At 60.8% G+C, this 48714-nt stretch carries 41 protein-coding genes, 1 tRNA gene and 1 pseudogene; 20 read left to right on the forward strand and 23 right to left on the reverse strand.

Annotated features, from left to right (window positions below; translation table 11 throughout):
• Nucleotides 1–86 precede the first annotated feature (86 nt).
• From DXD77_RS07785 to argS, 4 genes are all read right to left on the reverse strand, one after another.
• Entirely contained in the window at nucleotides 87–536 is a 450-nt protein-coding gene (locus DXD77_RS07785; RefSeq protein WP_117648363.1) for a VanZ family protein, read from the reverse strand.
• Between the two features lie 7 nt (nucleotides 537–543).
• A complete protein-coding gene (locus DXD77_RS07790) occupies nucleotides 544–1944 on the reverse strand; it encodes a hypothetical protein (protein ID WP_147325430.1) in 1401 nt (466 codons plus the stop codon).
• A gap of 313 nt (nucleotides 1945–2257) precedes the next feature.
• On the reverse strand, nucleotides 2258–4804 hold the full coding sequence (gene rho, locus DXD77_RS07795; protein ID WP_233506774.1) for a transcription termination factor Rho: 2547 nt from the start codon (nucleotides 4802–4804) through the stop codon (nucleotides 2258–2260).
• 529 nt (nucleotides 4805–5333) lie between these two features.
• Nucleotides 5334–7187 carry an arginine--tRNA ligase gene (gene argS, locus DXD77_RS07800; protein WP_117648365.1) on the reverse strand — a complete coding sequence of 618 codons (1854 nt, stop codon included), beginning with the start codon at nucleotides 7185–7187 and terminating at the stop codon, nucleotides 5334–5336.
• Nucleotides 7188–7529: 342 nt separating this feature from the next.
• On the opposite strand from argS, the gene DXD77_RS07805 reads away from it, so the two are divergent.
• Together DXD77_RS07805 and DXD77_RS07810 are read left to right on the forward strand one after the other, a co-directional pair.
• Nucleotides 7530–8015, forward strand: a complete 486-nt coding sequence (locus DXD77_RS07805; RefSeq protein ID WP_022094807.1) for a CarD family transcriptional regulator — start codon at nucleotides 7530–7532, stop codon at nucleotides 8013–8015.
• A 117-nt stretch (nucleotides 8016–8132) separates the two neighbouring features.
• Complete coding sequence (locus tag DXD77_RS07810; RefSeq protein WP_117648366.1) at nucleotides 8133–8732, forward strand: HD domain-containing protein; 600 nt, start codon at nucleotides 8133–8135, stop codon at nucleotides 8730–8732.
• A gap of 71 nt (nucleotides 8733–8803) precedes the next feature.
• On the opposite strand, the gene DXD77_RS07815 is transcribed toward DXD77_RS07810, so the two are convergent.
• Nucleotides 8804–10090, reverse strand: a complete 1287-nt coding sequence (locus DXD77_RS07815) for a glutamate-5-semialdehyde dehydrogenase (protein ID WP_117648367.1) — start codon at nucleotides 10088–10090, stop codon at nucleotides 8804–8806.
• Between the two features lie 112 nt (nucleotides 10091–10202).
• Here DXD77_RS07815 and DXD77_RS07820 point away from each other — a divergent pair, with 112 nt between their 5' ends.
• Nucleotides 10203–11621, forward strand: a complete 1419-nt coding sequence (locus tag DXD77_RS07820; RefSeq protein ID WP_117648368.1) for an alpha/beta fold hydrolase — start codon at nucleotides 10203–10205, stop codon at nucleotides 11619–11621.
• Nucleotides 11622–11722: 101 nt separating this feature from the next.
• On the opposite strand, the gene proB is transcribed toward DXD77_RS07820, so the two are convergent.
• From proB to DXD77_RS07845, 5 genes are all read right to left on the reverse strand, one after another.
• A complete protein-coding gene (proB, locus tag DXD77_RS07825; RefSeq protein ID WP_055252326.1) occupies nucleotides 11723–12850 on the reverse strand; it encodes a glutamate 5-kinase in 1128 nt (375 codons plus the stop codon).
• Nucleotides 12851–12953: 103 nt separating this feature from the next.
• Complete coding sequence (locus tag DXD77_RS07830) at nucleotides 12954–14459, reverse strand: nicotinate phosphoribosyltransferase (protein WP_117648369.1); 1506 nt, start codon at nucleotides 14457–14459, stop codon at nucleotides 12954–12956.
• Nucleotides 14460–14543: 84 nt separating this feature from the next.
• Nucleotides 14544–14984 carry a hypothetical protein gene (locus DXD77_RS07835; RefSeq protein WP_117648370.1) on the reverse strand — a complete coding sequence of 147 codons (441 nt, stop codon included), beginning with the start codon at nucleotides 14982–14984 and terminating at the stop codon, nucleotides 14544–14546.
• 64 nt (nucleotides 14985–15048) lie between these two features.
• Nucleotides 15049–15121, reverse strand: a tRNA-Ala gene (locus tag DXD77_RS07840).
• A 151-nt stretch (nucleotides 15122–15272) separates the two neighbouring features.
• Nucleotides 15273–16211, reverse strand: coding sequence for a radical SAM protein (locus DXD77_RS07845; protein ID WP_117648371.1), 939 nt, complete (start codon nucleotides 16209–16211; stop codon nucleotides 15273–15275).
• A 524-nt stretch (nucleotides 16212–16735) separates the two neighbouring features.
• On the opposite strand from DXD77_RS07845, the gene DXD77_RS07850 reads away from it, so the two are divergent.
• Nucleotides 16736–17935: an MraY family glycosyltransferase gene (locus DXD77_RS07850; protein ID WP_117646362.1), complete on the forward strand. Its 1200-nt coding sequence runs from the start codon at nucleotides 16736–16738 to the stop codon at nucleotides 17933–17935.
• Nucleotides 17936–18096: 161 nt separating this feature from the next.
• Complete coding sequence (gene trpS / locus DXD77_RS07855) at nucleotides 18097–19146, forward strand: tryptophan--tRNA ligase (RefSeq protein WP_117648372.1); 1050 nt, start codon at nucleotides 18097–18099, stop codon at nucleotides 19144–19146.
• A 331-nt stretch (nucleotides 19147–19477) separates the two neighbouring features.
• Here trpS and DXD77_RS07860 read toward each other — a convergent pair whose 3' ends face one another.
• The 5 genes from DXD77_RS07860 to pckA form a co-directional block, all read right to left on the reverse strand.
• Complete coding sequence (locus DXD77_RS07860) at nucleotides 19478–19798, reverse strand: MGMT family protein (protein ID WP_117648373.1); 321 nt, start codon at nucleotides 19796–19798, stop codon at nucleotides 19478–19480.
• 79 nt (nucleotides 19799–19877) lie between these two features.
• A complete protein-coding gene (locus DXD77_RS07865; protein WP_117648374.1) occupies nucleotides 19878–20732 on the reverse strand; it encodes a DegV family protein in 855 nt (284 codons plus the stop codon).
• 119 nt (nucleotides 20733–20851) lie between these two features.
• Nucleotides 20852–21301 (reverse strand): MarR family winged helix-turn-helix transcriptional regulator, encoded by a 450-nt coding sequence (locus tag DXD77_RS07870; protein WP_022093866.1) that lies wholly within the window; start codon nucleotides 21299–21301, stop codon nucleotides 20852–20854.
• 173 nt (nucleotides 21302–21474) lie between these two features.
• Nucleotides 21475–22194: a B3/4 domain-containing protein gene (locus DXD77_RS07875; protein WP_089572051.1), complete on the reverse strand. Its 720-nt coding sequence runs from the start codon at nucleotides 22192–22194 to the stop codon at nucleotides 21475–21477.
• 227 nt (nucleotides 22195–22421) lie between these two features.
• Nucleotides 22422–24092, reverse strand: a complete 1671-nt coding sequence (gene pckA / locus DXD77_RS07880) for a phosphoenolpyruvate carboxykinase (ATP) (protein WP_199408627.1) — start codon at nucleotides 24090–24092, stop codon at nucleotides 22422–22424.
• Nucleotides 24093–24443: 351 nt separating this feature from the next.
• On the opposite strand from pckA, the gene DXD77_RS07885 reads away from it, so the two are divergent.
• Nucleotides 24444–26018 (forward strand): lipopolysaccharide biosynthesis protein, encoded by a 1575-nt coding sequence (locus DXD77_RS07885; protein WP_233506775.1) that lies wholly within the window; start codon nucleotides 24444–24446, stop codon nucleotides 26016–26018.
• A 317-nt stretch (nucleotides 26019–26335) separates the two neighbouring features.
• Here the strand turns inward: DXD77_RS07885 and DXD77_RS07890 are convergent, their stop codons facing one another.
• The gene (locus DXD77_RS07890; protein WP_055252016.1) at nucleotides 26336–27175 is read right to left on the reverse strand and encodes a metallophosphoesterase family protein; all 840 of its coding nucleotides are present in this window, start codon (nucleotides 27173–27175) and stop codon (nucleotides 26336–26338) included.
• A gap of 253 nt (nucleotides 27176–27428) precedes the next feature.
• Here DXD77_RS07890 and DXD77_RS07895 point away from each other — a divergent pair, with 253 nt between their 5' ends.
• Nucleotides 27429–29030: a potassium/proton antiporter gene (locus tag DXD77_RS07895; protein ID WP_117563970.1), complete on the forward strand. Its 1602-nt coding sequence runs from the start codon at nucleotides 27429–27431 to the stop codon at nucleotides 29028–29030.
• A gap of 21 nt (nucleotides 29031–29051) precedes the next feature.
• Here the strand turns inward: DXD77_RS07895 and DXD77_RS07900 are convergent, their stop codons facing one another.
• The gene (locus DXD77_RS07900; protein WP_117563971.1) at nucleotides 29052–29243 is read right to left on the reverse strand and encodes a hypothetical protein; all 192 of its coding nucleotides are present in this window, start codon (nucleotides 29241–29243) and stop codon (nucleotides 29052–29054) included.
• A 112-nt stretch (nucleotides 29244–29355) separates the two neighbouring features.
• Here DXD77_RS07900 and DXD77_RS07905 point away from each other — a divergent pair, with 112 nt between their 5' ends.
• The 4 genes and pseudogenes from DXD77_RS07905 (at nucleotide 29356) to DXD77_RS07925 (ending at nucleotide 33950) form a co-directional block, all read left to right on the forward strand.
• Nucleotides 29356–29715 (forward strand): nucleotide pyrophosphohydrolase, encoded by a 360-nt coding sequence (locus DXD77_RS07905; RefSeq protein ID WP_199407885.1) that lies wholly within the window; start codon nucleotides 29356–29358, stop codon nucleotides 29713–29715.
• A pseudogene (locus DXD77_RS07910) lies at nucleotides 29708–31450 on the forward strand (DNA/RNA helicase domain-containing protein). The gene DXD77_RS07905 and the pseudogene DXD77_RS07910 overlap by 8 nt, the downstream one beginning before the upstream one ends.
• 142 nt (nucleotides 31451–31592) lie before the next feature.
• Nucleotides 31593–32717 carry a 3-phosphoserine/phosphohydroxythreonine transaminase gene (gene serC, locus DXD77_RS07920; protein WP_117563974.1) on the forward strand — a complete coding sequence of 375 codons (1125 nt, stop codon included), beginning with the start codon at nucleotides 31593–31595 and terminating at the stop codon, nucleotides 32715–32717.
• Nucleotides 32718–32786: 69 nt separating this feature from the next.
• Nucleotides 32787–33950: a phosphoglycerate dehydrogenase gene (locus DXD77_RS07925; protein WP_117563975.1), complete on the forward strand. Its 1164-nt coding sequence runs from the start codon at nucleotides 32787–32789 to the stop codon at nucleotides 33948–33950.
• 347 nt (nucleotides 33951–34297) lie between these two features.
• Here DXD77_RS07925 and DXD77_RS07930 read toward each other — a convergent pair whose 3' ends face one another.
• The gene (locus DXD77_RS07930) at nucleotides 34298–35104 is read right to left on the reverse strand and encodes a hypothetical protein (RefSeq protein WP_147325431.1); all 807 of its coding nucleotides are present in this window, start codon (nucleotides 35102–35104) and stop codon (nucleotides 34298–34300) included.
• Between the two features lie 397 nt (nucleotides 35105–35501).
• On the opposite strand from DXD77_RS07930, the gene DXD77_RS07935 reads away from it, so the two are divergent.
• On the forward strand, nucleotides 35502–36722 hold the full coding sequence (locus DXD77_RS07935) for a M20 family metallopeptidase (protein WP_117563977.1): 1221 nt from the start codon (nucleotides 35502–35504) through the stop codon (nucleotides 36720–36722).
• A 39-nt stretch (nucleotides 36723–36761) separates the two neighbouring features.
• Complete coding sequence (locus DXD77_RS07940; protein ID WP_117563978.1) at nucleotides 36762–37451, forward strand: DUF1015 family protein; 690 nt, start codon at nucleotides 36762–36764, stop codon at nucleotides 37449–37451.
• Nucleotides 37452–37580: 129 nt separating this feature from the next.
• Here the strand turns inward: DXD77_RS07940 and DXD77_RS07945 are convergent, their stop codons facing one another.
• From DXD77_RS07945 to DXD77_RS07955, 3 genes are all read right to left on the reverse strand, one after another.
• Nucleotides 37581–38216 carry a histidine phosphatase family protein gene (locus tag DXD77_RS07945; RefSeq protein ID WP_117563979.1) on the reverse strand — a complete coding sequence of 212 codons (636 nt, stop codon included), beginning with the start codon at nucleotides 38214–38216 and terminating at the stop codon, nucleotides 37581–37583.
• A gap of 17 nt (nucleotides 38217–38233) precedes the next feature.
• A complete protein-coding gene (locus DXD77_RS07950) occupies nucleotides 38234–38776 on the reverse strand; it encodes a histidine phosphatase family protein (protein WP_055252053.1) in 543 nt (180 codons plus the stop codon).
• An 82-nt stretch (nucleotides 38777–38858) separates the two neighbouring features.
• Nucleotides 38859–39530, reverse strand: a complete 672-nt coding sequence (locus DXD77_RS07955; RefSeq protein WP_117563980.1) for a nitroreductase family protein — start codon at nucleotides 39528–39530, stop codon at nucleotides 38859–38861.
• A gap of 233 nt (nucleotides 39531–39763) precedes the next feature.
• Between DXD77_RS07955 and DXD77_RS07960 the strand changes: the two genes are divergently transcribed.
• The gene (locus DXD77_RS07960) at nucleotides 39764–40366 is read left to right on the forward strand and encodes an HdeD family acid-resistance protein (RefSeq protein WP_117563981.1); all 603 of its coding nucleotides are present in this window, start codon (nucleotides 39764–39766) and stop codon (nucleotides 40364–40366) included.
• On the forward strand, nucleotides 40367–40849 hold the full coding sequence (locus DXD77_RS07965) for a DUF188 domain-containing protein (protein WP_117563982.1): 483 nt from the start codon (nucleotides 40367–40369) through the stop codon (nucleotides 40847–40849).
• Between the two features lie 164 nt (nucleotides 40850–41013).
• Here DXD77_RS07965 and DXD77_RS07970 read toward each other — a convergent pair whose 3' ends face one another.
• On the reverse strand, nucleotides 41014–42102 hold the full coding sequence (locus tag DXD77_RS07970; protein ID WP_117563983.1) for a putative manganese transporter: 1089 nt from the start codon (nucleotides 42100–42102) through the stop codon (nucleotides 41014–41016).
• A gap of 171 nt (nucleotides 42103–42273) precedes the next feature.
• Here DXD77_RS07970 and DXD77_RS07975 point away from each other — a divergent pair, with 171 nt between their 5' ends.
• The 5 genes from DXD77_RS07975 (at nucleotide 42274) to DXD77_RS07995 (ending at nucleotide 47901) form a co-directional block, all read left to right on the forward strand.
• On the forward strand, nucleotides 42274–43242 hold the full coding sequence (locus DXD77_RS07975) for a 3'-5' exonuclease (RefSeq protein WP_117648375.1): 969 nt from the start codon (nucleotides 42274–42276) through the stop codon (nucleotides 43240–43242).
• 349 nt (nucleotides 43243–43591) lie between these two features.
• Nucleotides 43592–44782 carry a hypothetical protein gene (locus tag DXD77_RS07980; RefSeq protein WP_117563985.1) on the forward strand — a complete coding sequence of 397 codons (1191 nt, stop codon included), beginning with the start codon at nucleotides 43592–43594 and terminating at the stop codon, nucleotides 44780–44782.
• Nucleotides 44783–45201: 419 nt separating this feature from the next.
• Nucleotides 45202–45567, forward strand: coding sequence for a helix-turn-helix transcriptional regulator (locus DXD77_RS07985; protein ID WP_117563986.1), 366 nt, complete (start codon nucleotides 45202–45204; stop codon nucleotides 45565–45567).
• Nucleotides 45568–45630: 63 nt separating this feature from the next.
• Complete coding sequence (locus DXD77_RS07990; RefSeq protein ID WP_006235433.1) at nucleotides 45631–45849, forward strand: cation transporter; 219 nt, start codon at nucleotides 45631–45633, stop codon at nucleotides 45847–45849.
• 99 nt (nucleotides 45850–45948) lie between these two features.
• Complete coding sequence (locus DXD77_RS07995; RefSeq protein WP_233502340.1) at nucleotides 45949–47901, forward strand: heavy metal translocating P-type ATPase; 1953 nt, start codon at nucleotides 45949–45951, stop codon at nucleotides 47899–47901.
• Nucleotides 47902–48125: 224 nt separating this feature from the next.
• Here the strand turns inward: DXD77_RS07995 and DXD77_RS08000 are convergent, their stop codons facing one another.
• A complete protein-coding gene (locus DXD77_RS08000) occupies nucleotides 48126–48503 on the reverse strand; it encodes a metal-dependent transcriptional regulator (protein ID WP_089572084.1) in 378 nt (125 codons plus the stop codon).
• Nucleotides 48504–48714: the final 211 nt, after the last annotated feature.

Here is a 48714-nt window from a genome sequence, read left to right on the forward strand (position 1 = left end):
TACCGCCTCGCGGTGACATCGTTTTTATGTCAACCTTGGTCTAACAGAGCCAATAAAAAAGGCCGCCTAGGACCAAACAATACGTCCTAGGCGGCTTTTTTGGCGCGCATCAGCGGCCGTAAGAGATATCGGAGCACAACGCCCGTTGCCGCTCCGCAGCAGTCGATCATCACATCGGTGATCATGCCGGCGCGTCCCGGCACAAAGAGCTGAATCGTCTCGTCGATCGAAGGAATCAGCAGCAGGAACACCGCCGTGGGCAGCAGCACGTCAAAGGTGCGCCGGCCCTCAAAATCAAAGGCGTGCGTTGCCAAGATGCCGAGCACCATATACTCGGTAAAATGCGCGCATTTGCGAACAACAAAGTTGGTCACCCATTCATATGGAAGTCCCACGCTGTGCAGGAAACCGCGGATAGCTTCCATGACCGTTAGGCTCAGCGAGCCCGACCCCGAGCCGGGAACCAGCGAATTGCCCCAGATCAAGAGCGCCATCAGGCAGGTCACGACCGCCCATTTTCGATTGATCTTAACCATGCAGAAGTTATGCCTCCGCGCGGAGCGGCGCGAAGCTGGCGGTACCGCCCTCGATAACGCTCAGATAGGCACGGCCCGTACGCTTGGCGGTAGAGGACTGCAGGCGCTCGATCTCTTCCTCGAGGATCTGATTGACGCGCTCGTGACGACGGTTTTCCATAATGCCGGCGGCAATAGCCTCGGCCCGCTCGATGCTCTCGCGCGAGATACGGGCAGTATCCTCGGGGAACACAGCGCTGTGACGGCCGACATAGGCGGGGGCAGCAGGCTGAGGGGCAGCGACGGGAGCGGGGGCTGCAACAGGAGCAGGCTCGTCAATCTCATCCAGAATCGCAGTGGCGGCGGCCCACATGTCCTCGTGGCCCGAGTAATCGGCCATGGGGACATCAACCTCGAGCGAGGCGTCCGGAAGGTCGCCGGTGTCGATGCGATCTTGGGCATCAATCGATGCGGTGATGGCTGCAGGCTCATCGAGGTCATCGAGATCGATGTCCGCGGCACCGGAAATGATAGGCATGCTGGCGAGGTTTGCGTTGTACGGCGCAGCCTCAGCCGCCTGCTGCTGGGCAGGAGCGCCCCAAAGCGAGCTTTCGGCGGCACGGCGGGCGGCAACGGCCTCCTCGTCCGCGGTCATGGCTTCATCAACGTACGAATTATCGGCAGAAACGTTCGCGTCCGCCGAGGTAGCGCTGTAGGCGTTATTGGCTGCCGCGTTGGCAACGAGTGCCACAAAAGCCGCCGTGCTGCCCGCAGGGGCGGCCTGGGAGCCCGACACGGCACGCGCCGCGGCGGCGATGTCGTCGCGATTGAAGGAGCCGGTCTGCCCGCCGTTGGTGAGCTCGTCGATGGCGACTTGATAGACGTCGCGCGAGCGCGCAGGGTCGCAGCTCACCGGCGAATCGTCGTCGAGCATGCTGTCGATCATGGACCAAGCCTCGGCCTCGTCCATAGCATCTGCGGCACGAGCAATGGTAGGAACACCATCGTCGGCATGACGGCGCTGGAACGCACCAGTCAGGCCGGAAAGGAATGCCGAGTTAGACTGCTCCGACTGAGCCTGAGAAGCAGAAGTCGCAGCGTAAGGAGTCGCATCCTGCTGCTGAGCTGGAATCGAGGCGGTCTTGAACTCGCTTTGATGCTGATTGAGATTGGCGGCACCGCCCATGGCATCGGGCTGGAACAGACGCTCTTCACGCTGCGCACGATACTCGGAGATACCCAGCGAGGCGGCATAGATACCCACGCCCGCCACCGCGCCCACGGCGAAGGGAACTGCACCCGCCACGACCGTCTCGTTCACCGACGAAAACGGCAGCGTCGCGGCATACATAACCACGGGAGCGGCAAGGCCGATCCCACACGAAAGTCCGGCAAGGACTGCTCGTTGTGTTGCATCAGAAGAAGCCATGAGCTCTCCCCATCTTCCAGCACCCAAATCGCATCATTCAGTTGGCTGCGCGAGAGAAGATGAAGCGGGGCTATGCCCCAAAGCAACGGTATATGGTTCGTTTCATCTGCGTTTTCCGTCGCGAAGCTTAAAAGCTATTATGCGAAACCGCCCTGCCGATTGCAAGCGACGATGTCGGATTGAAACGGGAAACCTGCTGCTCGTCGGTCTTACGGTCAAAAATAAGCGCGGAGCGGCGCTACGGAAAAGGGCCGAGGCTCAAAGCCCCGACCCTCTATCGCATTGATGACTATCGCTGCGCGTGGATGACAACCTAGAACGTCTGCTCGTAGTCGCTGTGTTTTTTGGCCGAACGCACCAGGAACTCCTGGTTGGTGTTGGTGCCCTTAAGACCCTTGATAAACGATGCGGCTGCGCGCTCGGTGTTGTTCATGCCGGCAAGAATGCGACGCAGACCAAAGACAAACGGACGCATCTGCTCGTCGACCAACAGGTCCTCGTTACGCGTACCGGAGGCAACGGGGTCGATAGCCGGGAAGATGCGGCGGTCGGCCAGGTCGCGGTCGAGCTTAAGCTCCATGTTGCCGGTGCCCTTGAACTCCTCAAAGATGACTTCGTCCATCTTGGAACCGGTGTCGATGAGGGCAGAGGCCAGGATGGTAAGCGAGCCACCGTTCTCGATATTGCGGGCTGCACCCAGGAAGCGCTTGGGCGGATATAGGGCCGCCGAATCGACGCCGCCCGAAAGGATGCGGCCCGAGGCGGGCGCCGCCAAGTTGTAGGCGCGGGCGAGGCGCGTGATGGAGTCGAGCACCACCACGACGTCGCCACCCAGCTCTACGATGCGCTTGGCGCGCTCGATGACGAGCTCTGCCACGCGGGTGTGGTTGTCGGCAGGCATATCGAAGGTCGACGCCACAACCTCGCCCTTGATGGAACGCTGCATATCGGTGACCTCTTCGGGGCGCTCGTCGACGAGCAGGCAGATGAGGTGCACCTCGGGGTTGTTAATCGAGATAGACTGGCAGATCTTCTTGAGGATCGTGGTCTTGCCGGCCTTGGGCGGGGACACGATCAGGCCGCGCTGGCCCTTGCCGATCGGTGACACGATGTCGATGGCGCGGCCGGTAATAGAGTCCTTGCCGTGCTCCATGCGCAGCGGCTCGTTGGGATAGACCGGGGTGAGGTCGCTGAACTTGGGACGGTTGCGAATCTGCTCGGGGTCCAGACCGTTGACGGTCGTGATTTTGGCGAGGCCGGCGCGCTTGTCGCCGCCGCGCGAAGGACGCAGCGAGCCCTCGATGACGTCGCCCGTGCGCAGGCGCGCGGAGCGGATGAGGTAGGCGGGCACGAAGGCGTCGTCGTTGGACTTCATGTAGCCATGGGCGTGGATGATGCCGGAGCTGTCCGGGCGAATCTGCAGAATGCCCTTGATGTCGCGGAAGCCCTCGGCCTTCGCAGCGGTGACGTAGATTTCCTCGACGAGCTCGGCCTTCTTCTTGCCGGTCGTCTCGATCTCGAACTCCTTAGCCTTCTCGCGCAGCTCAGCGACCTTCATGGCCGCGAGTTCCTCGCGCGAAAGCGTGGGCTCGGTGGGAGCGGCATTACGCTCCTTGTTGCGCTGTTTGCGATCGCGCTGGCGGTTGCGACGGTCGTTGTTGCGGTCGTCCTTACGCTCGTTGCGCTCGTCGTTGCGCTTGTGCTGGCGACGGTTGGGACGAGCGCCGTCTTCGCCCTCAGCGGGGGCGGCACCATCGGTTGCGGCGGTGCCAACATTGGCCGCGGCGGCGTCATTGGCCTCGGCGCCAGAATCAACCTGCGCTTCGACATCCTGCTGCTCGGACGCCTTGGCCTTAACGGACTTCTTACGACCGCGCTTGGGCTTCTCGGACGCAGGCTGTTCGACGTCCTGGGCCTTGGCGACATCAGTCGACGCATCGGCGGTCGTCTCGGCAGAATCCTCGGACGCACCCTTCTTGGCAGCCTTGGCCTTGGACGTGCGCTTAGCAGCAGTACGACGGCTGCGACCGGGACGGACGTCGGCGGGCTCGGCATCGGCGGGAGCGGCCTCGGAAGTCGTAGCATCCTGGACGGGTGCATCGGCAGCGGTTGCAGACTCGGCGGTCGCCGCAGCATCCCGAGCGGCGGCGGCTGCTGCTGCGGCCTTCTCTGCCTCGACAAAGGCCTTGGGCTTGCGACCGCGACGGTGCGGGCGCAAAGCCGGATCGACAACGGGAACTTCGTTGGCCTCGACAGGCGCAGCGGGCTCAACAGGCAATGTGCCCTCCCCTGCCGCGGAACGGACCGAAGCCTCAGTGAGCTCGGGGGCTACCTGTTCCGCAACTTGCTCGGCCTTAGCAGCCGTGCGGCGGCGTGTGCGCGGTGCCGGCTTCTCGGTCGGCAGGTCGGCGGCAGGGGTCTCGATGGCGGCAGGCGTCTCGGGCACAGACGGAGCTGCAAGCTCGGTCAGAGCCGCGGCCTCGCGCTCGGCAGCACGACGGCGGGCGCGCACCACCTGAGCCTCGCTAATCTGCGCCAACGCACGTGCCTGCGCGACCTCATCGGAAATCGGCGCCGAGGAGTCAGCTGCAACGGTGCGCTTGGCGCGCGTCGTGCGCGTGGTACGGCGCTTGGGCTTGGTGACCTCCTCGCCGTCAGCGGCAGGCTTGGCCGTGCGGCGCGCGAGCTTGGGCTTTGCCGGAGCAGCCTCCTCACCAGTTGCAGGCGCAGGCGTCGAAGCAGCCTTAGGCGTCTCGGGAGCCGAGGCTTGCGCGGGCGCCGCGACCTGGTCCGACGCAACCGGTGCAGCGGGAGCGGCTTGCGTCGTCGTTATTTCGTTTTCTTGCTGTTGATCAGACACAGTGTTTGCTCAACTTTCTTTTCAAGCCCTGTGATCACATGCTCCCTGCATAAACCTTCAGGGCGGCTAAACAGTCTAGTTCCGTTCAAAACGACGGACATCATTGATCTGTATCGAGATGATTGCGTCAACTACGCAGCGTTAGTGTAACACAACCGCCGCCACCTGCAACTTAGTCATTGGGGGCGTTCTTAAACGACTAGTCAAAAGGGACACTCTTTGGTCTACCACCCACAAATCAGACTGCCTCCGCAAAAACTATGGCGGTTTACTACGACGAATCGATCAACCGCGACCACTCCGAAACATGTTGAACTAAAACCGCAGGTAGATGCCTTGCGCTTTTTTGCGAAAAGCCAGCGTGGTTGGAAATTCCCAATTCATCGTAGTAAACCGGCATAGTTTCGTATTTCCAGCAGTTCCAAATTCGTCAATACGTCGGCATTTGCGAAAAAAGCCCGACCTCCGTGGGAGATCGGGCTTATAGGGCTCAGTTAAACCAAACCTACACGGTCAAATGACCCGCAGGTTACATCTGCTCGGGCGCGGAAACGCCAACGAGGGTGAGCACCAGGGCGAGCGTCACGCGGACGGCATCGCAAGCGGCCAGACGGGCACGCGAAAGCTCGGGGTCGACGGGACGGCCCTCGCTCGGCAGCACCTGGCAGGCAGCGTAGAAGCTGTGGAAGTCACCGGCGAGTTCCTCGGCAAAGTGGGTCAGACGGAACGGGGCGCGATCGCGAGCACAGCTGGCGATCAGGTCGGTGAGCTCGTTGAGCTTGCGCGAAAGGGCGAGCTCGGTCGGGTCGGTCAGCAGCGAGTAATCGACGTTCTCACCGATGGCCTTGGCGGCAACGGCCTTCATGCCCATCTCGTTGGCCTGCTCGGCGGTAACGTCGGCGGCACGGCGCAGGATGGAGCACACGCGGGCGTGAGCATACTGCACGTAATAGACCGGGTTGGAGTTGTCGCGCTTCTTAACGGCCTCGATGTCGAAGTCGACCATCTGGTTGGAGCTCTTGGAGATGAGCGTGTAGCGAGCGGCATCGGAGCCGACCTCGTCGACGAGCTCCTGCAGGGTCACCATGGTGCCCTTGCGCTTGGACATACGGACGGGCTTGCCGTTACGCAGCAGGTTGACGAGCTGGCCCAGTAGAACCTCGAACTTGCCGGGGTAACCCAGAGCGTCGCAGACGCAGCGGACGCGCTCGATGTAACCGTGGTGGTCGGCGCCCCAGATGTCGATGACGTGGTCGACGCGCTGGAACTTATCCCAGTGATAGGCGACGTCGGAGGCGAAGTAGGTGTACTCGCCGTCGGACTTGATCAGGACGCGGTCCTTGTCGTCGCCCAGATCGGTGGAGCGGAACCACAGGGCGCCGTCCTTGGTGTAGAGGTAGCCCATCTTGTCGAGCTTCTCAAAAGCGCGGTCGACGGCGGAGGTGCCGGCGGTCTCGCCCTCGGTGTCCTTCACATACAGCGAGCGCTCGGAGTACCAACGGTCAAAGTCGCAGTTGACGGCGTGGCAGAGGTCGCGCATGTTGTCGACCATCTTCACGTAGCCGCGCTCACGGAAGCTCTCCATACGCTCCTGCGGATCGGCGTCGACCCACTTGTCGCCGTCGGTGCGCCAGAACTCGGCGGCCTCGTCGATGATGTAGTCGCCGCCGTAAGAGTCCTTGCCCAAGGTCTCGGCAAAGTTGTCCTGATACGGATGGGTCTCGGGGTGCTCGTCGTTCTCGTCGGCAACAAAGGCGTCACGGTCGGCGATCAGCAGCTTGTGAGCCTCGTCGATATCAACGCCCTGCTTGGCGATGATGTCGGCAAGCTGCATATAGCGCGTGCTGATGGAGTTGCCGAAGGTGTTCATCTGAGAGCCGTGGTCATTGATGTAGAACTCACGCTGGATCTCATAGCCGGCGTGGTCCATAACGCGGCAGAGCGAATCGCCCAGCGCGGCCCAGCGGCCGTGGCCGATGTGCATGGGGCCGACGGGGTTGGCGGAAACGAACTCGACCTGGGTCTTCAGGCCACCACCGACGTTGGACTTAGCGAAGTCCATGCCCTTCTCGCGAGCCTCGCCAAAGATGGCATTCTTGACGGCAACGGAGAGGTAGAAGTTGATGAAGCCGGGGCCTGCGATCTCGACCTTCTCGATCGCGGGGTCCTCGGGCATATGGGCAACGATGACCTCGGCGATCTTGCGCGGGGCGCAGTGGGCCAGCTTGGCGGACTTCAGGGCCATGGTAGAGGTCCACTCGCCATGAGAAGTGTCAGCCGGTCGCTCGATAGCGCAATCGTCAAGTTCAAATGCGGAAAGGTCGCCGGCCTCCTGGGCCGCAGCAAGCGCAGCGCGTACCAGCTCTTCAATCTTCTCGGGCATAGATCCTCCTTGTGTTAAAGCCCCCGAGCTCTTGGTCACTCGTAGGGCAAAAGCCAGAGTTTGTAGCACTTTATCACAAGCGACGGGCACTGTCGCAGGGTAAAGCTAATAGATATTGCATATGCACAAAAATGACTACAGCTTGCATGGAGTCACTCAAAGATGCCGGTCTGCCTGCAGATTATGCAGGCGTTGAAAATGCATAAAGGTGTGAATGAGCTGCGTCTGTTATCGAATACTCTTACCTATCAGAATTGTGTGCTTTTCCTGCATAAAGTAAGGGTTTGCGCACGTCAGCGTGTTATTCTAGACATACGTAAATTCGTATAAGTTGGAGGTAGCATGTTCTCAATCGGTCAACACGTCATTCATCCGGGTCAGGGAGTCTGCACCGTCGTCGGTTTTAGGGACGACACGCCGCAGCCCATGCTGTTGCTCGAGACCAAGCAGGGACATGCGCAGACGATCCTCATGTACCCCGTGGCGCAGGCCGATCGTTTGCATGCCGCCATCTCCCAGCAAGATGCCGAGCACCTGCTGAGCCACTATGACGAGCTGGAGTGCGACACCTTTACCGAGCGTAACAGCTCGCTTGAGGAGACGCACTTTAAGCAGCAGCTCAAGCTGGGCGCGCCCGAGACGGTCCGCGTGGCAAAGACCATGATGCACCGCATTCGCCAGGCCGAGGAAGCTGATAAAAAGCCCAGCTCTTACTACATGCGCGTACTCAAGGAGGCCAAGCGCCGCTCCATTGAGGAGTTCGCCGTGGCCCTGGGCGTCACCGAAGAGGACGCCGAAGCCCGCCTAGCCCAAGCCGCCCTCAACTAACCCATCCGCGCCAAAAACCACCACAAAGGGGACAGGCACCTTTGTGGTGGTTTTTTCGTTCTAGTCGTTCTAGTAGTATTCATTCTTAGCGATACCTACGAGCACAAGGAGCCTCTTATGGCAGAGCCACTTACCGCCGGAATCACCCGCGACCGTGCGTTCGAACTGCTCAACGAGCACAACAAGGACCCGTTCCACATCACCCATGGCGAAACGGTCGAGGGCACCATGCGCTACTTTGCGCGCGAGTTCGACCCCGAGAACGAGGAGTTTTGGGGCATCGTCGGCCTGCTGCACGACCTGGATTGGGAGGAGCATGAGGATGACCCCATGAACCACACCATCTATGCGGCCGAGATCCTCGAGGGCGAGGGCGCCTCTCCCGAGCTCATTCGCGCCATCCAGACGCACACGTCCGATTTCAACACCTCGCTGCCCAAGCCCGAACTGCAGATGGAAAAGATACTGTTCGCCTGCGACGAGCTCACCGGCCTGATCGGAGCCGCCGTCGTCATGCGCCCGAGCAAGAGCGTCATGGACTTTACGACCAAGTCGCTCAAGAAGAAGTTCAAGGACAAGCGCTTTGCCGCCGGCTGCTCGCGTGACGTGATTTCGCAGGGCGCCGAGATGCTGGGCTGGGAGCTTCCCGAGCTCTTCGACCGTACCATCGCGGCCATGCAATCCTTCGCTCCCGATCGCGACACCTTCCAGGCCTAACCGCCCACGCCACCTATAACCACCGCAAAGGGGACAGGCGCCTTTGTGGTGGTTTTTCGTTTGCAACAGGTTTAGGGACGGACCTGGCCGGTGCCGCGGAGCTTGTATTTGTAGGTAGTGAGGGCCTCGGCGGCAAAGGGGCCGCGGGCGTGGAGCTTTTGGGTCGAGATGCCGATCTCGGCGCCCAGGCCAAACTCGCCGCCGTCGGTGAAGCGCGTGCTGGCGTTGGCATACACGGCCGAGGCATCGACCGCGTCCAGGAAGCGCTCGCAGGCATCCTCGTCCTCGGCAACGAGGGCCTCGGAGTGCATGGTGCCGTAGCGGTTGATGTGCGCGATGGCTTCGTCCTCGTTCGCCACGACCTTCACGCTCATCTCGAGCGCCAGATACTCGCGGCCCCAGTCCTCCTCAGTCGCGGCTACATAGTCGTCGCCCTCGGCAAGCCCGGCGGCAGCGCATGCGGCGCACGTGGCCTCGTCGCCGTGAATCAGCACGCCGTGGTCGTGCAGCACGGCAACGACCGCCGGCAAAAACGAATCCGCCACGGCACGGTCGACCAGCAGCGACTCGGCGGCATTGCACACGCCCACGCGCTGCGTCTTAGCGTTGACGATAATGTTGAGCGCCTTGTCAAAATCGGCGGATTCATGCACGTAGATGTGGCAGTTGCCTGTGCCCGTCTCGATCACCGGCACAAGCGACTCGCGCACGCAGCGCTGGATCAGGCCCGCACCGCCACGCGGAATGAGCACATCGACAATACCGCGGAGCTTCATGAGCTCGCCGGTGGCCTCGCGGTCGGTGGACTCGATCATCGAGATAGCTTCGCGTGGAAAGCCCTGGGCCTCAAGCGCATCGGCCAGCAGTTCGGCAATCATGGCGCACGAGTGATAGGCCAGCGAACCGCCGCGCAGGATGCAGGCGTTGCCGGTGCGGATGCAGATGCCCGCGGCATCGGCCGTCACGTTGGGGCGCGCCTCGTAGACCATGGCAACCAGGCCCAGCGGCACACTCACGCGCGTAAGGTCCACGCCACTCGCAAGCACACGGTGATCGAGCACGCGGCCCACGGGATCGGGCAGCTCGGCGAGCTTCTCCAGGCCGGCGGCCATGCCCTCGACGCGCTCGGGCGTCAGCAGCAGACGATCGAGCAATCCGACCGAGGTGCCCGCATCACGCGCAGCGGACATATCGAGCTCGTTGGCGGCGACGATGGAGTCGATACCGTTGCGCAGTGCTGCGGCCATGGCGCGCACGGCCTCCTGGCGCTGCTCGTCGCTCGCCGTGGCAAGCGAGGCCGACGCTGCCTTAGCGGCAACGGCAAGATCGTGGACATACGTGGCTATATCGACCGACATGGACGGCCCTTTCTCCTAGAAGTTTGCAACCATGGTAGCCGATTTGCGCATGCCCTCGCCCGCGGCGGTAGAATTGGTCAACCCGAAACACCGCAACGAACGGAAGACTCACATGGCCCTCATTACTTCGTACCACGTCCCCGGCCTGTATGTCGAGGACCACAGCATCGACGTCCCCCTCGACTGGCGCGGCCTGGAGCCAATGCTCCTGGCCGTCGGCAGCACCATGCGCCGCGGCGCTATGCCGGCACCAATCGCCGGCGCGCCCGAGAGCATCAAGCTCTTCTACCGCGTGGTTTGCGCGCCCGACCGCATCAACGACGATCTGCCGCTGCTTCTGTTTTTGCAGGGCGGCCCCGGCGGCGAGAGCCCGCGTCCGCTGTCACCCACAAGCGATGGCTGGATCGAGGAGGCCGTCAAGCACTTCCGCGTGGTCCTGCCCGACCAGCGCGGCACCGGACGCAGTAGCTGCGTGGACGGACGCACGATTGCCACCTTGGGCGATCGCGCCGAGGCAGCCGGCGCCGATGCGGCCCGCTCGCAGGCGGACTTCCTCAAGCGCCACCTCGCCAGCTCCATCGTGCGCGATTTTGAGTACCTGCGCCTGGTGGGCTTTGGCGGCAAGCCCTGGGTCACACTCGGGCAGAGCTACGGCGGCTTTTTGACGTTGAGCTATCTGTCGCTCTTCCCCGAGGGCGTGGCGGCAAGCTTTACCTGCGGCGGCATCCCCCACGTGCCGGCGAGCGCAAGCGAGGTCTACGCGCACACCTTCCCGCGCATGGCTGCCAAGACACAGCAGTATTACGACCGCTACCCCGCCGACGTCGAGCGCGTGGCGGCTCTTGCCGATGCGCTCGAGGCTCAGAAGCCCGTGCTGCCCGACGGCTCGCCGATGACGGTCGAGCGCCTACAGCTCATGGGCAGCGACTTTGGCATGAAGCCGAGCTTTGAGCGCATGCATTGGATTATCGATCACGCTTTTGTTGACGGCGACGGCACGCTGACCTGCGGCGTCTCGATATCTGACAGCTTTTTGATGCGTGCCTTCGAGCGCACCAACACGCGCACGAATCCGCTGTACTGGACGCTTCAGGAGTTCATCTACGCCGACGGCGATACCATGCCCATTCGCTGGGCCGCGGCAGAGGAGAAGGCACACCGTGCCGAGTTCGACACCCTCGCGCGCCCGCTCATGTTTACCGGCGAGGCCATGTTCCCGTGGATGTTTGAGCAGATGCCCGAGCTTAAGCCGTTTAAACCCACCATGGACCTGCTGATGGAAGACACCAGCTGGGACAAGATCTACGACCCGCAACGCCTGGCCTGCAACGAGGTGCCGCTCCAGGCCGCGGTGTATTTCGACGACATGTACGTCGATTCGGGCCTGCAGCTCGATACGCTCAGCCGCGTGGGCAACTCGCATGCCTGGGTGACGAACGAGTTCGAGCACGACGGCCTGCACGGCAGCGTGGTGTTCAAGCACCTCTTCGACGAAGCCCTCAACCGCGGAGACCTGCGCCAGATCTTCTAGCAAAGGAGTGTCCCCGTCTGCCGGCACAAAAGGAACGTCCCCAAGTGCCGGAAAAGGAGAGGCAGCACTGCTGGCAAAACGAGCCGCAGCGCTGCCTCTCTTTATGCAAACACTATCAAGTTGTCCCTATGGATCGCGGGCTTCTCGGCCAGGTCTGCGAGCAGGCGGTTGCTGGCAATCTGGTCCTGGCGGCGGCCGGCTGCAAGCTCCAGCACGTCCGAATCGGCCTCGGCGATACCACGGGCGACAACCATGCCGCTCGGGTCGCACACGTCGAGCACATCGCCCTCGGCAAACTGGCCATCGACCTCGCGAATACCCACCGCGAGCAGCGACGATCCGCGGCTGACCAGCGCCTTCGCGGCGCCATCATCGACCGTCACCGAGCCATGCGCCTTGTCACCCAGTGCGATCCACAACTTGCGCGGCGCAATGTCCAGGCGCTCCGCCGGCGGATCGAACAGCGTACCCACGCTCTCGCCGCGGGCCAGACGCACGAGCGCATCGGGCTCCTCGCCCGAGCAAATCACGCTTTGAATGCCCGCCGTCATGAGAATGCGGCTCGCGCGAATCTTGGTGATCATGCCGCCCGTACCCACCGATGTGGAAGAATCGCCCGCCGAGGCGATAATCTTGGCATCGATCTTATGCACGACCGGGATAAACTCGGCCGTCGGATCCTCATGCGGATTGGCGGTGTAGAGGCCATCGATGTCCGAGAGCGTCACGCACAGATCGGCAGAAACCAGGCAGCTCACAAGCGCCGCCAGCGTGTCGTTGTCGCCGAACTTGATCTCATCGACGGTAACGGTGTCGTTCTCGTTGACGACCGGCACCACGCCCAGCTCCACCAGGCGCAGCAGGGCGTCGCGCGCGTGCAGGTAGGACGTGCGGCGCGCCGTGTCGTGACGCGTGAGCAGCACGAGCGAGGTGAGCAGGTCGCGCGCATGGAACTCCTCGTCGTAGGCCGACGAGATGATGCACTGACCGGCCGAGGCGCAGGCCTGCAGGCTCGGCAGGTCACCGACCGGCTTGCGGTCGAAGCCCAGCACGGGATAGCCGCAGGCAATGGCACCCGAGCTCACCACGACCAGGCGCCAGCCAAGCTCGCGCAGCGCTGCGGCCTGGTCGGCAAGCCCGCCGATAAAGGCGCGGTTGACCTTGCCGTCGGCGCCCACCACCGTGGACGAACCGATCTTTACCACCATCGTTTTATAAGAAGTCGTCATACGTCAAACCAATCGAATGTCGAGCGTTCGGGCGAGCTGGGGCAGTCGGGGCGCCTGGTGCGGAACGGACGAAAATGATCCGTTTTCCTCCGTCCCCTTCGGATCATTTTGCCCAGGGGAAGGCCGAAGCCGCAGCCATGTTCTTGCGCACGAGCTCGTCGCGCACCTGAGCCAGGCCCTGCTCCATGCCCACCACATAGGTCTGCGGGTACAGGAAGCGCTTGAAAGCTGCGTCCAGATGGTCAAGTGCCCAGGCGCAACGCTCGCGCGCGTCCTGGATGCTCTCACGCGGAGCCACCGCACTGCCATCGCGCACGATCGGCACCAGCAGCTCGCGATACTCAAGTTCGGACACGTCGGTCACCAGAGCGGCATCATTCACGGCCACGAGGGTATTGCCGCGCGCGGCGCCCTCCCCCGCCAGATGGTCCTCGTCGTAGATCATGTCGCAGACCGGGCCGCCAAAGCCGTCGTAATAACGGCGCACGCGTTGCACACCCGGGATCGTGCGCTTGTAGGGCTGCTCGGAGAGCTTGACCACCGGCGTCCACGGGTCCGTCTCACTCGCACGGCGGGCGGCGAGCTTGTACACGCCGCCCAGCGCCGGCTGGTCGTAGCAGGTCGCGAGCTTGGTGCCCACGCCAAAGCTATCGATAGGCGCGCCCTGGTCGAGCAGCGACTGAATCGTGTACTCATCCAAATCGTTAGAAACCGAGATCCCCACATAGGGCAGGCCCTCGGCATCAAAACGGCCGCGCACATACTTGGAGAGCTTGGCGAGGTCGCCGGAGTCGATGCGAATGGCCGACAGGCGCTCGCCCACCGCTTCCATCTCCTTGGCAACCGTAATGGCATGCTCGCAGCCCTCACGTACGTCGTAGGTGTCGATGAGCAGCGTGCAATTCTTGGGGCTCGACTTGGCAAAGGCGCGGAAGGCCTCGAGCTCGGAGTCGAAGCTCATGACCCAGCTGTGCGCATGCGTGCCAAAGACGGGAATACCGTAGCGGCGGCCGGCGAGCACATTGGACGTAGAGGAGCAGCCGGCAACGTAGCTCGCGCGCGCGACGGCCAGCCCGCCATCGGGACCCTGGGCGCGGCGCAGGCCAAACTCGGCAACGGGACGGCCGTCCGCCGCCAGCACCACGCGCGCCGTCTTGGTGGCAACAAGCGTCTGGAAGCCGACGATGTTGAGCAGCGCCGTTTCGAGCAGCTGGCACTCCAGCGCGGGACCGGTGACGCGAACCATGGGTTCGCGCGGAAAGACGAGCTCGCCCTCGGGGACGGCGTCGATGTTTACATGTGCACGAAAATCGCGCAGGTAGTCGAGGAATGCAGGCTTGAACATCGCACCGCCGGCCGGGGCCTGGAGTGAGGCGAGGTAGTCGATATCCTCGGGCGTAAAGCGCAGGTTCTCGACCAGCTCGGGCAGCTCGGCGGTGCCGCACATGACGGCATAGGCGCTGCCAAAGGGATGGTCGCGGTAAAACGCGGTAAAACAACCCTGCTCATTGGCCTTGCCGCTCTCCCACAGGCCCTGGGCCATAGTGAGCTCGTACAGATCGGTGAGCATTGCAATGTCGGTGGGATGCGAGATGTCGGTCAAAGCCATGGGGCGACCTTTCGGATGCGTTGTGCAGAGGTTGAGGGTTGGAAAAGGGCAGAGTGTTCGGGCATGGCACCCAGCGCGAATGGGCTAGAGCAGGCCCATGCTGGTCAGGATCGTGTAGCCCATAAAGATGACAAACGCGATGAGGGCAAGGACAATGATGATTTTTTGAGCCGGCGCCATGCCAGGGATCTCGTTCTCGCCCGTAGGCTCCTTGGAGGTAACCATGCGCTGGGCAAAGGTCATCTCGTCACGGCTCGGCTTGGGCTCGACGGACTTGGAACGAGCGACCTTTTTAGGCTGAAGTTTAGGTGCGGTGGGCGCGGGCTTCGCGGCGGCGGGCTTGGGCGCGGGGGCGACGTTCGCGGCGGCCTCCTCGGCCTTCTCGCGCTCGGCACGCAGGGCGGCCAGCTCCTCACGCTCGCGGCGTGCCTCTTCCTGGGCCTCGCGACGAGCTTTCTCGGCGCGGAGCTCTTCCAACTCGGCGCGTTCCTCGGCAGACAGTGGTTGGGACTCAAGCTTGGCCATGGTACAGCCCTTTCTTTTAAAAAAAGCCGCCGACACAATGTCAGCGGCTTATCAAATCCAAGGGTGGAGACGAAGGGAGTCGAACCCTCGGCCTCTGCCATGCGACGGCAGCGCTCTCCCAACTGAGCTACGTCCCCAGGACAAGTTGATATTTTACCTACGGCTCGCCAACTGTCAACGCCCAATACCCAGTCTTTTTGGGACGCGGCTATTTTGACAACTTTTCGAGCAGGCGATCCTCTCGATGATTTTTTAATCCCCGTCCCAGAAAAATCATCGGCGAGCGCACTACTTTGCGCTGGTGAGGACGCCGGTGGTGTCGAACGCCGGGGTGAAGCTCTCGTCTACCGCTCCGCCTTCTTGCCAAAACATCGTCGTAAAGCCCAGGTCGTCGGCATGGTCGAGCACCTGCTCGTACTCCTCGCGCGTCACGGCGCGCGCCAGGTCGCCGCCTTGTTCGCGCATGAGGGCATTGGGCGTGTACTGGTTCATGACCGAGATCGGCACGTCGCCCACCGTCTGCCACACCAGGTCCAACACGCGGCACGAATCGTCCGCATGCCCCGGCAGCACCAGATGACGCACGATTATGCCGCGCTTCATGAGCCCGTCCCCGTCTACCAGCTCTCCCCCGCGGCGCTCAATCTCGCGCGCCATCTGGGCCAGACCCGACACAGCCACGCGCGGGTAGTCCTTAATATGAGAGAGTGACTGCGCAAGCGCCGCATTGGCATACTTAAAGTCGGTAAGCCACACGTCGACCAAATCGCCGAGCGCCGCCACGGCACTCGCACGCTCATAACCGCTCGTGTTGTAGACGATCGGGATGTCCAGCCCGCGCTCCCGAGCTGCGGCAATCGCGGCAGGCAACAGGTGCGCATAGTGCGTCGCCGTCACTAGGTTGATGTTATTGGCGCCCTGGTCCTGCAGCTCCAGCATAATCTCGACCAAACGCTCGGGCGAAATCTCAAGCCCAAAATTGCCCGTCGAGATCTCGTGGTTCTGGCAATAGATACATTTGAGCGAGCAGCCGCTAAAGAAGATCGTGCCCGAACCGGCCTCGCCCGAGATAGGCGGCTCCTCCCACATATGAAGCGCCGCGCGGGCCACCTTGAGCGTGTCATCGGCACCGCATACGCCGTGCGCACCCTCGTCGCGCACCGCACCGCAACGGCGCGGACACAAATGGCAGGCGGGCGAAAAAAGTTCGGTCAACGGCGTCGGCATAAAAACATGCTCCAAAACAACGATTCAGCAGCTCAAACGTAAAGGGACCAACCGCACAGACGGCTCGAGCCCAAGGCGCCGTAATCGTCCGACACGATTTTTGTAATGTCAAGACTGGAATCGATAAAGTGCCGCTTTATGATGTAGGTATTCCGCCCCCCGCGGAGCAACTGGGTGAACCGTCGCGTTTATTTAGGGAGCCCACACAGTCGTACCTAGTACAGGTATCCTTCGTTGTTAAGGACGCTGGAACAGTCGATGAGGGCACCCACCTGTTTTAGGTGGGTTCATTTTCGTAACGTGGGGGGTGGTTTTTATTTGCCGAAAACCACCATTACAGCCCATATGGATCCCCGCCGGTATCCCGACAATCCATCGACAACATCCCAATATCTGGTAAGCGCGTGATTATCGCTGCGTGCAATTCCATGCACCCCCCGTGGTCGAGTATCATGGTTCGGCTATGCCCTTTGCGCTTAGCAACCTTTGACCTTTTCCTTCGACGCTTGGCGGTTTTTAGATTCATGGCTTCATCCCCGAGCTACATACCGTATCTATGCGTGGCAGCGGCGGCCTTTATCACGACCTTCCTCACGGTGCCCCTGGTCAAGCGCTTGGCAATTAAGCTCGACGCCGTCGACTATCCTTCTAAGCGCCGCATCAACACCAAGCCCATCCCGCGTTTGGGCGGAACGGCGGTGTTTTTGGGCCTGGTCGTTGCCTGTATTGTGCAAATCCTAGGCACCTGGTACCTGGGTTGGCCGCCCGTTTTGGTGCCCCACCCCCGTCTGCACATCAGCTACCCCATACTTGCGCTTTCTTTTACCGTCATCTTTGCGACCGGCGCTATCGACGACGTCTTCCAGCTCAAGCCCAAGCAAAAGCTAGCCGGACAGGTCCTCGCCGCGCTTATCGCCTGTATCGGCGGCCTGCGGATCGGCGTCATCGTCAACCCGTTTGCCCCCGGCGAGATCATGCTCGGATGGCTCGCCTACCCCATCACCGTGATCTATCTGGTGGCATTCACCAACATCATTAACCTCATCGACGGCCTCGACGGCTTGGCCACGGGCATCTGCGGCATCGCGTCGTTCACCATGTTTTCGATGGCCGTTCTCTCGGGCCGCATCGACGCCGCCGCGCTCTCCATTGCGCTCTTTGGCGCTTGCCTGGCCTTTTTGCGCTACAACTTCAACCCCGCAAGCATCTTCTTGGGCGACTCGGGGTCGTTGCTTCTGGGCTTTGCACTGGGCTCCATCTCGCTGCTCAACGTGAGCCGCACCGCCGCGCTCACCTCGCTTATAATCCCGCTCATCGTTGCCGGTGTGCCCATCATCGACACGTTTAGCGCCATCGTGCGCCGCAAGCGCGCCCACATTAGCATCGGGCAGGCCGACAAGGGCCACATCCACCACCGCCTGATCCAAGAGGGCTACAACCAAAAGCAGGCAGTGCTCCTCATCTACGCCTGGTGCATCATGCTTTCGGCCGGCGCCGCCGCGATTAACCAGGTCGAGGTGCCCATGCGCGTGCTCATCTTTACCGTACTCGCCATTGGCTCGGCGGCCTTTGCCAAGCACCTGCACCTGTTTGAGCCCGTGCTGCGCCACCATTACAACAAGCGCACGCACGAGGACGAGCTCGTCACCCCCGACGATCCCGCCTTTAAGCAGGAGGAGCAGGCGGCAGAAGAACGCAGGGAGGAGCGCCACCACAGGCGCTAGGGTAAGCTGCCGAGGATGCGCCCAGGCGCCGCCGGCCAAACGCGCAGCCACGCCGCGCCCATCGCACATGCCGCCGCTCTCCCGCCCCTCGCGTACTTACGCCCCGACCCTCCAATAAACGCGTTATCATCTTGACCCATGAACATACGTTAGGAGCAATCATGCCAAACGAGAACAGCTACGAAGTCGCGCTGCAAAAGAGCAACGCCATTCGCGAGGGCCTGGCCAAAACGCCCGAGAAGTTCACCATGCTCACCGGCGACCGCCCCACCGGCCGTCTGCACCTGGGTCACTACTTCGGCACCCTCAAGGGCCGTGTTGAGCTGCAGAACATGGGCGCCAAGACCAACGTGCTCATCGCCGACTACCAAGTCATCACTGACCGCGATACGACCGAGCACATCCAGGACAACGTGTACAACATGGTCATGGACTACCTTGCCTGCGGCATCGACCCCGACAAGACCATGATCTACGCGCACTCCGCCGTACCCGCCGCAAACCAGCTCATGCTGCCGTTCCTGTCGCTGGTCTCCGAGGCCGAGCTGGCGCGCAACCCCACGGTCAAGGCCGAGATGGAGGCCTCGGGCCACGAGCTCACCGGCCTTCTGCTCACCTACCCGGTGCACCAGGCCTGCGACATCCTGTTCTGCAAGGGCAATGTGGTGCCCGTCGGTCGCGACCAGCTGCCGCACATCGAGCTCACCCGCACCATCGCCCGCCGCTTTAACAACCGCTACGGCAAGGTGTTCCCCGAGGTCGACGCGCTGCTGTCCGAGACCCCGCTGCTGCCCGGCCTGGACGGTCGCAAGATGAGCAAGAGCTACGGCAACTCCATCAACATCTCGATGACCGCCGAGGAGACGGCCAAGCGCATCAAGAAGAGCCAGACCGACTCCGAGCGCATGATCACGTTCGATCCCGAGAATCGCCCCGGCGTGTCCGGTCTGCTTTCGACGGCCGCCATCTGCACCGGCCGTTCCGAAGTCGAGATTGCCGAGGAGATTGGCATGGGCGGCTCCGGCCAGCTCAAGAAGTACGTGACCGAGGCCGTCAACGAGTACTTCGCGCCGATCCGTGAGCGTCGCCAGCGCTACGAGAACGACCTGGATTACGTAAAGGACGTCCTGCACGAAGGCAACCGTCGCGCCAACGAGATCGCCGAGCAGACCCTGGCCGAGGTTCAGGACGCCATGGGCATGGTGTACTAGGCAAAGCGCCTTCGCACAACATAGACGGTGAGGCTGAATCCTCACCGAAACAGGAACAGGCCCGCTGGCAGATAGTTGCCAGCGGGCCTGTTCCCGAAGTACACCGTTGAATCGCACAGAGGGGAGGAATGCGAATCAAACTCAACAGGGCAGGCTTTTTCATCGCCTATTGCCTGCTCCGTTGCTGAAAACAATATAGTTCACCGTGGTTTACTTTGCTGCGACAAACCGCGCCGCCATACCTTCTCCATAAGTTAACCTCGGTAAACCTGCCAAAACCACCACAAAGGGGATAGGCACCTTTGTGGTGGTTTAAGCCACGGCAGAGCCGCTAGAGTCCTGCAGGCCAGCGACAGGCGGCCAAGTCGACGTGCATGTCGTCCTTAAACGCCACACCCTCCCCTAGCAAAAGCTCACGTTGAGCATCGGGACCGCCAAAAGCAAAACTATCGCATATGCGGCCATCGGCAAACACCACGCGGTGACAGGGAATCTCGCCGGGGCGCGGATTGCCATGCAGGGCATACCCCACGTACCGCGCACTTCGTGGACGTCCAGCAAGCAGCGCCACCTGACCATACGTGGCGACCATCCCCTCGGGAATCTGCTCGACCACCTCGTACACCCGCTCAAAAAAGCCCTCAGACGCCATTGCTCGCTCCCTTCCACCCGGAATAGCATAAACCACCACAAAGGTGCCTGTCCCCTTTGTGGTGGTTTTGGCAGGTGGGCTAGTTAACGGGCTGGAAGAAGGCTACGGCTACGGCGCCGGGGCCTACATGGGTGCCGATGGTGGCGCCGATGGTGTGAACGGGCAGTTCGCCCTCGGTGTGGCCAGCCCACAGTGCCGCGCTGTCCTCGATATACTTCTTGAGCACCGCATCCGAAAGGCCCGTATAGCCGAGCGCCAGCGGCATGGAAAAGTCGATGCCGCCTGCCTTTTCGACCTTCTGGTTGAGCAGGTTACGGCCGTTCTTGGAACCGCGCGCCTTGCCCAGCTGCACGATCAGACCGTCCTCGGCAGCCACGACCGGCTTCACGTTGAGCAGCGTGCCCACAGCGCCCGCCGCAGCAGACAGGCGGCCGCCGCGCACCAGGTACTCCAGCGTTTCGAGCAGGCCGATGACGACCACGCGGTCGCGCACGGCCTCGACAGCATCCGCGATCTCAGCCGCGCCGCGGCCCTCGTCCACCAAGCGCAGGGCATACTCGACCAGCACGCGCTCGCCCAGGGTAACGTTATTGCTATCCACCACGTACACATCGCCGCCCGGGGCCTCGGCAAGTGCGGTGCGGGCACTCTGATTGGTGCCCGAAAGCTTAGCGCCCACGGTAATAATCACAGCCTCATCGCCGGCCTCACGCGCCTCGGCAATCGCCTGCGAAAACGCGTACGGGTTGACCTGGCCGGTCTTGGGCAGCTCATCGCGTTCCACGAGCATCTCGTAAAAGCGCTGGTGATCGATGTCGACGCCATCCATGTACACATCGGTGCCAAAGGTGACGGACAGCGGCAGAACATGCAGAGCGGGGTGCTCAGCCGGCGACATATCGCTTGCGGAATCGGTAATAATGCGGACGGACATAACGAATCCTTTCTTGCGCAGGTCCCGCGCGGGGAATTTTGACAGCAATGCCCCGGCACGGCATACGCGCTCAAACGGGACTATGCAGTTTTTAATGGGAAGCAAATGCCTTGGCGGCCTTAGATCTCACGCAGGGTGTTGAGAATCGTACGCAGCGACGCATACATCTGCTCGCGCTGCTCCACACCCATAGCCTTACCGGTGGTGTCGAGCACCTCGCGAATGATGCGGTCCGCCTCGCTCATGCTCTCGCCGCCCAGAGCGGTCAGGCGCACCGGGGCACGATACTTAACGGCCGCATCACCCGAGTCGTCGACCTCGACGTAGCCGCCCTCCTCCAGATGCGCGAGCGTGCGCGAGACGGCGGCACGGGTCACGCCTGCCATGCGAGCCAGGTCAGCGCCAGTCAGGCCGTCCTTGCTGCGCTCAAGATAGTACAGGCACATAACGTCGGAGCCCTTGAGGCCCAGCCTTGCGCCCTCGGATGTCTTAATGCGCTGGATCTCCTTGTAGAGCCCGCTGATCAGTCCGACAAAGTCCTCGAAACGTGTCTCGTCGTTCTGCTGCATGGGAGACGACCGCCTTTCGCTTACATGATGCTAACGGGTAAACATCTTAGCCGCACGAGGCAACACCCATACCCAAATATCCCATTTGTTAACCCATCAACATAAAAACCACCACAAAGGGGACAGGCACCTTTGTGGTGGTTTTGACCGGCGAACATGATCCGCAGGCGTCGTTACAGTTCCACGCAGGGATTGTCGCGGGTCACAAGCGTCTTAACGACAACCGTCGCTCCCAGATAGCGCTCGAGCAACTCGGCGAGACGATCAACGGCAGCCTGGCAATCCCCCATCCGCTCGGGCTCCGCGCACTCAATCGCCAGGAATGCATCGGCCGAATCGTCGGACAGCGCCGTGCGAACGCCATCGCGCCAGTTCCAGCAGCGGCATACGGCGCCCGCATCATCGATGTAGGCGAGCTCGCCGGGCAGCGTCGGGTCATCTGTTTCCTCGCCAAGTGGCAGGAACGCATCGCCGCCGTCAGTCACCTTCAAGCGAAGATCCCCCTCAATCGTATGCAGGTCCTCGCCGCCAACGGGCAGCGCGTAGGTCAGCGACACCGTGTTGTAGATGTCCACCGCGGGCGTAATGTGGCCCACCGGTTTGCCCTTGAGCACGCGCTTGAGCAGGTTCTCAATTGAGCAACGCGCGCCCTTTTTGGTCTTGAACAGCCGATAAGCCTCGCGCCATGCCTTGACCGGTGCGTTCTCGCTGATAGTATCGCTGGTCAGATGACGCTCCGCGTCGATATTGGCGCGGTCGAGCAACGCCGCAATCGCGTCCACGTCCTCTTGAGGAATCTGAGCCGCGGGCTTCATGCCCTTTACGACCACAACACCGACAGCCGCCTGCGGAAATAGCTCCCAAAACGAATCCTCGGCAATAAAGCTCTTCATGCGCTCTCCCTTCATCGTGCGCGCCCGAGCGAGGGCGCCTAAACAAAAAGCGCCCTTACGACGGCCACCTTCAAAGTCCTACGGTGCCGCCACAAGAGCGCTTACGCTGCCCCCATCCGGAGAAGGGAGCGATATGTCAGGCGTATTGTAACCCGAGTCATCCGCGCGAGTAAAACCACCACAAAGGTGCCTGTCCCCTTTATGGTGGTTTTGGGTCTGAAGCAACGCTAGTGTCGGAGTCCCAGCAGGCCGCGGCCGCGATGACGGGCGTCGGCGTGCACCTGAGCGTGCGGACCGGCGGCCTTCACGGACTCGGGCAGGTGCGAGTACTTCTTCTCGAAGTTCTCCTCGAACATCACGGCCAAGTTGTGCGCCGCCTCGTCGTAGCGCGCGGTGCTCTGCCAGTACTGGCGCGGCACCAGGATGCCGTCGGGCACGCCGTGGCACGTGGTAGGAATGTCGACGTTAAAGATATCGTCATGCACGAATTCGCTGTCCTCGATGGTACCGTCGAGGGCGCGGGCCACCAGGGCGCGCGTGTAGGCAAGCTCGATGCGATGGCCCACGCCGTAGCCGCCGCCAATCCAGCCGGTGTTGACCAGGTACACACGCGTGCGGCCGTCGGCGATGCGCTCACCGAGCATCTTGGCATAGACCATGGGGTCGAGCGGCATAAACGGCTCGCCAAACAGCGAAGAGAACGTGGGCGTGGGCTCGGTGACGCCGACCTCGGTGCCGGGGATCTTAGCCGTAAAGCCCGTCACGAAGTGGTACATGGCGGCATCGGCCGTCAGGCGTGAGATGGGCGGCAACACGCCAAAGGCGTCGCAGGTCAGGAACAGCACGACGCTTGGAGTGGTGCCCATGCCCTTGGTCCACGCGTTGGGAATGTGCTCCACAGGGTATGCCACGCGCGTGTTGTGCGTGATCGAGATGTCGTCGTAGTTGGGCTTGCGGTTCTCGTCGAGCACCACGTTTTCGCAGATCGCGCCAAAGCGGACAGCGTTGAAGATCTCGGGCTCGTGGAAGGCGTCCAGGCCCTCGCATTTGGCGTAGCAGCCACCCTCGATGTTAAAGATGCCCATGTCAGACCAGCCGTGCTCGTCGTCGCCGATCAGCAGGCGCGTGGGATTGGCCGAAAGCGTGGTCTTGCCGGTGCCGGACAGGCCAAAGAACACGGCGGTCTCGTGCGTGACGGGATCCATACTGGCCGAGCAGTGCATGGGCAGCACGTCGTCCTCGACGGGCAGCAGGTAATTCATGACGCTGAAAATGGACTTTTTGATCTCGCCGGAGTAGCCGGTGCCGGCGACCAGAATCACGCGCTCCTGGAAGTTAATGACCACGGCGGCGCTGGAGTTGAGGCCCTTGATGGCGGGATCGCACTGGTAGCCCGGCGCGGCGAGCACACAGAAGTCCGGCTCGCCGGTGCGTGCGATTTCACGGGCAAGCGGGCGGGCGAGCATCTGCTTAATAAAGAGCGCCTGGCTGGCACGCTCGCAGGCGACAAGCAGACGACGCGTATGGTTGCGGTCGGCACCGGCCATACCGCGAGTGACGAACACGTCGCGCTCGTTGAGATAGTCGACGATGCCGGCCTTGATGGCCTCGTAGCTCTCGACAGACAGCGGGCGGTTGACGGCACCCCAGGCAATCTTGTCGTGAACATCGGGGGTGTCAACGATAAAGCGGTCATTAGGCGAGCGGCCAGTGCGCTCCCCCGTCTCGATCACCAGCGCGCCGTTGGAGGCCATACGACCTTCGTTGCGACGGATGGCGTGCTCGACGAGCTCGGCTGCCGGCAGGTCGACCAGCAGGCGGGGCTGGTTCTCGGCAGGATCTTCGACCAGCGTAATGCCAAAGTTGGACAGAACTTCTGCAGGGGTAATACCTGGCATGGGGCCTCCTTTAAAAGCGCGACACGTGGACGAGGCGCGCACTTTACTCACGTAAAGCCCGTTGTACCCGATATGCAAAAACGTTTTTGCGGCAACGGCGAAGCGCCCGCCCAACGGTCAAAAATCGCACGCAAGCGGCCTAGTCGTTAGGGACACTCTTGAACAGGCAACAACCAAGGAGCGACCCCGGATCCGGCACTTAGGGACGTTCCCAAAGTGCCGGCACATAAGGAACGTCCCCAAATGCCGTCTACTGAATGGCGCCGCCGAAATTATCGAACAACCTGTTCAAAAACACGAACGAACACCGTCGCGTCTATACTAGAGCGCAGCAATAGAAAGGACTCCGCTTTGAGCATCACGCCCATCGATAGCATTCGCCGCGCCATCGCCCGCCGCAATGGCGTCGCCGACCCCACCGTATCGGACGGGGCGCACGGGCAGGGCGGACGCATCGAGAACGGCCTGTTCCCCGCATCGCACACCGCCGAGGAGCTCGCACGAATCCAAGAGCTAAGCCAGCGTAACGCCGGCGGTCCCGACAGCAGCCAGGTCACACGCCGTCGCCGCGAGCGCGATCGCCAGCCCGGCCCCATCCACCGCATGGTCAATGCCTGGTGGAACCGCCTGCTCGGAGCCGTCTACGGCGGCGGCTTCTCCACGCAAGAAGCCGAGTACGAAGATCACGCCACCCGTCGCGACTACCTTTGGAATACCCTGGGCACCGCCGTGTGGGGCATGGTGTTTCCGTTGCTCACCATCGTGTCCACACAGCTCGTGGGCGCCGAGGAGGCTGGCAAATTCTCCATCGCCTTTGTCACCGGCACGCTCATCATGATCGCGTGCAACTACGGCGTGCGCAATTTCCAGGTCTCGGACATCGACGAAAAGACGTCCTTTGCCTCTTACCAGCTCAACCGCTGGATCTGCGGAGCGCTCGCGCTGGCATGCGGCCTGGTATACAGCAGCGCCCGCGGCTACGATGCGCAGATGGCCACAATCGGCCTGGGCGTCTACCTGTATAAGGTGATCGACGGCATTGCCGACGTGTACGAGGGACGCCTGCAGCAGGCCGACAAACTCTACCTGGCCGGCATGAGCCAAACGCTACGATCCGTCGGCGTCATCGCGGTCTTTAGCGTGGCACTGTTCCTCACGCGCAGCATGCCCATCGCCGCCATGGCCATGGGCATCGCCGCGATTGCCTCGCTCGTGCTGGTCACCGCCCCGCTCGCCCTGCTCGAAACCGAAAAATCACGCCGTATGAGTCTGCGCGAGGCTGGTCACCTGTTTATCCAGTGCGCCCCGCTCTTTGGTGCGCTGTTCCTGTTCAACCTCATCGAGAGCATGCCCAAGTTCGTGATGGAAGGCACACTGGCCTACAAATACCAGCTGTACTTTAATGCACTGTTCTTTCCAGCGCAGGCTATTTTGTTGAGCATTGGATTTATCTATAAACCGCAGCTCCTACGTCTGTCGAGCATTTGGGCGAATCCGCGCAAGCGTCGCCGCTTTGACTTGATTATTGTTGCCGTTATGGCACTGATCGTGGTCATTACCGGAGCGTGCGCCGCATTTATGGCAGGCCCCGGCATCCCCATCATGAGCTTTATGTACGGCCTCAACTTTGAGCGCTACCGCACGCTGGCACTGCTAATGGTTGTCGCCGGCGGCGTCACCGCGGCAATCGACTTTATCTACGCCATCATCACGGTGTTGCGCCACGCCGGCGATGTCACCAAGATCTACCTGATCTGCTTCGCCGTAAGCGTGGTGCTGCCGGTGATCCTGATTAAGCTGCTGGGTCTGATGGGCGCCGTGGTGAGCTACCTAGCCATCATGGCCCTACTCCTGGTGCTGCTGATAATCGAGTACGCCCACATCCGCCAGCGCATCGAGCGCGACCGCAACCCCTACGGCGCCTAATTAGCTGCCCCGGTCACCGGAATTTGCGATGGAATCGCCCCGGCTGGGGTCTCGTTGAAGACAATATGCATTACGTAAAACTAAGTGAGTAGATTTTTACCGAATCCCTGACCACACCGACAGAGCACAAGTCTGTGACCTGCGGTTTTATTGAGGCAAATATGTTGGGTGCTCGGCATTTCCAAAAAAGTCTACTCACTTAGCCAGCGGGCAGCCAAATGATTATTTAATCCCCGTCCCAGAGAAATCAATTAGCGGGCAGAAGGGCAAGAGTAGTCAAAAAAGCCCCGTCCCAAATTAGCTACCACTTGCACCGATTATTCGCCCGGGTTGATGTTCGCGTAGAACTCCGCCCCATCATCGAGCCGCAGGATGCCCACGCGACCGAACTCGGAGCCGGTGGCGGCGGCGCAGTCGATGTCGATGCGATCGGGCACGCCGGCGGTATCCTCGCCACCCAGGCGCACAATCTGCCCGCGGCCCGACTCCTCATCGAGCCCCGCCAGGCCGCCAACCTCGCAATAGCGCCCAAGCGACACCGTGGGCGTGTGGCCGCTCACCACGACCGGGCCCTCGCCCTCGGCAGAAAGCAGTCCCGTCGGCGCATCCCAATAGCCGTGACGAATCCACAGCAGGTCATCGGACGACTGCACGGCGAGCATTTGCCGCAGCAGCTCGCTATCGGCATCGACCGCTCCCCTGCCGTCACCGCAATCGACACCATGCTCAAGCAAAAACGCGCGCGCCGCCTCGGTCTGGATGCCGGCATGCACCAGCAGGTACGGGCGCTCCTCGGTCTCGGCCACCGCGTAGAGCGGCAGCGCGGCCATCCATCGCACGAGCTCCTCGTATGCCTCAAATTCCATGTCGTTGAGCTGCTCGCTCGTCGTCCAGCCACCGTTGATATCCCAGGTCTCGGCATCGAGCGGGTCCTGGCCAATGATGGCATCGAGCATGATCTGCTCGTGATTGCCCTTGAGCACGTGGGCGTTGGGCAGCGAGCGCACGAGCTTAATAACGCCGACCGGATCGGGCCCGCGATCGATCATGTCGCCCAGCACGTACAGCGTGTCGTCGGACGTCAACGAGATCTTAGACAGGGCCTCGTCAAGCGCACGCACGTGCCCGTGAGCATCAGATGTCACATAGATCGCCATGGTACGCCTCTCCTTGCATTGCGGTCTAAGCCCGGCGCCGCAACTAAAACTTCAAGTTGAACTTAAACGTTACCCATTGTACTCCGTTGCAATAAAGCTGGAAAGGGTTTCCGAGCAGAGGCAAAGACGGCAGCCGTCTATGACGATATCGCGCACGCCCGTAATCCGCCCCCATAAACCCACCACCTTTGGGTACAAATAACCGCAGACAACTGACCGTGCCACGCCAACCACCCAGGAGCGGACACTATCCATGAACCAGATACTTCTCTTTATCGGCCTCGTCATCATTTTGTGCCTGACCATCAAACCCGTCGGCAAAAAACTCCCCTTCCCCACCCTCCTCATCTTTATTGCGCTCGGCATGCTGCTCGGCGTCAACGGTCCGGCGCACATCGACTTTAGCGACTACGCGCTCACCGAAACCGTCTGCAGCACGGCGCTGCTGTTCATCATGTTCTACGGCGGCTTTAACACCAACATCGACCGTGCCAAACCCGTCGCCGCGCCCGCTGTGCTGCTGAGCACGCTCGGCGTTATCGCCACCGCCGGCATCACTGGCGTGTTCGCACACTTCGCACTGGGCTTCGACTGGATCGGCGGCCTGCTGCTGGGCTCGGTCGTGGCGTCGACCGACGCGGCGAGCGTCTTTAGCGTGCTGCGCGAGCACAACCTGTCGCTAAAGGGCGGCACCGACTCGCTGCTCGAGGTCGAATCGGGCTCCAACGACCCCGTCGCCTACATGCTCACCGCGGTACTCGCCACCCTCGCGGCGGGTGGCAACATCGACATTCCCGTGCTGCTGGCCAAGCAGATCATCCTGGGCGTGGGGCTGGGCCTTGCCATCGGCTGGATATCCAGCCGCCTGATTGAGCGCGCACACGCAACGGCCGAGGGCGCGCAGACTATCTTTTTGTTCGCCGTGGCGATCGTCGCCTACGCACTGCCGAGCTACCTGGGCGGCAACGGCTTTTTGGCCGTATACCTGGCAGGCATTGTGCTGGGCGCGAGCGACATCACCGGCAAGGTCGAGATGGCGCACTTCTTTGACACCCTTACCGAGATGGCCGAGATGACGATCTTCTTCTTGCTCGGCCTGCTCGTCACGCCCGCGCGCCTGCCGCAAATGCTGCTACCCGGCCTGGCGCTCATGGCGTTTATGCTCTTTGCGAGCCGCCCCATCGCCGTCGGTCTGCTGCTGGCGCCCTTTAAGACGAGCCCTCGCCAGGTTGCGCTCGTAAGCTGGGCGGGCTTGCGCGGCGCGGCTTCGGTCGTCTTTAGCCTCTTTGCTGTGGTGGCCGGCGTTCCCGGCGGACACGACCTATTTGACCTGGTGTTTGTGATTGCCGTATCGAGCATTGTGGTGCAGGGTTCGCTACTGCCGGCGGTGGCGAAGAAACTTGATATGATCGATGCGGCCGGCGACGTGCGCCGCACCTTTAACGACTACCACGACGAGGACGGCATGTCGTTTGTAAAGCTCAAGGTGGGCGCTGGCCATCCGTTTGCCGGGCGCTCGCTCGCCGATATTGGCAGCGCGACGGACATGCTCGTGGTCTTGGTGCTGCGCGACGGGGCACACCCGGTACTGCCCAACGGCGATACCGTCATCGAGGAAGGCGACCTTCTGGTGATGGCAGCCCCAACGTTCGAAGAGCGTGCCGAGGTTACGCTGCGCGAGGTCACCGTGACGCCCCACGGTCGCCTGGCCGGTCAGCGCCTGCGCGACGTGCCGCAGGGCAAGCACCCGTTTATCGTGGTGATGCTCAAGCGCGACGGCCAAACCATCATCCCCGATGGCAACACCCTAATATACGCCGGCGACGAAGCCGTCATCGCCACGCTAGCTTCCTAGCAGCCCGTCCCTCTTCAGCTACTAGCTGTCACCCACAGCAAAGTCGCGGAGGTCGAGGCCTTCGCGTTCGGCTCGGGCTAGGAGCTCTTGGGGCGACTCGTCCTCGATATCCATCACGTCGAGCATGGCAGCGGGAAAGCCCACGCCAGCCGCGCTCCCCGCGTAGTCGAGCAAGCCCTCGCGCAGCTGGTCTACATCAACTTCAATCTTCACGGTGAATCCTCCTACCGGGCAATCGCGGCCGGACAAACCGCACGTCCCAACTGATGTGCAATAAACTCCAGATACGGCCATAATAAAATAATGAACATCAGGGAGGTTACGGATGATGGACAAGCTCACTGCCATGACAGAACAAGTCAGAGATTTTTGTGATGCGCACGATTGGCGCAAATATCACACTCCAAAGGAACTTGCCATCGGCATAGCGACAGAGTCCTCCGAACTCCTTCAGCTTTTCCGCTTTATGAGCGACAAGCGCATTGCAGAAATGTTCGATAGCCCTGATCAGCGCCAAGCCATCGAAGACGAAGTTGCCGACACGCTCCTCTTTCTCCTACGTTTCGCCGATCTAAACGGAATCGACCTCCCAAAGGCGCTCTCGTCCAAACTCAAACGCAACGGCGAGCGCTATCCCGTCGACACCAGCTCCAGCGAATACAGAAAGGCGGCCCACCATGAGTAATGAGTTCGCCCTTCGACAATACACGCTTCCCCTCCCCCAACCCTTCGAGGCAAGCGAATCGCTGCAGGACTTTGGCACGCCAAAGCCCGGATTCCACCATGACGAGAGTTGGCCCGTTCTCTATATTCTGACCAACAGTAAAAACAAAACGGCGTACATCGGTCAAACGACCAATTATCGACGCCGCATGAAGCAACACGCCGCAAACGTGGACAAAGACTTCGACCGGACCCTCCTGATTGACAATCCAACCTTCAATCAGTCAGCAACATTTGAGTTTGAGAATCGACTTATCGAGCTGTTCTGCGCTGACGAAAAATACCAGGTAACCAACGCCAACAATGGCTATGCCCAGTTCGATTATTTTGAGCGACCTCAGTATCGCCAGAAGTTCAGAGACCTCTGGACAAAGCTTCGCGAAGAGAACTATGCGATCCACCCCATCGAAGAGCTCGAGAATACCGACCTGTTCAAATTCTCGCCCTTCAAAACGCTCACGCCCGATCAATACGAAACGATTGAGGCGATTTACAGGCGGCTCGAGCAAGAGCATGAAGACATTAAACACGGCGGTCCCAAGAAAGAGCGCGTAACCGTCGTGAACGGCGCGCCGGGAACAGGCAAAACAATCCTCGCCATCAGTCTCATGTTCAAAATCAAAAATGAGCCGAACCTTTCCGGTCTGCGGGTCGGCTTCGTGACGCCCATGGAGTCTCTGAGCAAGACGCTCAAAAAACTCACGCACTTCCTCCCCGGGTTAAAGCCCGGCGATATCCTGAGCCCCAACGACGTCACAAAAAACGATCGGTATGACGTCTTGCTTGTCGACGAGGCGCACCGACTGGGAAACTACTTATCCGCCGGCGCCGGCATCGGAGCTTTCTACAACACATGTGAACGACTCAGCTTGCCGCGCACGAGCAGCCAGGTGGATTGGATTTTCAAATGCTGCGACAAGGCGTACCTGTTCTTTGACCCCAAACAGCAAGTCCGCGCATCGGGACTCAACCGAGATGGCCTTGAGCAGCGACTCAACCAACTCGAAGAAGCCGGCATCGAGACCGAAGAATTCAACTTGAGTACCCAAATGCGCGTGCGTGGCGGCGATGAGTACCTCGATTTTGTCTACGACCTGCTTGATAACAAAGCGTACATGCATGCCGGCATGAAGTTCAAAGCACTCTTTTCATAGGAGCCTTACGATTCGCGAGCCGGGGATCCGGACAGCGATATCCCCAGATACCAGTTTGGAATCGTCGACCGATTTGAGGACTTCTGCTCTCTGCAGCAAACCAAGGAAGAAGAAGTTGGTCTATCCCGCATGATGGCAGGCTTTGCGTGGAAGTGGGAAACGAAGAATAACAAAGATGCGTTCGATATCGTCATCGAGGGCATTCCCAAACGCTGGAACTCAACCCAGAAGGATTGGGTTAACTCCGCCAACGCCGTCAACGAAGTCGGATGCATTCATACGGTACAAGGCTACGACCTCAACTACGGATTCGTAATTCTGGGTCCCGACATTTACTACGATTCGAACAAAGATGCAGTCAACGTTAACAGGGCAAACTTCAAAGATGCCGTTGCCAAGAAAAAGGCAAGCGACGATGATCTGCAAAAGATCATCGTCAACGCCTACTACGTCCTCATGACGCGCGGCATGTTAGGAACGTATCTCTATGTGTGCGACCCCGCGCTCAAAGAGTACCTGTCACGGTATATCCCGGCGATATAGACCTTGCGACCGCCCTCCCCCATGTAACCATCCTGTAAATCATAGCGGCGCACTCGAGTTTTACCGTGATGCGGTCGCGCCTAGCGCTCCACTGTGCTAAAGTATCCCGAACGTTCAAACGACTACGAGGGGGAACTAGAAGATGGCACGTGTGCACAACTTCTCAGCTGGCCCGGCCGCACTGCCCACAAGCGTGCTCGCCGAGATCGCCGACGAGATGATGGACTACCGCGGTTGCGGCATGTCCGTGCTCGAGATGAGCCATCGATCTAGCATGTACCAGCAGATCATCGACGACGCCGAGGCAACCCTACGCCGCCTGCTGAGCATCCCCGACAATTACCGTGTCCTGTTTTTGCAGGGCGGCGCCACGCTGCAGTTTGCGGGCATCCCCATGAACCTCATGCGCCGCGGGCGCGCCGGCTACATCGTGACCGGCAACTTTGCCAACAAGGCGTACAAGGAGGCCGCCAAGTACGGCGAGGCCGTGCTGCTCGCGAGCTCCGAAGACACCAACTTCGACCGCATCCCCGACATGGCCGACATCAACGCGCGTATTGCCGCCGAGGCCACGGGCGACGGGCTCGACTACGTCTACATCTGCCAGAACAACACCATCTTCGGCACCATGTACCACGAGCTGCCCAACTGTGGCGATGTGCCGCTGGTCGCCGATGTCTCGAGCTGCTTTCTGTCGCAGCCGCTCGACGTTGAGCGCTACGGGCTCATTTACGCCGGTGCGCAGAAAAACGCCGGCGCCGCGGGCGTGACCGTGGTCATCGTGCGCGACAACCTGATCGCCGACGACCCGGCCTTTGCGCAGACGCCGCAGTACCTGAACCTTAAGACCCAAGCCGCCAAGGGCTCCATGCTCAACACGCCCAACACCTTTGGCATCTACGTGTGCGGCAAGGTGTTCCATTGGGTTGAACAGACCGGCGGACTTGCCGCCATGGCCGAGCGCAACTGGGCCAAGGCCAACCTGCTCTACGACCTGCTCGAGAACAGCAAACTATTCCACGGCACCGCACAGACAGACAGTCGCTCCATCGCCAACGTCACGTTCCGTACCGGCGATGCCGACCTCGACGCCGCCTTTGTCGCAGGCGCGGCCGAGCACCAGATTCAAAACGTCAAGGGCCATCGCCTCGTCGGCGGCATGCGCGCCAGCGTGTACAACGCCGTCACCATGGAAGACGTGCAGGCACTGGCCTCGTATATGAAGGACTTCGAAGCGCAGCATAGTTTGAGTCCGCGATCTAACTAGCCCGCAACGAGCGGGCCGACCAGCCACTTCAAACCACTTGTTATAAACAAATCCGCTAAGGAGTTTTTCATGCGCAAGATTAAAACCATCGACGACATTACCAAGGACGGCAAAGTCGAATTTGGCGAGGGCTACGAGTTTGTGGGCACCGCCGAGGAGGCCGACGCTATTCTGATGCGCTCCACCGACCTGCACGGCCACGAGCTGCCCGAGGGCATCCGCGCCATCGCCCGCTGCGGCGCCGGCGTCAACAACATCCCCGTCGAGGAGTACGCCAAGAAGGGCGTCGTCGTCTTTAACTCCCCCGGTGCCAACAGCAACGCCGTCAAGGAGCTCGTCCTGGGCATGCTGGTGCTTTCGAGCCGCGGCGTCGTGCAGTCGATGAACTGGGTGCGCAACAACGCCGACGACCCCGAGATTCAGGTCGATGCCGAAAAGGCCAAGAAGGCCTTTGTGGGCCGCGAGCTCAAGGGCAAGCGCATCGGTGTCATCGGTCTGGGCAACGTGGGCTCCAAGGTCGCCAACGCCTGTGTCGACCTGGGCATGGACGTTTACGGCTACGATCCGTTCATTTCCGTCGAGCACGCGTGGGTGCTGAGCCGCGAGGTGCAGCGCGTGGGCACGCTCGAGGATCTGTGCCGCGGCTGCGACTACCTCACCGTGCACGTGCCCAGCAAGGCCGATACCATCGGCATGATCAGCACCGAGCAGATCGACCTGCTGGCCCCGGACGCCGTGCTCATCAACTACGCGCGCGAGACCATCATTGACGAGGACGCCGTCGACGCCGCCCTGCGCGCGGGCAAGCTCAGCTGGTTTAGCTGCGACTTTGCCACGCCCAAGACCGTCAAGATGCCCAACACGTTTATCACCACGCATTCGGGCGCCGGCACCGGCGAGGCCGAGGCCAACTGCGCCGACATGGCCATCAGCGAGCTCAAGGATTACCTGGAAAACGGCAACATCGCGCACAGCGTCAACTACCCCGCCTGCAGCATGGGCAAGGCGCGCGCCGCAAGCCGCATTGCCTGCCTGCATGCCAACGTGCCCAACATGATCGGCCAGATCACGGCCATTCTCGCCAAGGACAACGCCAACGTGCAGCGCATGACCAACGAGTCCGCTGGCGAGAACGCCTACACCATGTTCGACACCGATGAGCACCTGGACGGCAGCACGATCGAGGCACTTAAGCAAATTCCGTCGATGTATCGTGTGCGCGTGATTAAATAGCGCCGGCGCCAATCCTGCCAGACAGACCACGAAGCCCATTCGGCCCCCGTTTTCACGAAACGGGGGCCGATTTTGTTGCTCCGGACGACTTTAAAATGATACCCAGAACAAGTTTTTTCAGATAATCGATAGTGAGGCTCAAGTCGCTAAGCACACCCGCTTTGATAAACAGCTTTATCAGGGACTTTAGTAGGTAAAAATCGATCTCTATGTGCCGAATGTAAGTTGACTGTCCATTTTCCGAAACAACTTATTCTAGATAGCATTTTTAAGGCCCCTCCAAGGCGAAATATAAGTCTTTTTGTGACCAAAACTCTAGTCCGCGCGACCGTTTTCCACCCGCGCGGCTACATTCCTGCCCAATCGATAAAAATCTCCTCACGAAGCCGCCGTTCGAGCTCCTGCTGTCGCGGCGTCTTGTCTTTCAGCGGCACATCGAGATAGGACATGATGAGCTCCATCACCACGCGGAAGGCATCGAAGTCGGCCAGCTGACCATAGGTCATCAGAACGACGGGATATCCCATGGCTTGCAAGGCCGTCGTTCGATCGGAGTCCGAAATCTTGGATTCTATGGATCCGTGAATGGCTTTACCTTGGCATTCAACCAGACACTCTCTGCTGCCGTCCTTATTTGCCAGCAGGATATCGGCATAGCGCCTATCAAGCCCCGAAATCAGGCGGGCACTGCGCGTCAAGCGAATCTCGACGTTATTGGTAAGGCGCAGCCCTTCGCCGCCGCGCAACCTCGTAAGGCCAAACAGCATCGAAGCCTGGACCTCGAGCGGCGATGCCGCCACCCCCGTAATGCATTTCGCGGCACGCGTGAACGATTTAGCGCCGCGGAGCCCCGGGATCTTATCGACGTACTCGGTAAGTTCAGAGAGCTCAATCAAGGGAGGTCGTTTCCACAAGTCTGTTGGATTCCCCGAGGTATCCTTTACGTTTTCCCAGCCCGACCGTGCGTCACCCCACCGGCCCCCGTATGCCTGCTCAAGTGCCGACTTTACCTGAGGCGCAATCTTGCACACGGCAAAGGTGCCGCACATCTCATACATGCACATGATCAGACGCTCGTTTGAGACCGAGGAAGCCAGGGTCAGCAGGGTAAAGAGCGGGGACGCGACATCGAGGCCAAACTCCGTCTGCCGCACGGAATCAAACGGCCTCTCCCCGTTCCAAACATGCCTGACAATGCGATCGCCCTTACGTCCGCAGCTGCCCTGCGCCAACACGTGTAACGGGGTGCCCAGGAAATGCGTGACGAGCGGATGCTCACATAGGTGCTCCCTGCGCGGATCGTCCGCAGAATCGGGCAGGTCCGGCATTATTGCCAAGACCTGTGGAGGTATCCGGTGATACCGAAAGGCAGATATGTCGCACAGCATGTCGTCCATGAAGGGTACGTACCCGCTGCGTCGCTTGTGAACCCGCCCGGACGGCAAACGCGCTGGCTCGGCCTGCGAACGGTAAATACTGCCACGCCCACGTCGCGGATCTCTCAGGAGGCTTACAATCGGTTTGGAAAGCAAACTGATTGTGAGGTTGCATATGGTTGATGAGGATTTTGCCTGGCGGCTTGCGCAGGAGCTTGTGCGGATCGACAGCTCAGACCCGGGCGCGTATGAGGATGAAATTGAGCGCTTCATTAAGAGGCTCATTGAGCAGCAGCTGGCACAACTTGATAGTTCTGCGCTCGATGCCGTGCAGATTGAGGAGCTCGAAGTGCTGCCCGGGCGCCGCAACCTTAAAGTCACCGTGCCGGGCCAAAGCGACGAGCCGCGGCTGATCTATATCTGCCACATGGATACCGTCACCTTGGGCGATGGCTGGGACGCAGACATCGAACCGCTTGGGGCGGTTGTGCGCGACGATAAACTCTATGGCCGCGGTGCCTGCGATATGAAGGGTGGCCTGGCCTGCGCCATTGCCGCACTGGTCCATACGCTCGAGCGCGTGGCGGCGGATGGCGCGCTGCCACGCCGCGGCTTTTCGCTCATCTGCTCGGTCGACGAGGAAGACTTCATGCGCGGCTCAGAGGCCGCGATCGATGCTGGCTGGGTCAGCTCGCGCGAATGGGTGCTGGACACCGAGCCCACCGACGGACAGATCCAGGTGGCGCACAAGGGGCGTACGTGGTTCGAGATTGAAATGGCTGGCGTGACGGCGCATGCGAGCCAGCCTTGGAAGGGCGCGGATGCCGTCGCCGCCATGGCCGAGGTCATGTGTTCGCTTCGTCGCGCGTTTGCGGCGCTGCCCGCGCACGATGAGCTGGGGCCTTCGACCATCACGTTTGGCCAAATCGAGGGCGGATATCGCCCCTACGTCGTACCCGACCGCGCCAAAGTCTGGGTCGACATGCGCCTGACCCCGCCGACCGATACGGCCGCCGCAATCAATATGGTCGAGCATGCCATCGCCGTCGCCGAAGCCGCCGTTCCCGGTTGCCATGGCAGCTACACCGTGACGGGCGACCGCCCCGCCATCGAGCGCGACCCGAACTCTCCCCTTCTAGCAGCGCTCAAGCGTGCCGCCGATGACGTAACGGACGCGGACACGACCGTCGGCTTCTTTACCGGCTACACCGATACCGCCGTCATTGCCGGCAAGACAGGCAACCGCAATTGTATGAGCTACGGCCCCGGCTCGTTGGCGCTCGCACACAAGCCCGACGAGTATGTGCCCCATGCCGATATCGTTCGCTGCCAAAACGTGCTCATCGCGCTTGCCGATAACACGCTCTGGGACGCAAGCGGCCAAGTTGGGGCATAATAAGCCGCGAACAAACCGACTCGCGCGTTAGGACCGCCCATGAAAGCACTTCCGTTTCCCTGCATCCGCCCGGCTCAGGACCGTGTGCTCGAGGCGCTGCCTGCGATGGGCGGTATCCTGAGCGGCAACGACGCCCTGCGCGGCGCCATTGCTGACGGCCTAATGCTCAAGGATCCAGGCGCGGCGTATTACGTGTACGAATGCTCGGGCGAGCCGGGTCGCGCGACGGGTGTCGTGGCGATTTGCCCGGTTAACGTACTGACGGGTAGCGACGAGGCTGCCGCCGAGAGCGTCGACGCACTCGCCGCCGCGCGCGCGATCGCCGAGCTTAAGGTGCAGCCGCGCCCCGTGTCGCTCGCCTACGAGGCGTCGCCCGTCATGGATATCATTTTGAGCGCTGCCAAAGAGGGCGCATCGCTCTACGCCGTCACCGATCCCGCGGGCGTCACACATCGCGTGTGGGAGGTCAAGCGCGAGGACGCCGTTGCCGCCATCCGTGCCATGCTCGATCAGGCGCCCGACCCGGTGTTCGCCGGTGACTCCGCCTATGTCGCCGCACTGGCTGGGGCATCGCAGATTCTGGCCGACGAGGCCCGCGCTGCCGGCGCCTACTCTGGCAAAGAGCCGTTCAACTTTGCTGTAGCCGTGCTGTTCCCCGCCGCGCAGGTCAGCGGCAGCGCGCCGCAGGTTCCGACGGGTCTGCTCACTCACCAGGTCTCACGGTTCTAGCGAACTCAAACGCTAAGCTGGAAAACCCAGCATCCAAACAAACAAGGGGCGGAGATGCAGCAAACGCATGCACCTCCGCCCTTTTCGCATCAAACAATTACGCCGGTAAACCGGGCCGCAACGTCAGCGTTATCCACGCTGCGGACCTGCCGCCGCCACGAGCGGCTCTAGCCCCAGCTCGCGCGCGTAGTCTTCCTGCGTAAAGACTTCGACCAGTTCAAACGTATCGGCCGCATCGTCAAACGCAAAATGCAGCACTGAGCAGTTGCCCGGCACGCGTTCGCGCTCGTCGGCCGCCGCGCCCCGCACGTGGTCCAAAAACTCCTTGATAGCTGAGCCATGACTTACCGCGAGCACGCACGTATGGTCCGGACGCTGCATAAGATCGGTCAGCGTCGCCACCATGCGCGTGCGCACCTGGATCTGGCCCTCGCCGCCAAACTGCCGATAGAAGTCGCGCCACGGGCGCTCGGGCATAAGCATCACGCGCTCGGCCTCAAAGTCGCCAAAGAACCACTCACGCAGGCCGTCCAGGCGCTCGTACGCCAAGCCCGGCCACAAGTTGGCGATAGTCTGCTCGGTGCGATGAAGCGTAGAGGTGTAGGCATGATCGGGCTCAATGCCGCGCGCACGTAAAAACATGCCGGCGCGCGCCGCCTGGTCGCAACCCAACTGCGTAAGCGGCGAGTCACTCCACCCCTGAATGATACGCTTAAGGTTGAATATCGTCTGTCCATGACGGACCAGATACAGATCTTTATTCATAGGGGTCCTTTCGTTCGTTACCAACCCAAGAGCGAAAACGCCCCGTCGCAATAGCCAAAATGAAGCACGGCACCGTTGTCGGGTAGCTCTCCCCCGCCAGTCACATACTCAAGAAACTCCTGGCAGGCTGAGCCGTGGGAAACCGCCAGCACGCAGTCGTGCTGCGGCCGGGCCATAATACGGGACAGCGCCGCGACCATGCGCGACTGAAGCTGCACTTCCGACTCGCCGCCAAAGGCCACCGGATAATCGCCCCAGGGCTGCGGCGGCATCTCGCGATTTGATGTGCCCTCCAGCGAGCCAAAATGCCACTCACGCAGGTCATCGACCAGCTCAATGGAACGGCCCTCGCCAACGATAAGCTCGGCCGTATGCCGCGCCCGGCCCAACGGCGAGGAATACACATGATCAAAGGCCACGCCACGCGCCGCAAACGCCGTACGCGCCGTCAGCGCCTGCTCGCGCCCGCGCGCCGTAAGCGGCGAATCGTGCCAGCCCTGCAAAATGCTCTGCACATTGAGCTCAGTCTGCCCATGCCGCACCAAATACAGATCTGCCACACGCTCTCCCCTCGTACCACCACAAAGGGGACAGGCACCTTTGTGGTGGTTTACCGTCTGATCACGCCGCGGTGACGCTCAGCTACACCAGCACGTCGGCGAGCGGGCGCTTGGGTACGTGGTGCACCTGCGCATCGTCACGCCAGTAATTAATTGAGCCGTCGGGGTTGGAATCGATCGCATCGATCATCTGCGTCTCGGCCGGCACGCCAAAAGCCATGATCAGCTTGAGCTCATACTTGTCGTTATCGAGCCCCATAGCATCGATCGCGTGGGGCGTAAAGGCCTTGAACATGCAGGCTGCCACCTCGGGCGTGGCGCTGCGAGCGGCGAGCATCATCGTCTGCGCGGCAATGCCCGTGTCGACCTCGGTGATGGGCGCGGCGGGCTTACCCGGAACAGCGCGCTCGGCAAGAATCGCGATGTAGCCGGTCGGACGCTCGCCCTCGGCAGGACCCGACCAATCCTTAAGCGCGCCGGCCCATGCAAGCTCATCAAATACACGCGCGCAATCCTCGGCACCGCTCACCACATGAAAACGCAGACGCTGAGCATTGGCGCCGCAGGGAGCCAGGTGCGCCAGTTCCGCCAGCTCGAGCAAAAACTCGCGCGGCACGCGCATGGACTCGTCAAAACGGCGGCACGTACGGGCGCGGCGGACCAGCGCGTCAAACGTGTCCAGGCCAAGCTTTTCGCAACCCTGCTTTGCCATCGACTCGGCGCTTACCGGCGCCGCGGGAACAGCTTCGTTCATAAGACCCCCAATAAAAGCCAATTGTTCTTAAGAAAATCTAACCTAAAACGTAGGTAATTACACACAGCGGCGCAATGTTCCACACCTGTTGAATATTCCGCATCCAAACGGGAACAAAGGTAACAATTCGGGAAGATGAGGCTCCCATTCGCCCTTCCCGCCCCACGCGACGGCGCCCTTGGGCGATACTGGTTGCAAGAGCTACGGCTTACGCCGCACGGAAAGGAGACATCATGGGCATCTTTAAGAACGATGACAAGCAATCGAGCGCGTTTGGATTTGACGAGAAAAGCATGGCAGGCAAGGCCGTCAAGGCCGTGCGCTGGATTTACGCCATCACGGGCGTCTTGGCGCTCGTCGCCGGCATCGCACTGCTGTTTGCGCCCGCCAAATCCCTCGTCTTCCTGACGACCGTCTTGGGCATCTACTTTGTGATCACGGCCGCGATCAGGCTGTTTACCGCTGTTTTCGAGCCGCTGCTGCCCACCGGCTGGCGCGTTACGAGCATCATCTCCAACCTGCTCATCATTCTGGGCGGCGTCATAATCCTGCGCAACCAGGCCTTCTCGACCGCGACGCTCACCACGCTCGTGGTGGTCGTCGCCGGCTTTGGCTGGATCGTCGAGGGCGTCATGTCGATTCTGGAGTCCGAGCTTTCGTCCAACCGCGCCCTCGCTATCCTGAGCGGCGCACTTTCCATCATCGCCGGCATGTTCGTGTTTATCTATCCGCTGTGGTCGGCCAAGATGCTCGTCATCTTTAGCGGTGCCGCGCTGCTGGTGTTTGGCGTGACGCTCATTGTTCGCGCCATTCAGTTTGGCAAACTGGTGCGCTAGATGCCAAAGACGCTCTTTATTGATGCCGACGCCTGCCCGGTCACGCGCGAGTCGATTGACTGCGCGCGGCGGGCGGGCGTCGCCGTTGTTATCGCCGGCAACAGCACGCAAAACCTGGAACGGCACATTCGCCGCGACGACCCGCGCGATGCCGAGCACGCGCGACGCGGCTTTTGGGTCACGACGCTCGACGTGAGCGTGGGCGCCGACAGCGCCGACTTTGCCATTGTCGAACGCCTGCAGGCGGGCGACGTGGTCGTGACGCAGGACATTGGCTTGGCGAGCATGGTGCTCGGGCGCGATGCCGCCGCCATCGGTGTGCGCGGGCGCGTGTACGACAAGGCGACTATCGACATGCAGCTGTTTATTCGCCACGAGGAAAAGAAGGTACGCCGCGCCGGCGGACGCACTCGCGGTCCGGCAGCATTTACCAGCGAAGACCGCGCCCGCTTTAAACGCAACCTCACCGAGTTGCTGCACTAACCAAGGTAGATTTTTGAGACATGCCTAAAATCTACCTTTTTGTTTTGAGCGGTGTGAGCGCTCGGAATCCATGGCTCAACAAAAAACGGGCTTCAAAATGCCATGCGTCGCCGCATTGCGCAGGCGCTGAGCATGGCTATTTGAAGCCCATTTTTTAGGCCTACTTAGAGGCCAACGGCGGAGAGGATGAGGCCCCAGCCAGCGCCGATGACGTACATCATGATCAGGAACACGGCATTTTCGCGGGCGCTGCGGTTGGTGCGGAACAGCACCAGATAACCCACGCCGGCGGAAATGAGCGTGCCGGCGAGCATCGGCGCCAGTTGCAGCGCGCCTTCCAGATACAGCTGTGTAATGACCACGCTCGCCGAGCAATTGGGAATCAGCCCGACAAGCGCCGAACCCAGGACAGCGAGTGTCTCGTTGCCGCGCAGGAACTGCTCGATCGCGGACTCGCCGAACGTCTCGAGCACGGCGACCAGAATCAGCGTCACCAGAAAAATGAATACCGAGACCTGCACGGTGTGCGAGATCGCACTGCGGATGATCGACAGGACAGGCGTCCCTTCGTGGGAGTGAGAGTGACCGTGACCATCATGGTGTTCATGTTCGCCCTCATGACCGTGATCGTGGCCATGTCCGTGTTCGTGCTCGTCCTCGTCTTCATCACAACCGCAATGGTCGCGCTCGCACAGCTCGTGGATGTGGTCGGCGCTCACGCCTGCCTCGGCCACCTCGTCGATGATGTCACCGCCGCTGTGGTCGTCGTGCGCGCAGTTCACGTGGGCCGGGTTGGCCGCGGTTCCCAGCACGGTACGGCGAATCGCCGCGTGCGCGCGGGCGTTACGGCGCAGGCCGCGAATGGCAGCGTCCACGATAAAACCCGTGACCAGTGCGATCAGCGCTTTCGAAGCCAAAAGCATCGCCATAGTCTGCACGGGAACCTGCTCGGCAAGCAACAGCGGCAGCATCTCATCGGAGGTCGAAAGGAACACCGCCACCAACGTGCCCAAGGTCACGACACGGCCGGCGTACAGCGTTGCTGCCATGGCCGAAAATCCGCACTGCGGCACAATGCCCAGCAGCGAGCCAACCACGGGACCCGCAGCGCCGGCGCGCTTGATAGCGCCGTTGACGCGGTCGCCCGCAACGTGCTCAAGTGTCTCGAGAGCAAGATACGTCACCAACAAAAACGGCACCAGCGACAGCGTGTCCTTGCCGGCGTCGAGCAGAATATCAATCAGTAAATCCATGACGGATGGAACCTTTCGTGTCTTTCGGCAGCATTGTAAAAGTCCTAGCGGTCAACTAGGGTATTGTAGTTGTCCCGGGCGCGGTGCCAATAGTTGCCTATGGTAAACTATCATCTCGCCATAACTCAGTAACCTCGAGCCGCACAACGCGGCCCGTCCAAGGAGTAGCATATGAACGTATCGCAAGCACTCGAATACGAGCGCCAGCCGTTTATCCCCATGTTTATCTACGGCGATCACGGCGCCATGGAGTCCGAGCGCCAGAAGGGCGAAGAGGCCCTCAAGGTGCTCGAGACCGAGTACTTTACCGCCGAGGGCGACCCCGGCTTCGACTTTGTCACCGTGCGCGACCTGGCCGACCGCAACCGCGACCTGTGCGACCAGATTGGCGAGGCGCGTCTGCGCAACGTGACGCCCGCGACGCTCTCGCGCGGCCTGTCCGATGCTGACACCTGCGCCGCCATCGGCAAGATGCAAAAGCGCACTGCCGCGTCCGTTATGCGCGAAATCCGCGGCGACCGCGACGCGCTCGGCGTGGCCTACGCCCGCAAACCCATCCAGGGCACCGTGCTCGGTATCGACATCGAGACCACCGGCCGTGCACCCGAGCGCGGCTATATCATCAACGTGGGCTGGGAGATCATGGAGCTCACCAGCGACGCCGTCCCGCACGACGCCGAGGCACACTACTGCGGCCTGCCCGACATCTACCGCGGCGAGGATGTACCGCTGTCGAATATCCACCACATCACCTGGGACGACATCGACGGCAAAACGCCCTTCCGCGAGAACAAGGAGCTGCAAAAGCAGCTGCTCAAGCTTATGAAGAAGTACCCGTACATGGCGCATAACGCCGCCTTTGAGGACAGCTGGTTCAAGATTCACCTGGACGGTTACGCCGAGGCACGCCGCGCGGGTAAGATCATCGTCATCGACTCGCGCCAGATCTGCCGCAGCCTGGACGCCGACGCGCGCTCGCTCCCCCGCGAGTCCGCCCCCGCCGCGCTCGAGAACTGGGCACGCCGTCGCGGCACCCTCGCGCCCGACGCCAACGAGCAGCATCTGGGTCTGGACGACACCGACCTCATGCTCCGCACGGTACAGGCCGAGTTCAACCTCAAGAACCTATTCGCGAAATAGCAACGCCTGCGACAAACACTACTTGCTCACGAGCGGCCTCGCAGTGGGAAACACCGCAGCGGGGCCGCCCTACGTTCCACAGATAGATCTGCCATCACAAATTCTGAACCCTCATTTTGAACGATTTCGGCCAATTCCCGACACGTAATTCGTTGTCGGATGGTGATGCATCGATATCAAATGTGCAGCAATTGAGTTTTTATATGCTATAGCTAAGCTGCGATAACATTGATTTTAGGCGTGCCAACCCATAATTGCGTCAAGCTTTTGGACAGCATTTGGTTAGGCCCCTAAAACGACTTTCCCACTCAGCGCCATCAACACGGCATTAGCTGACACGATATATACCATGAGTATCGTATTGTCACATACCACTGCAAAAGCGGTCTACCAGGCCGCGCATTCGGCGTCTGCGAAAGACACCGAGCCCTGTAACCCTGCTGCGATTTATGGATCATGTCCCACCGGAACGCTCCTTGACGCAGCCGCAGAATGGCTCACCAAACACGATGTTTCTCTCGACGCAAATGATTGCCTCGAGGTAATGGTGTTTGATCGCAGGAATGCGCGCTATGCACTGAACTGTCAATGCCACGTTTCGTCAAAACGATTCTCGAACTCACGCTTTATAGAGCTCAAAGATGGCATCTTTATTGTTGGCGTTGAGCTTTGCGCACTTCAGGCCGCCACCTATCTCCCTTTTCGCGAACTGGTGGAGTACTACTTTGAATTGTGCGGCGTTTACTCCCTTGGAACCGACTCTTCCACCTCCTATATCGAGCGTTTCGCGCTCACCTCGACCGAGAGGTTAAAACAGTTCTTTAATTCCATTACCAGATGCGACGGTCTGGCCCTTGCCCGAAAGGCGATCCAATATGTGCGCGACGGATGCCGGTCTCCTATGGAAACGGCCTTTGTCATGATGCTAACGCTGCCCAAAAGCGAAGGAGGGCTTGGTATTAAGGGAATTGAGACCGATTACGAGGTGCAGGTCACCGCTGCCGCAAAGAATCTCACGAGACGCAATAAGTTCTTTATGGATGCGTATCTAAAGAAATCTCGCGCAGACATTGAATACAACGGGTTTTATCATGACGCGGAAGAAGACCGCGCCATCGATGAGGAGCGCAAGAATGCGCTTGCGTCCATGGGATACGGAATCATCACCGTCAGTCGTTATTCCTTTATGCATGCCAGCGCTTTCGTTAGGGTCATGGAGGCGATCCAACGGAAAGAGGGCATACGCCCCTCGCGTCTGCCAAAAGACTTTCAAATCATGCAAGAGGACCTGAGACAGTTTGTGCTCAGAAGGTTTATAGAAGAGAAAAAGCGAATTCAGAAGCAGCTTCGCCAGGATTCCGAAGATCGTCAACGAATCGACCTCGAAAAAGCAACACTCGAAGGTATCGCGCTGGATGACCCGACAATAAATGAAGTTCCGGCAATCGATGACATGCAGACTGTCGAATCCGACAGCCCATCATTTGCCCAAATAAGCAGCCTCGCGCCCGAGGGCAGAATCTTCGGGGCCGGAAGCTAGACCGACTAACAAGGTGGGTACCCTAGCGATGTGCAAAATTGCGAGTATTCAGCAGGGTCGGCCCTCCAGCACCCACAAGTTAATCCAAATGAGAAACAAAAACGCTATCGAACGGGAACGTTAGGCAACATTTGAGGAAGACCTTGTCTGTTTACCGCCCTTGGATAACTCTTGAGCGGCTTTATTTGGCCTGGAATAGATTAACGGACCCCCTATAGTTGCAGAATACTCCAATTTTTGCACGGCGCGGGGGCACCCACCCCGGCATCGGCTATCAAAACCGCTCAGTCCGGAATCTCGTCCACTATTCCCCATCATTTTGTGCGACGAATTACCTGAACATCATTGACATATGAACATGCGCTCATATAATCGGAAGTAAGTTATATGAGCGCATGTTCATATGAAAGGATATTGCAATGAGCATCCGCGTTGATGAAACGAAACCCGACATCGAGGCCACCGAGCCGATCGTCCCCACCACCTGCTCGCCCGAGGACCTTCCCGACGAGGAGCTTCTCTACGACCTTGCCGACCTGTTCAAGGTCTTCAGCGACACCACGCGCATCAAGATTCTCTATGCCCTCATGGGCCGCGAGCTCTGCGTGGCTGACATCGCCGAAGCGACCGCGACCTCGCAGTCTGCGGTGTCGCACCAGCTGCGCACGCTTAAGCAGTCGCACCTGGTCAAGTTCCGCCGCGACGGCCGCAACATTCTCTACTCGCTCGCCGACGATCACGTCTACACCATGCTCAACCAGGGCATGAGCCATATCTGCGAATAGCGATCAACCACGGTATCAGCGCGGCCGGCACCCAGACCGCTAACACAGGGAAAGGAACCCACCATGAAAAAGCAGTTTAAGCTCGACGAGATCGATTGCGCCAACTGCGCGCGTGAACTTCAGGACGAGCTGGCTAAGCTCGATGGCGTCAAGTCCGTTTCGGTCAACTTTATGACCCAGAAGCTGACGCTCGAGGCCGACGACGCCGAGTTCGACGAGGTCCTGGACCGCGTCGTTGAGTTCACCGCCGACGCCGAGCCGGACTGCGAGATCATTCTCTAACCCGCGCATACGTTGACCTGCGAGGCCGCGCTTGCCGCGGCCTTTTCTCGCGAAATTATATGAGCGAGTGTTCATACACTCAAATGAGAGGTTTGAATCATGACAGCCGCCGATCCCAAAAAGAATAAGAAGAAGCGCAAGAAGAAAGAGTCCCTTGAGCATAAGCGCAACCGCATCCTGGTAGCACTGGGCATTTTTGCCGTGGTGTACGCCCTCGATGAGCTCGGCACCCTCACCGCCGCATTCGGCACCCCGGGCGACATCTACGCCAGCTTTGTGCTGTTCCTCGTGCCGTTTTTGATTGCCGGCTACGACGTACTGCAAAAGGCATTCAATAACGTCCGCCGCGGCAAGGCCTTCGACGAGAGCTTCCTCATGGCCGTCGCGACCATCGGCGCGTTTGCCATGGTGCTCTTCCCCGATACCGACCCGCACATGGCCGAAGGCGCTGCCGTCATGCTGTTCTACCAGGTCGGCGAGCTGTTCCAGGCATACGCCGTGGGCAAGAGCCGCAAGTCGATCAGTGCCATGATGGACATCGCGCCCGACTACGCTAACGTCGAGCAAGCCGACGGCACACTCGAACAGGTCTTTCCCGATGACATCGCCGTCGGCACCGTGATCGTGGTCAAGCCCGGCGAGCGCGTGCCTATCGACGGCGTCATCGTCGAGGGCGAAACCCAGCTCGACACCGCCGCACTCACGGGCGAGTCGGTCCCCCGCCCGGCCAAGACCGGCGACGATATCATCAGCGGTTGCATCAACATGACGGGCCTCATCCACGTGCGCACCACCAAGCCCTTTGGCGAGTCAACCGTCGCGCGTGTTCTGGAGCTCGTGGAGAATGCCAGCGAAAAGAAGGCGCGCACCGAGAACTTCATCACGCGCTTTGCCCGCGTCTACACCCCCGCCGTCACTGGCGCTGCCGCGGTGCTCGCGCTTGGCGGCGGCCTGGTGACTGGCGCTTGGTCCGATTGGATCCTGCGCGGCCTGACCTTCCTGGTCGTCAGCTGCCCGTGCGCCCTCGTGATCAGCGTACCGTTGAGTTTCTTTGGCGGCATCGGCGGCGCGTCCAAGCTGGGCGTTCTCATCAAGGGCTCCAACTACCTCGAGACGCTCGCCGACGTGGACACCATCGTCTTCGACAAAACGGGCACCCTCACCAACGGCACGTTCTCAGTCGTCGCGGTGCACCCCGAGGCTGGCTATACCGAGCAGTCGCTGCTCGAAGTCGCAGCCCTTGCTGAGTCGTTCTCCGATCACCCCATCGCGCAGTCCGTGCGCGACGCCTACCAGGGCGAGGTCGACCCCAAGCGCGTGAGCGACTCCGCCAACGACGCGGGCCACGGCGTGACGGCAACCATCGACGGCAAGCACGTCGTCGTTGGCAACGCCAAAATGCTCGCCGCGGCCGGCGTTGAAGCACCGGACTGTGAGGTTGTCGGCACGATCCTCCACGTGCTCGTTGACAGCGTGTACGCCGGCCACATCGTGATTGCAGACACCGTTAAGGCCGATGCGGAGCAAACGATTCGCGACCTGCATGCCGCCGGTATCAACCGCACCGTCATGCTCACGGGCGACCGCGAGGAGGTTGCAGCGTCTGTGGCCAAGCAACTCGGTCTCGACGAGTTCCACGCGCAGCTCCTGCCGGGCGACAAGGTCGAGCGCGTTGAGGCGCTACTCGCGGCCGAAAGTGGCAAGGGCAAGCTCGCCTTTGTCGGCGACGGTATCAACGACGCTCCTGTGCTTACGCGCGCCGATGTGGGCATTGCCATGGGCGCCATGGGCTCCGACGCCGCGATCGAGGCCGCCGACGTGGTGCTGATGGACGACAAGCCGTCCAACATTTCCCGCGCGATCCGCGTGGCGCGCAAGACCATGTCGATTGTTTGGCAGAACATAATCTTTGCGCTGGGCATTAAGCTGCTGATCCTTGTGCTGGCAGCGCTGGGTATCGCCAATATGTGGCTTGCCGTCTTTGGCGACGTAGGCGTGGCGATCATCGCTATCCTGAACGCCATGCGCGCGATGGGTGTCAAGAACCTGTAGCGCCTGTGGTCCCTCCGGCCGGGACCGGGCTTGGTTTTGAAAACGTCCTCGACCAATGAAGCGCCCCCGTTCTGCTCCTTCGGAGCTACGAACGGGGGCGCTTCTGGTCTGCGGAGTGTTTTCAAAAACCAAGCCCGGTCCCGGCCTGCGGTAACGTTGCTGGCGGTTCTTGGGCATCGCTTGCTGGCGGGGTTCCTTGTCTGAGTTGGACTTGGTTGGCGGGGCTACTGGTCCCGGTCGCTGTCCCGTCCCAGCATCGCCCTCAGCTTCTCAAAGCTTTCCTCGCTCAGGCAGTGCTCCATGTGGCAGCCCTCTTGCGACGCGACCTCAGCCGAAACACCCGCATCCTCCAGCAGCCCCACGAAAAAGCAGTGGCGCTCCCACATTTGACGGGCAACCTCAAGACCGCGTTCCGTCAGATGCACGTCGCGTTTGCCCATCTCCACGTAGCCGGTGCTCTCCAAGGCCGCCATGGCTTTAGAGACGCTTGCTTTGGTTACGCCCAAGTATTCGGCAACGTCGATCGAGCGCACGATGCCCTGACGTTCCGATAGGACGTAGATCGATTCGAGATAGTCTTCTCCGGATTCACGTAGGGCCATGGGCCGCCTTTCGCGATGATTGCTAGTTAGCCTTTGGATACTTTTGCTTGATTTACTTTACCGCAAAAGTTGCCCATGTCTTACTACTTTGCCTAAAAGTTAGCCGTGTTTCACAAAACATGCGGGACGAAAACAAAATGGGGACGCCCCGCAAGGAGTGTCCCCAGCTGCCGGCAGAGACGATATGAGCAGGACATAAAAACATTGAGAG

It is taken from the genome of Collinsella sp. TM09-10AT, assembly GCF_003436275.1.
GTDB lineage: Bacteria > Actinomycetota > Coriobacteriia > Coriobacteriales > Coriobacteriaceae > Collinsella.

Bases quoted from the DNA above. Each gene is read 5' to 3' on its own strand.
- DXD77_RS07785 (WP_117648363.1), bottom strand. From the start codon at position 536: ATGGTTAAGATCAATCGAAAATGGGCGGTCGTGACCTGCCTGATGGCG.
- DXD77_RS07790 (WP_147325430.1), bottom strand. From the start codon at position 1,944: ATGGCTTCTTCTGATGCAACACAACGAGCAGTCCTTGCCGGACTTTCG.
- argS (WP_117648365.1), bottom strand. From the start codon at position 7,187: ATGCCCGAGAAGATTGAAGAGCTGGTACGCGCTGCGCTTGCTGCGGCC.
- DXD77_RS07805 (WP_022094807.1), top strand. From the start codon at position 7,530: ATGTTCTCAATCGGTCAACACGTCATTCATCCGGGTCAGGGAGTCTGC.
- DXD77_RS07810 (WP_117648366.1), top strand. From the start codon at position 8,133: ATGGCAGAGCCACTTACCGCCGGAATCACCCGCGACCGTGCGTTCGAA.
- DXD77_RS07815 (WP_117648367.1), bottom strand. From the start codon at position 10,090: ATGTCGGTCGATATAGCCACGTATGTCCACGATCTTGCCGTTGCCGCT.
- DXD77_RS07820 (WP_117648368.1), top strand. From the start codon at position 10,203: ATGGCCCTCATTACTTCGTACCACGTCCCCGGCCTGTATGTCGAGGAC.
- proB (WP_055252326.1), bottom strand. From the start codon at position 12,850: ATGACGACTTCTTATAAAACGATGGTGGTAAAGATCGGTTCGTCCACG.
- DXD77_RS07830 (WP_117648369.1), bottom strand. From the start codon at position 14,459: ATGGCTTTGACCGACATCTCGCATCCCACCGACATTGCAATGCTCACC.
- DXD77_RS07835 (WP_117648370.1), bottom strand. From the start codon at position 14,984: ATGGCCAAGCTTGAGTCCCAACCACTGTCTGCCGAGGAACGCGCCGAG.
- DXD77_RS07845 (WP_117648371.1), bottom strand. From the start codon at position 16,211: ATGCCGACGCCGTTGACCGAACTTTTTTCGCCCGCCTGCCATTTGTGT.
- DXD77_RS07850 (WP_117646362.1), top strand. From the start codon at position 16,736: ATGGCTTCATCCCCGAGCTACATACCGTATCTATGCGTGGCAGCGGCG.
- trpS (WP_117648372.1), top strand. From the start codon at position 18,097: ATGCCAAACGAGAACAGCTACGAAGTCGCGCTGCAAAAGAGCAACGCC.
- DXD77_RS07860 (WP_117648373.1), bottom strand. From the start codon at position 19,798: ATGGCGTCTGAGGGCTTTTTTGAGCGGGTGTACGAGGTGGTCGAGCAG.
- DXD77_RS07865 (WP_117648374.1), bottom strand. From the start codon at position 20,732: ATGTCCGTCCGCATTATTACCGATTCCGCAAGCGATATGTCGCCGGCT.
- DXD77_RS07870 (WP_022093866.1), bottom strand. From the start codon at position 21,301: ATGCAGCAGAACGACGAGACACGTTTCGAGGACTTTGTCGGACTGATC.
- DXD77_RS07875 (WP_089572051.1), bottom strand. From the start codon at position 22,194: ATGAAGAGCTTTATTGCCGAGGATTCGTTTTGGGAGCTATTTCCGCAG.
- pckA (WP_199408627.1), bottom strand. From the start codon at position 24,092: ATGCCAGGTATTACCCCTGCAGAAGTTCTGTCCAACTTTGGCATTACG.
- DXD77_RS07890 (WP_055252016.1), bottom strand. From the start codon at position 27,175: ATGGCGATCTATGTGACATCTGATGCTCACGGGCACGTGCGTGCGCTT.
- DXD77_RS07895 (WP_117563970.1), top strand. From the start codon at position 27,429: ATGAACCAGATACTTCTCTTTATCGGCCTCGTCATCATTTTGTGCCTG.
- DXD77_RS07905 (WP_199407885.1), top strand. From the start codon at position 29,356: ATGATGGACAAGCTCACTGCCATGACAGAACAAGTCAGAGATTTTTGT.
- serC (WP_117563974.1), top strand. From the start codon at position 31,593: ATGGCACGTGTGCACAACTTCTCAGCTGGCCCGGCCGCACTGCCCACA.
- DXD77_RS07925 (WP_117563975.1), top strand. From the start codon at position 32,787: ATGCGCAAGATTAAAACCATCGACGACATTACCAAGGACGGCAAAGTC.
- DXD77_RS07935 (WP_117563977.1), top strand. From the start codon at position 35,502: ATGGTTGATGAGGATTTTGCCTGGCGGCTTGCGCAGGAGCTTGTGCGG.
- DXD77_RS07940 (WP_117563978.1), top strand. From the start codon at position 36,762: ATGAAAGCACTTCCGTTTCCCTGCATCCGCCCGGCTCAGGACCGTGTG.
- DXD77_RS07945 (WP_117563979.1), bottom strand. From the start codon at position 38,216: ATGAATAAAGATCTGTATCTGGTCCGTCATGGACAGACGATATTCAAC.
- DXD77_RS07955 (WP_117563980.1), bottom strand. From the start codon at position 39,530: ATGAACGAAGCTGTTCCCGCGGCGCCGGTAAGCGCCGAGTCGATGGCA.
- DXD77_RS07960 (WP_117563981.1), top strand. From the start codon at position 39,764: ATGGGCATCTTTAAGAACGATGACAAGCAATCGAGCGCGTTTGGATTT.
- DXD77_RS07965 (WP_117563982.1), top strand. From the start codon at position 40,367: ATGCCAAAGACGCTCTTTATTGATGCCGACGCCTGCCCGGTCACGCGC.
- DXD77_RS07970 (WP_117563983.1), bottom strand. From the start codon at position 42,102: ATGGATTTACTGATTGATATTCTGCTCGACGCCGGCAAGGACACGCTG.
- DXD77_RS07975 (WP_117648375.1), top strand. From the start codon at position 42,274: ATGAACGTATCGCAAGCACTCGAATACGAGCGCCAGCCGTTTATCCCC.
- DXD77_RS07980 (WP_117563985.1), top strand. From the start codon at position 43,592: ATGAGTATCGTATTGTCACATACCACTGCAAAAGCGGTCTACCAGGCC.
- DXD77_RS07985 (WP_117563986.1), top strand. From the start codon at position 45,202: ATGAGCATCCGCGTTGATGAAACGAAACCCGACATCGAGGCCACCGAG.
- DXD77_RS07990 (WP_006235433.1), top strand. From the start codon at position 45,631: ATGAAAAAGCAGTTTAAGCTCGACGAGATCGATTGCGCCAACTGCGCG.
- DXD77_RS07995 (WP_233502340.1), top strand. From the start codon at position 45,949: ATGACAGCCGCCGATCCCAAAAAGAATAAGAAGAAGCGCAAGAAGAAA.
- DXD77_RS08000 (WP_089572084.1), bottom strand. From the start codon at position 48,503: ATGGCCCTACGTGAATCCGGAGAAGACTATCTCGAATCGATCTACGTC.